The sequence below is a fragment of the Pseudomonas sp. W15Feb9B genome (assembly GCF_000828175.1).
Classification (GTDB): domain Bacteria; phylum Pseudomonadota; class Gammaproteobacteria; order Pseudomonadales; family Pseudomonadaceae; genus Aquipseudomonas; species Aquipseudomonas parakoreensis.
In genome coordinates, this window is the sequence record NZ_JTKF01000009.1 from 1 (window position 1) to 57,057 (window position 57,057).

The window sequence follows — 57,057 nt, forward strand, 5'->3', positions numbered from 1 at the left end:
GAAGTCAGTCCGATCCATCATCGGGGCGACGGAGAAGCGGCGGGAGAGTGGGGCGGGTGTGGCGGAGATAGGGGACATTGGCGGTTCTGGATTGGGTGGGGCTGGGAGGTGGGGGAGTTTATCAGGAATGGGGGAGGACGGGTTTGAAGGCTGGTAGAGGTCTATTTCCGAAAAGTCGACCCGGTGACGATGAATGCTTGGTATTAAAAGGTCGTCCCTCCATTGTTCCTGTGAGCGAGCAGATTGGTTTGCTCTTTCGCGATCTAGATTGGTCATACGTTAGCGTGAAGGTACTGTACTTCTAAAGCCTCGCCGCCGGTTACCAAGGGATGGACAGTCTCGCCCGAGCACTCAGCATCCCCGACTTTACTGGCACCAACTGGGCAACGGTTAGGTTTTCGCCGACAGTTGGGTCGACAGTTTTTATGGCGCACGGGCGCCACTACAGATCCCCACGGAGCTTTTCGACGGCTACCGGGGCAATCGGAGCGCGATGGTCCCGGTCGTTCCCGGGTTACGACTAGATGCAACGATCAACAACGGCGAGCGCGTCACCAGCGTGGCGCTCGCCAATGACCAGATGGCCATCCGATGAAAGACGCAATCCGGCGTGCTGTAGAGCGCCAATTTCCCGAACTCACTGGCGGTTACCACTTGCCGCGCTTCGCCCTGGTTACCGCCATGGCCGACGCGCCGGCGGATGCCGGAGTCTGCGACGACTTCCGCCCGCGTTACGCTGTGGACATTGTTGTACTAGTCGCTGATGACGAGCCAGATCCGGCCATACCGCCGCTCACTGGCGTTCCGCTGCCACTGCCCACCGGTGGCGAGGAAATGGGCATTTACGCCTTTCCAGAGGAAGGCACGCGGGTGGTGGTGTGCTTCGCCTAAGGCCTGCCGAACAAGCCCTACATTCAATCGATCCTGCCCCACGGCTTGATCATGCCGAAGGTGCCGAAAGGCGACCAGGTATGGCAGCACAGCGGCGCCGCTCAACAGCGTGTCGATGCCGACGGCAACTGGCTATGCAAGACCGATGGCAAGATCCGAAATCATGAGATCAAGCGCGAAATTGACGCCTTGGAAAACCGCGAACAGTTCCAGAGTCACACGCAGACGATTGATGCTCAATCGACCGAGTCCGTAGGTGGAGTGAAGAAGATCGAGGCGCTGGACGCGCTCAAGCTGATGTCGGGCGGATTCTGTAGCCTGGCGGCGGTGGATGATCTGCATCAGGCTACGGGCTGTGATCTAAACCTGATTGTGGCTCAGAAGTACAACGCTACGGTGGGAGGCGACATGCAGAACAGATTCTAGGGTTTAGAAATAGTGTGGCGGGAATCAGCCAGAACGCGCCAAAAACATGGATAGGCTCAAGTGATGTTAATGTGCTGCAAGTATTGTGATTTGCTGAATTTGGTGCAACAGATTAACGAATAGATCGTCAGTCATAAGCATGGAGTAACGCCACCACCTGATAATGCGGAAGTATTCAGTAATTATGATCGGGGGGGGCAAAGTAAGTGCAATGATTTACAAACTCCCCTTTTTATGTTTCGCTACCGATTAATCTCTGAATTGATCTGAAACGATACAGAAATTCTGGCATTGATATTCTTCCAGTTGACTTTGTGTGATTGCCCTTAGGGATTAAATGCAATCTAGAAAATTAGCGAATCCTCAAAGAATACATCACCATTATATTTGTAAACCTCTAAAAGTATTTTCTTGGCGCATTTTATACTGGTGTCATCATCGTTGAGCGCGGAAATGGTCTCAGTAGAGGTATCAATTTCAATGACTGCTTCACCTGTAACTTTACTCCATCCTACGTCGAAGTTTTCAGGTTTTAAGGTTTCTTTTGTTAGGGCGTAATAAGGTGACCATAAGTACTTTTTAATGGCCAGCCTGAACTCGGGAAGCAATAGTTTGGCTCTTTCTCTTGCCTGGAGAATGTCTTTATAGAATGAGGAGTTTAGTTCCTCAAAGAAAATCACATTTTCAGAGTGTAATGTTGAGTAAGGCTTGATCGATTCTTCGAAATTTTTTGCGGTTAAAAATTTTATTCGAGATATTGAATCTTTTTTGTTGAGTATATATTTAGATACATAGTCTTCCGAGTCAATGTTTGTTGCTGTTATTTTGTTCTCGTGAAAGTGTATGCGAATCAAGTTGCTGTCTATTAATGATATGAGATTGAATTGATGAACTACTGCGTGGTTCTTGCTTCGTGTTATTAGGCTGTTTAATTCGTAAGCCTGCGCTTTCATAAGGGAGGTTATCGAATTAAATATGTTTTTATCGTTTTGGCAGGTCGAGCTGCCCTTGCTCATTTCCTGGAATGCAAAAATATCAACCCCAGGTATGCTGAAAATACTGGGGCATTTTTGTATTAATCTCCGGTAATAGTGTTCTGCCCATTGAGGTTGGTCTAAGTAGTACTGAATAGATTTTACGCTGCTGAAGCCTTTGAAAGGCTGCCAGTCGGAGTTAGGGTCGTCTGTATCGATGTTTCTGGATAGTAGCGCCCAATCATTTGCTTCGCTTTTTTTGCAGCTTATAATTATTGCTGTGTATATGGAAAAGCTTGGGGTTATTTTGCATTTGTATGCAAGTATATCAATCTCTCGTACGGACTCTTCATGGTCGTCTAGATAGTATCTGTTGCTGATTAGTGTCCATCCTTCACGGCGCAATATGGTTGCAACTTCATGTTCAAGCTTAAAGCCAGACTTGCAAATATTTTGCTCGATTTTTTTTAGATCCACAGATGTCTCCTGAATCCTGTGATAAAAGACACGTTAAGCGCCATCGTCAGGCTGCCCTAGTGAGTGTAGTTCATCTATGCGCCACTAAGTGACTTCTAGAAGCGAGTCTCCGCTCCGATTAGGAAGGTGTCAAAACGTACTTCAGTAGAAAAAAACAACTGAAAATGTACTTATCCACCTCCCGCTGACGTGCCTTGCGTTCGTTTTTTTTGCAAAGGCGGGTGTAGGCGCAAACGAAGGTCGCGCCCAGGCCCGCTACGAGGCTGCGAGAGGATTGGTAATTTCACGAGGTGAAAGATTTTGAAAATAAATGCAGCGGTCTCGCGCGGCGTTAAAAGCACTCTAGGTGGGAGGCCGACCTTCAGACTCCCCGTTGCGTAAGTGGTGGCCGACTGAAAACTGTTATCTCATTGAGTTTCTTGATTTTTCAAAGGCTCACGCTAAGTCTGTGTTGAACGCTCTTTTTTAGGCAGATCGACCCGCCTGAGACAGGCGATTTGTATGGTTTACAGACCGATAGGAGCATTTCAAAAATCATCAGTAGCGAGCAGTAGAGCCCTTACTGGAATATGTTGTCAATATGCGCGTTTTTGTTCAGCTAGTGCCTCTTCTACGACTCTTTCGAGAGCTTCGGCGAAGGAGGAGAAAGGACAGGCCGCTAGAATTCGGCTACCGGAATACCAAGCACTCTGGATCCCGATGACATTGTACTTCCAAATGCTGTCAACCTGCCGCAGCGCTATTATTGGCCCACCGCTCATACCAGAGATGTTATTAACGACCTCTTCTGATCCGTCCATAAGTTTTGCATAGAATTGATTTTCAGCTCTGTATCCTACGTTCTGCGGAGGTTTCGCCGGTGAAAGTGGAATCATCACAACTTGGGCCGTGATCTTACTGGTATTCTCAGAAATTGACTCCGTTGGTACGCCAACGATGATCCAGTAGTCGTGATCAGCAATGTAGTCCCCCCATGCCTCCTTTGTGAAAGGGATGACCCCACCGACTTCCAGTTGTTGGCGGTAAAGCCCGCCCAGATGTACTGCCGCATAGTCAAGACCGACGGATGCATCTTCAAGGACGCACCAGTGTTCAAACTGGAAATCGAATGGTACGGCAACCTCCTCGAACTGTTTTCCTGCAGCTTGATCGTTCAGTCGCCACGTATCGAAGGTATAGCCATCATCAATCATGCTTCCTATTCCTTTCGGTACGTGGCCTGCCGTTACGTAGAACCATTCGCCTAACACATCCACGACAAAGCCAGAAAAGATCAAGACTTGTGCCTTGTCGGATGTAGAAGAGCGGTATAGACAAGACAACATCACAAAGTGACGCCCGATGCTTGTCGCAACTCTGTCGCTAAAATTGTTCATGTCTGCTCCGGTAAATACGACAGGGTTGCTAGATGACGATGAGGAAGGAATACCTAAGTCCCAGATTGGAAGCATAGCAAGAGAAAGAGAGAACCGATTTCAGGTCGAGGGACGGGGAAGGGGAATCTTGGTAAGCGTGGATGAGGAATGGCTTGAAACCCTTAGGTAGGGCTCTTTGCAATCGACAGTGCCCTTAATTGGAGCCTAAACAGTTGCTTAAAATTTGCTTCTCTACCGGATGAGAGAATTGCAATTTGTTCGTGGGTGGTATGAAAGTGGCACGAAGAAAATCAAAGCCTTTGTTTGTGGGCGGTCGCGGGACAGTTGTTCCAATCCATCACTGGAGCGACGTACAGCGCTTGAAAAAGGATCGTATTGCTCTCTGCGCTGTTGACCGCATCTCGAGCAATGAGCGTATTTTTGAAGCTTTTGCGAGAAAATAAGCGTCTGTTTAAATGAGGCCTATTGTTGCAGTCCCGCTCCTACACCACCTTGCGCCTCCCCCTACGCCTAAGACAGAATCCGCCGGCTTGTGCGTCTAGCTCGCGGGTTTTATCGTCCCTACGTCACTGAAAACCAGTGATCGGGTTTGGTAGCCCGCTTCCGTCAGAAGCACAAGACTACTGTCTTGCGAGGGCGTTTCTCGTCTTCGTTTTATGGTGGTCATGCGCGGGGCGTCTTCGGATGCGCCGGGGTTCCTGACGACCGGTCTACCAACCTGCGTATGGCCTCCACCCTTCGTTTGGTAGCGAGAGTGATGGCTCCTTTTCGTTTATCCGTCAGGAGTTACACCATGTTCAAACCAACACCGAACCCACCCGAAACCAACCCCGCATCCCCCTACGAATCCCTCGATTCCCGCAAACTCCACGAAGCCGCCGAGCGCGCTCTCGATCACTACCTCACCCCGGCCAGCCAGATCATGGCCAGCGGTGATCAATCCAAACCGATGTTCCTCGCCAACCCGGCTTACGACACTGAATCTCTGCTCGCCAACGCCAGTGAGTCCTTGGGTTCTGCAACCACCATGCTCAACGACTTCGCAGCGTTGCTGGATGTCTCGCACCGCAAGACGCTGCTGGGCATTGCGCAGGTGGTGATGTTGGGGGAGTTGGCGGTGAATCAGGCGTTGGATAACGTCGAGCTCAAAGCGTAGATCGCTGCCCTCCGTGGCGAGCGGCGGGGTCGCGGAGGGCGCTCAGTCGATGCGCAAAACAACCGCCGAAAATGGCGGGTTTCAGCCTGTTTCCACAGCAATAGCGATGTGCCACAAAAAATGATGGCAATGCGTCATCACTGGCTCAAAAAAGTTCAACGCTTATACAAAAATATAAAGTTGTACAACATTTCCCAAAGTTTATAGCATCCGTTCCCAACACCTTTGCTGAAACGATAAATCCAGCGCGAACCCTGGATTTGTCCGCTGGTGCGTGCGCCGTCGGTACGGTTTTTCGCGTCAGTCTGTTGCAGCCGGGACAGTTGGAGCTGTCCGCCATTTGCTCAGGATGATGCCCCCGAATATGAGCGGCAATTGCGGTTGCCTGAGATCAATTTTTTGTGCCTGACGTTGAATCGCGTCAGGGCGTTAGAGGCTGAACATGGCAGAAGCATCGAGTTTCCTGGGCAACATCAAGGTTTCCCGAAAGTTGGGGGCCGGGTTTGGCGTTCTGTTGCTGGCGGTGGGGGCGGTGGCTTTCATTGGCTATAGCAGCAGCAATGTGCTGGTGGATCGCCTGGACACCACGCGTCTGATCGGCACGCTCAACGATGCGTCGCAGGACATGCGGTTGTCGGAGAAGCAGTACGAGGCGGCGGCGGACGCGGCGTTTGCCGAGGCTTATCAGTCGCGGCTGACGGTGTTGCAAGGGCTGATCGCCAAGGCGTTGCAGACCCTGACGCGGGCGGAAAACCAGCAGGCCTTGAAGCGTTTGCAGGACACCACGCTGGCTTACGATCAACAGGTCAAGCGTCTGGTCGAGGCGGACAAGGCGACCAGCGATGCGCTGAAACCGTTAGGAGCGATGTCGGACAAGTACGCCGAGACCTTCAACAGGCTGTTCGAGAGCGCCACGGCCAGTGCGTTGGCGTCAGCCGACAGTGCGCGGGTGGCGGACTTGCGCACGGTGGCGGATCTGCGCAATGGCATGACGATGTTTCGTCTGATGCTGCGGCGTTATATCGCGGTGCCGAGCGAGGCCAACAAGAAGGTGCTGCTGGACACCACCGATACGTTTCTGACGGACATGAGCAAGGCGCGCAGCGGGTTGCCGGCGGCCCTGTCGAGTCAGCTTGAAGAGGCGCAGGCCGGGATCCGGCGTTATCGCGAGGTGCTGGTGGAGGTTGCCGCGCTGTTCGAGCAGAAGCAGAGCCTGCGCCAGCAGGTGGATCAACAGAGCCAGGCGATGGACAGCATCATGACCGGCCTGATGGACACCCAGCAGCGTCTGGCGCGGGACGATCAACATCGTGCGTTTATCCAGATTGCCGTGCTGACGGTGCTGGCGCTGGTGGTCGGTCTGTTGGCTGCGGTGCTGATTTCGCGGCAGATCACCGGGCCGCTGGCGCTGACGGTGGAGCTGGCGCGGCGGATTGCCAAGGGCGATCTGACGGTGCAAGCCAAATCCAGCCGCAAGGATGAGTTGGGCGATCTGCAAAACGCGATGCAGGACATGGCGCAAAGTCTGAACACGCTGGTGCAGGGGATCGGTAACGGCGTGACCCATATTTCGACGTCGGCCGAGAAGCTTTCGGCGATGAGCGAGCAGACCAGCGCCGGTGTGCGCCAACAGAAAGTCGAGGTCGATCAGGTCGCCACGGCGATGCACGAAATGGCCTCGACGGTGCAGGAGGTCGCGCGCAACACCACCGACGCATCCGCCGCCGCGACCCTGGCCGATCAGCAGGCACGTCACGGCAGTGCGGTGGTCAAGCAGGCGACTGTGCAGATCAGCGAGCTGTCGGTGGCGATCGAGGACTTGGGCGCGGCAATGAACGTGCTGTCCCAGGACAGTGAGCAGATCGGCAAGGTCATCGATGTGATCAAGGCTGTCGCCGAGCAGACCAACCTGTTGGCGCTGAACGCGGCGATTGAAGCGGCGCGGGCGGGGGAGCAGGGCCGTGGTTTCGCGGTGGTTGCCGATGAAGTGCGCTCGCTGGCGCAGCGCACCCAGGATTCGACCAAGGAAATCGAAGCGCTGATTGTCACCTTGCAGCAGGGCACGCAAGCGGCCTCTACACTGATGACATCCAGCCGCGAACGCACGCTGGACACCGTGGTGCTGGCGCAGAAGGCCGAGCAGGCGATCACCGAGATCAACCAGTCGATCGGTACGATCCAGCAAATGAGCCTGCAGATTTCCGCCGCCGCCGAGCAGCAAAGTGCGGTGGCCGATGAGATCAATCGCAGCATCGTCAGTGTGCGCGATGTGGCCGATCAGTCGGCCGTCGCCAGCGAAGAAAGTGCTGCTGCGACCCTTGAGCTGGCGTCGCTGGGGCAGGACCTGCAACGCATGACGGCGCATTTCCGCACCTGATGGCATTTCGCAATGAACTTGGCCGGAATTGACCGGTCAGCCTGTATAAGCGGGGGCCGCCAAGCGGCGCCACCCGGTCCGTGCAGTGATTTTTTTCTGGGCCATGGATGGTTGCAACCCGCTCTCAGGGGGCGTCATGACCAATACACCAATTTTCCCCCAGCCCAGCGGGGGGTGCCAAGGATGCCGGCAAAAAGGCGAGGCCGATATGGCGTTCTCCTTCGCGTTCCAGCCGATTGTCGATGTGCGTGATCAATCGACCTTCGCCCACGAGGCGTTGGTCCGTGGCGTGCAGGGCGAAGGGGCGCTGTCGGTGCTGCAGCAGGTCGATGACCAGAACCGCTATCGCTTCGATCAACTGTGCCGCGTGCGGGCAATCTCCACCGCCGCGCAGTTGGGCCTCACCGGTTTTCTCTCGATCAACTTCCTGCCCAACGCGGTTTATCGCCCGGACCTGTGCATTCGCAGCACGCTGGAGGCGGCGCGGGCGCATGCGTTTCCGCTCGAGCGGCTGATCTTCGAAGCGGTCGAGGGCGAGCACGTCGAAAGCAACAAGCACTTGATGAACATCTTGCGCGAATACCGCGAGTTTGGCTTCAAGACCGCCATCGATGACTTCGGTGCGGGGTATTCCGGGTTGAATCTGCTGGCGGACTTTCAACCGGATCTGATCAAACTGGACATGGCGCTGATACGCGGTATTCACCGCGACCGCGTACGTCAGGCAATTGTGCGGGGCGTGGTGGGCATGTGTACCGAACTGGGGATCGAGGTGATTGCCGAGGGCATCGAGCATCCGGAAGAGCGCGATTTTCTCGCTGATTGCGGGATTTATCTGATGCAGGGATTCTGGTTCGCCAAACCGGCTTTCGAGGCGATGGCGCAGATTCCTGCCGGGGCGTGGCGGACGGTTTGATGCGAAGCTGAACCCGTGCTGTCGATCAGCCAGGTTTCATCTTGCCGGGTGCCGCGAAGGCCTAGGATGCTTGCACAAGATCATCCCAAGGGGAGCCGTACCATGCGCGCCGATGTCGTCAAAGTGCTGTTGATCGCTGCAACTGTCTCGGTATTGAGTGCCTGTTCGGGCGCCGGTGGCTTGACCACCACCAGTTGTTTTTCTGCGGATTGTCAGTCGCCCGAAGGGCGCAGTCATGCCACGACCCTGAAGTTTGGCGGCAACAGCATTGGCAGCAGCTTGAATCAATACAGCTCCGGGATGTTGCATGATGACTGATGGATTTTGTGGCTGAGAATCAATGTGGCGAGGGAGCTTGCTCCCGCTGGGTCGCGAGGCGGCCCCTCAAAAGAAGGCCTGCTGCGCAGTCCACCGGGAGCAAGCTCCCTCGCCACAACTGTTTATGTCTGGTGGGTTACTGCGGCACCGCCAGCCACTCACCAATGACCTTCTGATAACTGCCAGTGACTTTGCTCAAATGCAGCCACTGATCGACGTACAGCTTCCAGCTGATGTCATCGCGCGGCAGCAGATACGCCTTCTCGCCATACTGCATGTACTGATGCGGATTCACCGCGCACAACCCCGGTTTGAGTTTCTGCTGATACAGCGCTTCCGAGGCGTCGGTGATCATCACGTCGGCCTTGTTGTCGAGCAGTTGCTGGAAGATCGTCACGTTGTCGTGCAGGGCCAGTTGGGCCTTGGGCAGGAAGGCGTGGACGAAGGCTTCGTTGGTACCACCGGCCGGTTCCACCAGGCGCACGTCTGGCTGGTTGATCTGCTCGATGGTCTGGTATTTGGCCTGCTCGGCGCAGCGCACCAGCGGGATCTTGCCGTCGCTGTCGAGGGTGTTGCTGAAGAAGGCTTTTTTCTGCCGTTCCAGCGTCACCGAAATCCCGCCCATGCCGATGTCGCACTTGCCGGCCTGCATGTCCGGCATCAGGGTTTTCCAGGTGGTCTGCACCCACTCGACCTTGACCCCTAGGCTGTCGGCCAGCGAGCGCGCCATGGCGATGTCGATGCCTTCAAATTCGCCGTCGGCGCGCTTGAAGGTGTAGGGCTTGTAGTCGCCGGTGGTGCAGACGCGCAGTTGGCCTTGTTGCTGAATGCTGTCGAGGTGCGAAGTGGCTTCTTGGGCCTGAACACCCGCGGCCAGGGCCAGCGTGCCGCAAAGGATCATCGTGCTTTTTAGAATAGTCATGAACATCGGGCTTCTGCAGAGGACGGTGAGCCAGTGTAGTGAAAGGCCTTCGCGGGTGTCATCCCGCGTCCGGACTCAACGTGCCGAGCCACGCCACCAGCGCCACGATCAGCAGGGCCATGCCCAGTTCCAGCAGCACACTGCGCCTCAGTGCGTTCGCCGCGATGACGTGCTGTCCATCGCGTAGTGATCGCGCCAGCGCCGGCCCAAGGTGGAAGCGGTTCAGCGCGGCCAATACCAGCATCCCGGCAAACAGCACAACCTTGATCGCCAGCAACACACCGTAAGTGCCGAGCAGCACGTCATCCAGCCTCGGGCCGACGATGAACAGGTAATTCACCACGCCGCTCACCGACAGCGTCAGCACAATCGTCGCGCCGACCCATTCGAAGCGTTTCACCGCCTCAGCCAGCAGGCGAATCCGCGCTTCATCCACACGACCCCGCGCCAGCAACACCAGCGCCAGCATCCCCCCCAACCAGGCACCCGCCGCCAGCAGATGCAGGATGTCGCTGAGGAAATGCCAGAACCGCAGCGAGCCCTCGTCCATGGCCCCGTGCCCACTCCACGCAAGGGAGCTGAGGACAACCGCGCCGGCCGTCGACGCGAGCCACATCCCCGGCTGAATCAGCACCACGATCAGCGCAATCATGCGCAGCGCCCACGCCAGCCCGACATCCGTTTCCAGCAGCATCATCTGCAGATGCGGCCAGAGTGCGGCGAGTTCGGTTTCGCCACTCATGGTGCTCGTCATCAGCACCAGTCCAGCCACTGACAGCAGTGCCCCGATCAATGCCAATCCACGCAGCATCGGGCCAGACCGCAGGTCGGCGTCAGCGCTGTACAGCGTAAACAACCCCACCCCGAACAACAGCAGCAAATCCACATACAACGCCAGGCGCAAAATGATGTTGATCAGTTCAGCCATCGCTCACTTCACTTTGAACGTGACGTTGCCGGTGATCGGGTGCGTGTCGGACGACACCGCGCGCCACTCGACCTGGTAGGTGCCGGCGGGCAACGGCGCGAGCGGGGTGACGAGCATGGATTTCGGGTCGCTGCCAGCGCTGACTCTGGCCTTCATCGGCATCGGCGAATGGGCCATGCCGGGCATCTCGGTCATCACCAGTTTGGCGCCGGAGAACTGAGTCAGCAGGCTCTCGGAAAAGTGCAGTTCGATCTTGTCGGGAGCCGCGCCGTCGGCACCTTCGGCCGGGGTTGATGACAGCAGTTTCGGGTGAGCCTGAGCGAGGCTGCTCAGGAGCAAACCGCTGGCGAGTACAAGGGTGATATTCAACGTGCGCATGCAAGACCTCTGGGGTGTTTTTCAGTGGGAATTCAGAACCACAGCCGCACACCGAGCACGAGCCGTGCTTCGCTGCGACTTTCGCCTTCTTCGCGGGCGTAATCGGCGGTGTTGCCGTAGGTGCGGTTCCACGTCACGCCGAGGTACGGCGCAAATTCGCGGCGGATTTCGTAGCGCAGGCGCAGGCCGGCTTCAGTGTTCGACAGGCCGGAACCAAGGCCCCGTTGCGGGTCGTTTTTGCCGTAGACGTTGAGTTCGGCGGTGGGCTGCAGGATCAGCCGGTTGGTCAGCAGAATGTCGTAGTCGCCTTCCAGCCGCAGCGCGCTTTGTCCGCCCTCACCGAGAAACGCCGTGGCCTCGGCTTCGAAGTTGTAAAGCGCCATGCCCTGCAGACCGAACGCGGCCCAGGTTTGTGCGGCGCCGGGTTTGAAGTCCTGACGCACGCCGCTGACCACGTCCCACCACGGCGAAATCGCATGGCCCCACAATGCCTGGAGTTCGGCGTCCTCGGTCTTGCCGTTGCTGCGTTCGCCTTCGGAGCGCAGCCACAGGCGATCGATGTCGCCGCCGATCCAGCCGGACAGATCCCAGGCCAAAGCGCTGCCGTCATCGGCGTTTTGCCATTCGAGTTTGTCGGCGAGGAAGTAACTGTTGATCGCGCTGTCATGCACCTGATGGCCGCCGGGGCTGGCGAACACGGCGGCGCGGTCGGCGTCGGTCAGCACCGGGATCGGCGTGCGGCTTTCAGTGGGTGCGGCAGGCTGCATCATGCCGTCGTCCATGCTTTGCATCGAGTGATCCATGCCGGGCATCTGGCTGTGATCCATGCCTTGCATGTCGTTGGCGGCCATGACGGAGGCGCTGATGAACAGCACGGAGAACGCTGCAAGTCGAGTCATGATCAGCCCCTTCATTCTTCCACCCGCACTTCGCGGAACATGCCGGTTTCCATGTGATAGAGCAGATGGCAGTGATAGGCCCAGCGGCCCAGTGCATCGGCCGTGACCCGGTAACTGCGACGGGTACCGGGGGGCATGTCGATGGTGTGTTTGCGCACCTGGAAATTGCCGTTTTCGTCTTCCAGATCGCTCCACATACCGTGCAGGTGGATGGGGTGGGTCATCATCGTGTCGTTGACCAGCACCAGACGGATGCGCTCGCCGTACTTGAGGCGCAGCGGCTCGGCGTCGGAGAACTTGATGCCGTTGAATGACCAGGCGAACTTCTCCATGTGCCCGGTCAGGTGCAGCTCGATCGTGCGCCCGGGATCGCGGCCGTCCGGGTCGTCGAAGGTGCTGCGCAGGTCGGCGTAAGTCAGCACGCGACGGCCGTTGTTGCGCAGCCCGAGGCCGGGGTCGTCGAGTTTCGGTGTGGGGGTCATGGCTTGCATGTCCACCAGCGGATTGTCTTTTTCGCTGGCGGGGTGCGATTGCATCGGGCCCATCGCCGAGTGGTCCATGCCCGCCATGTCGCTCATGTCCATCGAGCCGTGGTCCATGCCACCCATGCCCATGCCACCCATGCCCATGCCACCCATGCCCATGTCGTCCATGGTCACCAATGGGCGCGAATCCAGCGCTGGCACCGGGGCCGTCAGACCGGCGCGGGACGCGAGGGTGGCGCGGGCGTAACCGCTGCGGTCCATGGCCTGGGCGAACAGGGTATAAGCGTCGGCGGCGGGCTCGACGATCACGTCGTAGGTTTCCGCCACCGCGATGCGCAGTTCATCGACGCTGACCGGTTTGACGTGCAAACCGTCCGCCGCGACCACGGTCATTTTCAGCCCCGGAATGCGCACGTCGAAGTAAGTCATGGCCGAGCCGTTGATCAGGCGCAGGCGCAGTTTTTCGCCGGGGCGAAACAGTCCGGTCCAATTCGAGTCAGGAGCGTGGCCGTTGATCAGGAAGGTGTAGGTGGCGCCACTGACGTCGGCGATGTCGGTGGGGTTCATCTTCATTTGCGCCCACATCGTGCGGTCGGCGACGGTGGTGCTCCAGCCTTTGTCGCTGACGTCGTCGATGAAATCGCCAACCGTGCGCTTGTGGTAGTTGTAGTAATCGGACTGCTTTTTCAGGGTCTTCATCAGGCTGGCCGGGTCTTCGTCAGTCCAGTCGCTGAGCATCACCACGTAGTCGCGGTCGTAGTGGAACGGCTCCGGTTCTTTCGCATCGATCACCAACGGCCCGTAGACCCCGGCCTGTTCCTGCAAGCCGGAGTGGCTGTGATACCAGTAAGTGCCGTGCTGCCGCACCTTGAACTGGTAGACGTATACGCCGCCGGGTTCGATGCCGTGAAAACTCAGACCCGGCACGCCGTCCATGTTGGCCGGCAGCAGGATGCCGTGCCAGTGAATTGAAGTGCTGTCCTTGAGCCGATTACGCACCCGCAGCGTCACCGTGTCGCCTTCGCGCCAGCGCAGAAGCGGACCGGGCAGGCTGCCATTGATGGTCAGCGCAGTGCGCGGGCTGCCGGTGAAGTTGACCGGGGTTTCGCCGATGAACAGCTCGAATTCGCTGCCGCTCAGTTCGTTGATCTGCCCCGGTTCGTTCAGCGCCCAGACCGGAGCGCGCCACAGACCGAGGCCGCCGAGCAGGCCGCTGGCGGCCAGGCCTTTGACGAAGGTGCGTCTTGAGGTGTTGGAAGGCATGCGCTGGAAGTCCCCGTTCGATACATGACGGGGAGGCTACCCAGCGCTGGCTTTCAGTTGGCTGAGAGGGGGATTACAGTTTTGACAGTTTGCCCGTTCCTGTTACAGGCCCAGACCTTCCTGCACCACCTGCAACAGGTTGTTCTCGGTCAGCGCAATCGCATCCAGCTCCTGCCCGGTTTCCACTGTCTGCAACCACCAATGGCTTTCATGATGTTCATCGACGGTGCGCAGCAGGTAGGTGTTGCGATCCGGCAGGGTGATCTGCACGCGGCCGGCGCCGTCCTCGGTAAACCGGGCGATGGGATCAAAGGTCAGGGTTTGCTGGTTGGCTTCGATCACCAGTTGGTCGATCGCGTAATCGTGGCTTTCGCCATCGGGTGAGCTCTCGCAAACGTGGGTTGGGTTGCGGCGGATTTTCAGGCCGACTTCGGTGACGGGCTGCAGCCAGACCTCAATGCGGTGGTACAGATCGTAGACCTGCGCCGGCCAGCAATCGATCTCCAGCGCGGCATCCGCGTGGGTGTGCCGGGTTTGCTTGAGTTTGGCGGCGAGTTCGTCTGCTTTACTCATTTCGGATCCCTTGGTTTGATGTCTGCCTGTTAATCGTAGACCGTTCAACGGCGTACGGCCTTGCCTTGCGTCATGCGCTTGCAACACAAGCATGGCGAAATCAGCGCTGGCCAAGTCTGGTCAGCATCAAAAACCACGGACGCAGGCGTCCCAAGGAGCGGGTACATGAAAAAGCTGTTTACAATTCTGGCGCTGATCGCGCTGACGGCCGGTAGCATCGGCCTGAGTTCGGCGCGTCAGTCGAACGCCAGCAAGGTGCAAACGGAAGCGGTAGCGGGGCAGTTTGATTACTACCTGCTGACGCTGTCCTGGTCGCCAACGTTCTGCCTCACCCACAAAGATGACGTGCAATGCTCCGGCAAGGGCTACGGCTTCGTGCTGCACGGCTTGTGGCCGCAATACGCCAACGGCGGCTGGCCGGAATCCTGCCCACCGCTGACCACGCTGTCGGCGGCGGAAACCACCAAGGGCCTGACGCTGTTCCCGACGAAGAAACTGCTCGATCACGAATGGTCCAAGCACGGCACCTGCAGCGGTCTGGGCGCAATGGGTTATCTGGATGAAGCGGACAAAGCCGTAGGCGCGGTGAAAATTCCGCAGGAGCTGCAACCGTTCAGCTCCTCGTATTACTTCGAAGCCCAGGAAATCGCCGACCTGTTCCGCAAGGCCAACCCGGGGATCCCGGCCAATGGCATCGCGGTGATCTGCAGCGGCCCGGAACTCTCGGAAGTGCGGGTGTGCATGGGCAAGGATCTGCAGTTCGGCGCGTGTGGCAAGGGCGTGAAGACCCAGTGCCGGGCGGGGGATATTCGGGTGCCGCCGTCGCGTTGATGTGAGTGGTTGCACGAATGAAAAAGGCGCCTCGATCGGGCGCCTTTTTTTGCCTGGAGGTTTGAAGCAACCGGAAAACTCACGCATGCTTGCGCCCCCAAAAAGGATGACCCGCAACACTGCAAGGAGCTGTTCATGAGCGGAAAACCCGCCGCCCGCGTCACCGATCCAACCGCCTGCCCACTCCCGGGACATGGCACCAATCCGATTGCCAGTGGCTCGCCGAACGTGAATTTCGACGGATTGGCGGCTGCGCGAATGACTGATAAATCCGCGTGCGGCAGCCCGATTACTGGCGGCGTTTCCTCGACGGTGTTTATCAATGGCTTGAACGCCGCGACCCTGGACAGCACCGGGGGGCACGGCAATGTGGTCATTGGTGGGTCAGGCACGGTCATCATCGGTGACACAGTAACAGCGGCGCCTTTCAGTGGTCTGCTACCAATGCCGGTGCATTTCACGGACAAGTTGAAACTGGTCAATGACGTGACCGGTGAGCCCATGATCAATCATCCCTACGTGATTCAGCGCGCAGATGGGCGACTGGAACACGGGGTGTCTGACGCTAATGGGTTCACCCACGAAGTCAGCTCGCACCTGCCTGTCTTTTTATTGCGCCTGTAGCCGGGGGCAAGTCGGCAAGCGATTTATTGCTGGACTCAATAATGAAGGAGTTTTCGTGATGCACAGGTTACTCTTTTGCTGTTTCCTGGCTATTTGCTCCGGTTGCGCAAAAGACCATGTAAAGCCTCCAGCGAACTTGAGTTTTGTATCTGTTGAAAGGCAAAAATCACTTCTATACGACGTTCGTTATCAGTCGGACGTGGATGTTCTGAACCTGTTTGATAGAGGAGAAAGGGTTGGGATGGCTTCAGGCATGCTGAAATGTGCCTTGGAGGATGATCAGGATTTCTCGGTTGGCAAAGCCATCCGGTTTTCTGCAGTAGGTTTGGTGACGTCGGAAATAAGCGAGGATGGCAAGGCGGGATATTCCTATCTCACCAGTGCGTTCATGGTTGAAACTTCAAGCAACCGGAGTTCTGAAAGAAATCTGTCAGTAAAAGAACTGAATCAACTCCTCGCCAACAAACAACAAATCCCCTGCAAAGTCGTCGTCACCGCGTACGGCTATAAACCTTACTACTCAAACACCATGAACCTGCCGGTCGCGGATTTGCTGCGGGAAATCAACAAACCCCGATAGCTGCCACTGGTGCCCTGCGCGAATGCCCTGCGCAGATACGCGAGGGCGATCACCTGCAAAACGACCTCTGAAAATAAATCGCGGCGCAGCGTTCATCCAAATCCCTCGCGCGCCGATACAACGGGGCGGGCGTGTGTTGGCGCGGCGGGTTTGCCGTGCGCATCCCGGTGGGCTACGCTCACAAAAAGTAAGGGTTTCGGGCTGCGGCCCCTGTCGTACCTGCCCAGGACACGTTTTTGCCAATCCCCATTCACGAACCGCATCAAACTCCCGGCACGCTTAAACGCCTGCCGTTGCGCAAGGCGGCAGCGCTGTTCATCGTTGCGGTGTGCCTGTGCCTGTCCGGCTTGCTTTATTTGCAGCTGGAGCAGACGCGGCGTCAGGATCTGGCGAACGCGCAGATCGCCTCCACCAACTTGACCCGAGCCATGGCGCAGCAGGCCGAAGACACGTTTCTGGCTGCCGATCTGGTGCTCACCAGTCTCGCCGACTGGGTCGAGGACGACGGATATGGCGCCGCGCAACGACCACGCCTGCAGCAGACCTTCGCCCGTCGGGTGCAGCAACTGGAACAGCTGCACGGCATGTTCCTGTTCGACCGCGAGGGGCAGTGGGTGATCACCTCGTTCCCGGACTTGCCTCGTGGCAACGGGGTGGCCGACCGCGAGTACTTCAAGTTTCACCAACAGAATGTTTCTACCGTGGCGCACATCGGCCCGGCGATCCGCAGTCGGGAAAATGGAGAGTGGATCATTCCGATCTCGAAGCGCATCAATGATCGCGCCGGCAACTTTCAGGGCGTGCTGATGGCCGGGATCAAGATGGCGTACTTCGACCGCTTCTTCAAAAGCTTCAGCCTCGATGATAGCGGCATCATGTTTCTCGGCCTCAAGGACGGCACTTTGCTGGCGCGGCGGCCGTTCGACGAGAGCCTGATCGGCTCGTCGCTGGCGCGGGGCAAGATCTATCAGAAGCTGCTGCCTGAAGCGCCGGCCGGTACGGCGATGATCAGATCGGTGGTCGACGGCGTGGTGCGTTTATACGGCTACCGGCAGCTGACGGCTTACCCGCTGGTGGTCGCGTCCGCCTCTTCGCGCGACACGATTCTCAAGGGTTGGTCCGAGCGGGCCTTTCAGTCCAGCGTGATTGTGGCGCTGGTGATCCTCGGCGTCGGCCTGTTCGGCTGGGTGTTCATTCATCAGGTGCGTGACGGTGAGCGTATCGAGAAAAACTTGCGCAGGGCGCAGCGCGCACTGGAGCAGATTGCGACTCATGACAGCCTGACCGGGCTGGCGAACCGGCGGCTGTTCGAGCAATCGCTGGACATCGAATTCGCCCGCGGTGCACGGCAGTCGAGTCCGGTCGGCCTGATCATGCTCGATATCGATTTCTTCAAACGCTACAACGATGCCTACGGCCATGTGGCGGGGGATCATTGCCTGACCCAGGTGGCCCAAGTGCTGAAGAACAGTTGCCAGCGCAAGGCTGACCTGGCAGTACGTTACGGCGGCGAAGAGTTCGCGGTGCTGCTGCCGGACACTGACATCAACGGCACGCTGGCGATTGCCGGGCAGATCCGCCGCAGCGTGATGGACAAGCGCATCACCCATAGCGGTTCGCCGACCGGCTACCTGACGGTGAGCCTGGGTTGCTACGCGTTTGTGCCCAGTGGAAACGACAGCCTGGAAGAATTTATCCAGCGCGCCGACGCGGCGTTGTATCAGGCGAAAAATGCCGGGCGTAATCGCGCGGCGGTGTTGTCGCTGGAATCGGAGGTTGCCGAGTTGATGCGTTCGGATCGCTGAAGTTTCAGCGCTCCAGCAGAGGAGAGGGAGCAAACTCCCTCTCACAGGCCTCATCACTCACCGTAACGCCGGTTCGTTCAGCTGCCCGAGCCACCGCCCGCACCGCCGGTCCCGCCGCCCGCCGCACCGGTGCCGCCGCCAGCCCCCGAACCAGAACCCATGGCGCCGCCGTTGGTGCCGGTGCCATTGCCAGATCCGGGGCTACCCGCGCCGTTACTGCCGGCCGGTGCGCCTGGGGTGTTGTCCGGCGGTTTGGGCGTGCTTTTGTTGACTTCGGGGTTGGTGCTCGATGTACCGGAACTGTCGTTCGCCGCGAAGCTGGCAGCCGAAGTCGTAGCCAGCAGGCCGGCGAGCAACAAAGAAGTGAGTGTACGTGTAGTCATGGTACGTCTCCAGAAAGGGGCGGTTACCTGACGTTGGTCTGACACGTTTACCCGTTGGTGCCGATTGGCTGACGAGCGGTTATCGAGCTGCAGTATCGATCATCAGTCGCGGCCGGTTGATCCGATGCAACCACCGGCGCCGCCACAGGGTCACAATTTTCCCACCTTGTTCGCCGGAGCCTGGACGATGAAAAACCTGCGGATCGCCACCTTCAACGTCAACGGTTTGCGTGCGCGGTTACCGAACCTGCTGCAATGGCTCAAGCGCGAGCAGCCGGACATTGCCTGCCTGCAGGAGCTCAAGTCGGTGGACAGTGCATTTCCGGCTGCCGAACTCGAAGCGGCGGGTTACGGCGCGATCTGGCACGGTCAGGCGTCATGGAACGGCGTGGCGATCCTCGCTCGCGATGCGCAGCCGCTGGAAAGCCGTCGTGGTCTGCCGGGCGATCCCGACGACAAGCACAGTCGTTATCTGGAGGCGGCGGTGCACGGCGTGCTGGTTGGCTGCCTGTACCTGCCCAATGGCAATCCGCAGCCGGGGCCGAAGTTCGATTACAAACTGGCCTGGTTCGAACGCCTGATCCGCTACGCCAAGGATCTGCAAAGCAGCGATCATCCGGTAGTGCTGGCCGGCGATTACAACGTGGTGCCCACCGATATGGACATCTATAACACCCGTTCCTGGCTCAAGGATGCGCTGCTGCAGCCCGAAAGCCGCGAGTGTTATCAACGGCTGCTCGATCAGGGCTGGACGGATTCGCTGCGTCATCTGTATCCCGAGGATCGCCTCTACACGTTCTGGGATTACTTCCGCCAGCATTGGCAAACCAACTCCGGTCTGCGCATTGATCATCTGCTGCTCAACCCGGCACTCAGCCCTTACCTGCACGAGGCCGGGGTCGATGCCTGGGTGCGCAACGAACCGCACGCCAGCGACCATGCACCGACGTGGATTCGCATCGGTTCGCGCAAGCGGCGGTAGCGCTGATTGGCGAAATCAATTGTCGGAGTCGGGGCCCAATCCCGTATACCTGTCGGCCAGCGGCACAGTGAGCCGCGGCCACATGCAAAAGGACTGAGCAATGAGCGAGCCACGTCTGGCGAATCCGACGTTGTACCTGCAGCGCCTGGGGTTCGATGCCCCACCGGCACCGACCCTGGAAACCCTGCGGCAGCTGCAGTTACGCCATACCGGGATCTTCCCGTTCGAGAACCTGTCGACGATCACGGGCGCACCGGTGCTGATCGATCTGGCGTCGGTCGAACAGAAAGTTCTCCACGGAGGTCGGGGTGGTTACTGCTACGAATTGAACAATCTGTTTCTGGCGTTGCTGCAGGAATTGGGCTTCGAGGCCCGTGGTATCTCCGGGCGCGTGGTACTGGCGCAACCCGAGGGCACGTGGACGGCGCGCACCCATCGCTTGAGCCTGGTGATCATCGATGGCGAACGCTACATCACCGATGTCGGCTTTGGCGGCATGGTGCCGACTGCGCCGCTGTTGCTCGATACCGAGGCTGAACAGCCGACGCCGCACGAGTCCTATCGCATCGAGAAACAGGCCGATGGCTACATGCTGCGCGCCAATGTTGCAGGCGAGTGGCGTGCGATGTACCTGTTTGATCTGCAACGCCAGGAAGACATCGATTACACCCTCGGCAACTGGTACGTCTCGACCCATCCCGAGTCCCCATTCGCCAAACGGCTGATGGTTGCGCGCACTGGCGATGGCTGGCGGCGGACTCTGAACAACGGCAGCTTCGCGATTCATCACATGGGCGCCGACAGCGAGCGGCGCGAGGTGGCGGATGTCGATGAGTTGATCGAGGTGCTGGAGCAGGAGTTCGGCCTGCACCTGCCTGACCAGCCGCCTGTGCGCCAGTCGCTGGCGCGGATGCTCGTACCGGACTGATCTCAGGGCTTTGCCTCCGGTTCCAGTACCCGGCGGATTTCACCGACCGCCGCCGAGAGCTTTTTTTCCAGGCTCTTGAGGTCGGCGGCGGTGATGCCTTTCTTGAATTGCCCGGAGTGGGGCGGCTCGGCCTCCTGCGTTTTGCTGCCAGGCTCCAGCAGGGCATGGCGCAGGGTGTTGTTGATCACCGTCTGATAACCGAAACCTTCGTTTTCCGCCACGTTGCGGGCGGCTTCGATGACGGCGTCATCGAGCATGATGGTGATGCGGGTCTTGCCCTTGGCGGGCGCCAAGGCACCGCGTTTGCCCTGCGAGAAGTCGTATTCGTCTTTCATCGTTCAAGCCTCCAGAAAGTAAGCGCAACGCTCGCTCGGTGTGGCGACACGTGCAGAAATGATTCGTGCGACGTTGGCTTCGCGATAACTGTACGCAACCACCAGCAAACGCCCTTTGCCATCCAGGCCGAGGGTGATCCAGCGCTGTTCGTCATGGTCGTTGTCCTCGATCGTCAGCGCGCGTTCGTCGTGAAAGACCGGCTCGGTATCGGCAAGGCTGACACCCCTGTGCTTGAGTTTGTTGGCTGCGTTCTTGCTTTTGTCGTACTGAATTTCGAATGACTTCATTATGCATACTTTATATGTATAAAAAAGGGCGCCAATGCACCGCTGGTCGCCATGAACACTTCAGCCTAGTGCGATAAAAACCGGGGGCAGGAGGGGATGTGTTGCCGGATTTGTGGGAGCTAGAGGTGGCGGGATAGAAGCTTGGGTGGCTACCTATCCATTATGTGACCGATAAGTTGTATACAACTCTATGGACATTTGTCCCGAGTATTGAATACAGTGTGCGCATAACAAAAACCAGGGAACCCCCCACATGAAAACGCCCCATGTTTCACACCAACGGCCCGAGGACGAAAATCTCGGGGTCGGCGCGAATATGGCTTACGGCCTGCAACATGTTCTGACCATGTACGGCGGTATCGTTGCGGTGCCACTGATCATTGGCCAGGCGGCCGGGCTGTCGCCGGCGGACATTGGTTTGTTGATTGCTGCTTCATTGTTTGCGGGGGGGCTGGCGACACTGCTGCAAACCCTGGGTCTACCGTTTTTTGGCTGTCAGTTGCCGTTGGTGCAGGGCGTGTCGTTCTCCGGTGTGGCGACCATGGTCGCGATCGTCAGCAGTGGCGGGGAGGGCGGCTTCCAGTCGGTGCTGGGCGCGGTGATTGCCGCGTCGTTGATCGGCTTGCTGATCACCCCGGTGTTCTCGCGAATCACCAAGTTTTTCCCCCCGCTGGTCACCGGTATCGTGATCACTACCATTGGTCTGACGCTGATGCCGGTGGCGGCGCGCTGGGCCATGGGTGGCAACAGCCATGCGCCGGACTTCGGCAGCATGCAGAACATCGGGCTGGCGGCGGTCACGCTGGTGCTGGTGTTGTTGCTGAGCAAGGTCGGCAGTTCGACCATCTCGCGCCTGTCGATCCTGTTGGCCATGGTGATCGGCACGGTGCTGGCGGTGTTCCTCGGCATGGCGGATTTTTCCGGTGTCGCTCAAGGGCCGATGTTCGGCTTCCCGACACCGTTCCACTTCGGCATGCCGACTTTCCACTTCGCCGCGATCCTGTCGATGTGCATCGTGGTCATGGTGACCCTGGTGGAAACCTCGGCGGACATTCTGGCGGTCGGTGAGATCATCGGCACCAAGGTCGACTCCAAACGCCTGGGCAACGGTTTGCGCGCCGACATGCTGTCGAGCATGTTTGCGCCAATCTTCGGATCGTTCACCCAAAGCGCCTTCGCGCAGAACGTCGGGCTGGTGGCGGTGACCGGGATCAAGAGTCGTTATGTGGTGGCCACCGGCGGTATCTTCCTGGTGATCCTCGGCCTGCTGCCGTTCATGGGGCGGGTGATTGCCGCAGTGCCGACCTCAGTGCTGGGCGGTGCCGGTATCGTGCTGTTCGGTACGGTGGCGGCGAGCGGCATCCGTACGCTGTCGAAGGTCGATTACCGCAACAACGTCAACCTGATCATCGTCGCGACCTCGATCGGCTTCGGCATGATCCCGATTGCCGCGCCGAACTTCTACGATCATTTCCCGAGCTGGTTCGCGACCATTTTCCACTCGGGCATCAGTTCATCGGCGATCATGGCGATTGTGCTGAACCTGGCCTTCAACCACTTCACTGCCGGCAACTCGGATCAGCAGTCGGTGTTTGCGGCTGCGGAAGAGCGCACTCTGCGTTATCGCGACCTGGCGGCGTTGCGTGAGGGTGACTACTTCAGCGACGGCAAGCTGCACGATTGCGATGGCAAAGAAGTGCCGGTAGTCGAGCCTGATGACCACGATCATGGGCATGGGGCGCCGAAGACCCAGATGAAGAGCAGCGAACACGTTTGATCGCTGATTGAGTGAAAAAGGCCGAACTGTAGTTCGGCCTTTTCGTTTGAAGATCAAAAAATCGCAGCCTTCGGCAGCTCTTACAGGGGAACGCATTCCACATGTAGGAGCTGCCGAAGGCTGCGATCTTTTGACTTTTCGAGCGCCCACAAAAAAGCCCCTGAATCTTTCGATTCAGGGGCTTTGCTATTTGGCTCCACAACCTGGACTCGAACCAGGGACCCAATGATTAACAGTCATTTGCTCTACCAACTGAGCTATTGCGGAATTGGTGCGTATGTTACTGATTTAAAAAGACTAGTCAAGCTTTGCCGATTCTTTTTTTGCCGAACGGCTGTCAGCCGCCGAATGTAAGGGTGCCCATCAGCAGCTTTGCGTACAACGCCGTGGCCGCCAGTTGCACCAGCCACAGGGCCAGGCCGCCGAGGAAAACCCCGGCTGCCACTTGCAGCACCAGGCTTTTGTCGCGTTTGGCCGGGGCGCGGGGGATGAAGTCATCCAGGTCGTCTCGGTCAGCGCGCAGGTTGTCGTTTTTCATGTGGGTTATTCCTGGATATATACGAAACCTGTGGGAGCGAGCCTGCTCGCGAAAGCGTCGGATCAGTCGCCATGATCTTTGGCTGATACACCGATTTCGCGAGCAGGCTCGCTCCCACAGTTCAGATTTGTATGCAGTTTAGAGGGAATGTTGCATTCCTTCGGACAAATAAAAAACGGGAAGCCCCAAGGCTTCCCGTTTTTCATTGCCAGGCGAATCAGATGACCTGAACGATCGCATCCGTTACCGCTTTGATGTTGCTCTGGTTCAGTGCCGCGACGCAGATGCGGCCGGTGTCCAGGGCGTAGATGCCGAACTCGTTACGCAGGCGATGCACCTGTTCGGTGGTCAGGCCGGAGTAGGAGAACATGCCGCGCTGACGGCCGACGAAGCTGAAGTCACGCTGCGGGGCTTTCTCGGCCAGCAGGGCGACCATCTGCTCGCGCATGCCGCGAATGCGCAGGCGCATTTCTGCCAGTTCGGCTTCCCACTGGGCGCGCAGTTCCGGGCTGTTCAACACGGCGGCGACAACGCTGGCACCGTGAGTCGGCGGGTTGGAGTAGTTGGTGCGGATCACGCGCTTGACCTGCGACAGCACGCGCGCGCTTTCTTCTTTCGATTCGCTGACGATAGACAGGGCGCCAACGCGCTCGCCGTACAGCGAGAACGATTTGGAGAACGAGCTCGAAACGAAGAAAGTCAGGCCCGATTCAGCGAACAGACGCACGGCTGCGGCGTCTTCGTCGATGCCGTCGCCGAAACCCTGGTAAGCCATGTCGAGGAACGGCACGTGACCTTTGGCCTTGACCACGTCCAGCACATTCTTCCAGTCGGCCGGGGTCAGGTCGACGCCGGTCGGGTTGTGGCAGCAGGCGTGCAGCACAACGATCGAGCCGTTCGGCAGGGCATTGAGGTCGTCGAGCATGCCGGCACGGTTCACGTCGTGGGTGGCGGCGTCGTAGTAACGGTAGTTCTGCACCGGGAAGCCAGCGGTTTCGAACAGCGCACGGTGGTTTTCCCAGCTCGGGTCGCTGATCGCCACGACGGCGTTCGGCAGCAGTTGCTTGAGGAAGTCGGCACCGATTTTCAGCGCGCCGGTACCGCCGACAGCCTGAGTGGTGACGATGCGACCGGCAGCGATCAGCGGCGAGTCGTTACCGAACAGCAGCTTTTGCACGGCCTGGTCGTAGGCGGCGATGCCGTCGATCGGCAGGTAGCCACGGGAGGCGTGCTGAGCAGCGCGAATGGTTTCGGCTTCTATCACCGCGCGCAGCAGGGGAATTCGCCCCTCTTCGTTGCAGTAAACACCTACACCCAGGTTGACCTTGGTGGTCCGGGTATCGGCGTTGAATGCTTCGTTGAGGCCCAGGATTGGATCGCGTGGTGCCATTTCGACAGCGGAGAACAGGCTCATTATTACGGCGGCTCTGAATGGAGAGTGGAGGGACGTGTCGCGCTCCAGCCGAATGCACTAGAGCGGTGCACAAACGGGGAGCTAGTATAGAGGCCATTAATGAGCAATGGCGACAGGCGATTCAGCTTTTCCAGCAAGTTTTTCCGATTATTTCTTGACCGTTAGTCGATTGACTCTGTCAGAGACTTTGCCGGATGTAGGACGTTTGCCTTGAAAGGCGAGGCAATCGGCTCCACATTGAGCACAATCTTCGTTTTTCCTTGGGCGACAACGGTCGTTTGCGGTCATCCCCGCAGCTCGGCTGTTTTCTGCGCGAGCCGCGATCCCAGAGGTGTGTATGTCCGAATTCCAGCTAGTCACCCGCTTCGAGCCCGCCGGCGATCAGCCAGAAGCTATCCGCCAATTGGTCGAAGGCATCGAAGCCGGGCTGGCGCACCAGACGCTGCTCGGTGTGACCGGCTCGGGCAAGACCTTCAGCATCGCCAATGTCATCTCGCAGGTACAGCGCCCGACGCTGGTGCTGGCGCCGAACAAGACCCTCGCTGCGCAACTGTATGGCGAGTTCAAGGCGTTCTTCCCGAACAACGCCGTCGAATACTTCGTTTCCTACTACGACTACTACCAGCCCGAAGCCTATGTGCCGTCGTCCGACACCTTCATCGAGAAGGACGCGTCGATCAACGACCACATCGAGCAGATGCGTCTGTCCGCAACCAAGGCGTTGCTCGAGCGCAAGGACGCGATCATCGTCACCACGGTCTCGTGCATCTACGGTCTCGGTAGCCCGGAAACTTATTTGAAGATGGTGCTGCACGTCGATCGCGGCGACAAACTCGATCAGCGCGCTTTGCTGCGGCGTCTGGCCGACCTGCAATACACCCGCAACGACATGGATTTTGCCCGCGCGACGTTCCGTGTACGCGGCGACGTGATCGACATTTACCCGGCCGAATCCGATCTGGAAGCGATCCGCATCGAGCTGTTCGATGACGAGGTCGAGAGCATTTCCGCGTTCGACCCGCTGACCGGCGAAGTCATCCGCAAGATGCCGCGCTTCACCTTCTATCCGAAGAGTCACTACGTGACACCGCGCGAAACCCTGCTCGACGCCATCGAGGGAATCAAGGTCGAGCTGCAGGAACGTCTCGAATACCTGCGCAGCAGCAACAAACTGGTGGAAGCCCAGCGCCTGGAGCAGCGCACCCGATTCGACCTGGAAATGATCCTCGAACTGGGTTACTGCAACGGTATCGAAAACTACTCGCGCTACCTGTCCGGGCGTCCTGCCGGCGCCGCGCCGCCAACGCTCTATGACTACCTGCCGGCCGACGCCTTGCTGGTGATCGACGAATCCCACGTCAGCGTGCCGCAAGTCGGCGCGATGTATAAGGGCGACCGTTCGCGTAAAGAAACGCTGGTGGAATATGGCTTCCGCTTGCCGTCGGCACTGGACAACCGGCCGATGCGTTTTGACGAGTGGGAAGGGGTCAGCCCGCAGACGATTTTTGTCTCGGCGACGCCGGGCAACTACGAGGCCGAGCATGCCGGTCGCGTGGTCGAGCAAGTGGTGCGTCCAACCGGTCTGGTCGACCCGCAAGTCGAGGTGCGCCCGGCGCTGACCCAGGTTGACGACTTGCTCTCGGAAATCACCAAGCGTGTGGCGCTTGAAGAGCGAGTGCTGGTCACCACGCTGACCAAGCGCATGGCCGAAGACCTCACCGATTACCTCGCCGACCACGGCGTGCGCGTGCGCTATCTGCACTCGGACATCGACACCGTCGAGCGGGTCGAGATCATCCGCGATCTGCGCTTGGGCACCTTCGATGTGCTGGTGGGGATCAACCTGCTGCGTGAAGGTCTGGACATGCCGGAAGTGTCGCTGGTAGCGATTCTTGACGCCGACAAGGAAGGCTTCCTGCGTTCCGAGCGCTCACTGATTCAGACCATCGGCCGGGCCGCGCGCAACCTCAATGGCCGGGCGATTCTCTACGCCGACCGCATCACCGGTTCGATGGAGCGAGCGATTGGCGAGACCGAGCGTCGTCGCGACAAGCAGATTGCCTTCAACCTCGCCAACGGCATCACGCCCAAAGGGGTGTTCAAAGACGTCGCCGACATCATGGAAGGCGCCACCGTGCCCGGCTCGCGCAGCAAGAAGCGCAAGGGTATGGCCAAGGCTGCCGAAGAAAACGCCAAGTACGAAGCCGAACTGCGCTCGCCGAGCGAAATCACCAAACGCATTCGCGCGCTGGAAGAGAAGATGTACCAGTTGGCGCGGGATCTGGAATTTGAGGCAGCGGCGCAGATGCGCGATGAGATTGCCAAACTGCGTGAGCGGCTTTTGGCGGTTTGAACTTCATCGCCTGATCGGGCCTCTTCGCGAGCAAGCTCGCTCCCACATTGGAATTGTGTCGTTCACAAAACCCCTGTGGGAGCGAGCTTGCTCGCGAAAGGGCCGGTCCAGTCACCACAAAAATCAGTGAGCCTCCCCAGCCTTCAATCCCTGCGGCAATTTCCTGGTCAACAAAATCGCCAACATGCTGACCCCCAGCGCAATCCCGACAAAGTGAAACGCGTCGTTGTAGGCCATGATCAGCGCCTGCTGATGCACGATCTCGCTCAACTTGCCCAACGCCGCCGTGTCACTGCCAAAACGGTCGGTCATCGACGCCAGCCGCTCGGCCACTTGCGGATTGGTCGGCACCACCGCCTCACGCAAATAATCGAAGTAAGTCTTGGTGCGCGCATCCAGCAGCGTGGCGAGCAGGGCAATGCCGATTGCGCCGCCGAGGTTGCGCAGGATGTTGAACAGGCTCGACGCCGATCCCGCGTCCTGCGGCAGGATGTATGCGGTAGCGATCAGCGAAATGGTCACCATGATCAGCGGCTGGCCCAGCGCCCGGATGATCTGGATCTGATTGAACTGCGGCCCGGCGAAATCCGGGTTGAGCACCCCCGAAGAAAAACTCGCCAGCCCGAACAGCCCGAAGCCCAGGGTGCACAGCCACTTCGGTGAAACGAACTTCATCAGCTTCGGCACCAGCGGAATCAGGAACAGCTGTGGCACGCCCATCCACATGATCACTTCGCCGATTTGCAGGGCGTTGTAGTTCTGGATCTGCGCCAGGTACAGCGGCAGCAGATAAATCGAGCCATACAAGCCGACACCCATGCCCAGGCTGGAAATGCTCGACAGGCCGAAGTTGCGATTGCGCAGGATGCCAAGGTTGATCAGCGGGTTGGGTTTGGAGATCTGCACGATGACGAAGGTGATCAGGCTGAGGAGGGCGATGCTGCCGAGGGTCACGATCAGGTTCGATTCGAGCCAGTCCTTGCGGTGGCCTTCTTCGAGAAAGACTTGCAGGCAGCCGAGGCCGACACCCAGCGTGAGAATCCCGATGTAGTCGGTGCTTTTCAGCAGCTCCCAGTGCGCTTCTTTCTTCTCCAGTCCGTACATCAGCCCGGCGATCATGATCAGCCCCGGCGGGATGTTGATGTAGAAGATGTATTCCCAGCCCCAGTTTTCCGTGAGCCAGCCGCCGAGGGTCGGTCCGATGGATGGGGCGAAGGTCGCGGTCATGGCGAACATCGCCATGCCTTTGGCGCGATGGTGTTCGGGGAGTTTGATCAGGGTCAGGGTGAATGCCAGCGGGATCAGTGCACCGCCGGTGAAGCCCTGCATGGCGCGAAAGACGATCATGCTTTCGAGGCTCCAGGCCATCGAGCACAGCAACGATGACACCAGAAACCCCAGCGACACCCACACTGCCAGCCGTCGTGCCGAGAGCAACTGCACCAGCCACGCGGTCAGCGGAATCATGATGATTTCCGCCACCAGATAGGAGGTGGAAATCCACGAGCCTTCTTCCAGTGTCGCTGACAGCGCGCCCTGAATGTCCTTGAGCGAAGAGTTGGTGATCTGAATGTCGAGCACTGCCATGAAGGCGCCAAGCATCACGCTCATCACCGCGATCCAGTCCCGCCGGGTCGGTTCGCCGACCGGGCGGATCAGTTGATCACCGGCCATTGTCTGGGGCGTCTTTGATGTTCACGGTGGCGGTGACCGACATGCCCGGACGGATCTTGCCATGCAACGGATTGTCAGCCTTGAACGTCAATTTCACCGGAATCCGCTGCACGACTTTGGTGAAGTTGCCGGTGGCGTTATCCGGCGGCAACAGGCTGAACTGCGCACCCGAGGCGGCGAACAGACTGTCGACACGCGCCTCGATCGGCGTGTCGCTGTAGGCGTCGAAAGTCAGTTCGGCTTTTTGGCCGGGGACCATGTGGCCGATCTGGGTTTCCTTGAAGTTGGCCTGCACCCAGATGTCTTCGTCCGGGACTATCGACAGCAGGTACGCGCCGGCCTGCACCACTTGGCCGTTGCGCGCGGCACGCTGGCCGACCATGCCGCTGATCGGCGCGTGAATGTCGCTGCGAGTCAGGTTGAGTTCGGCTTGCGCCAGATCGGCGCGGGCGTTGGCGATCTGCGCGTCGAGGCGTTTGATCTCGGCGGTCAGTGCGTTGACCTGCTGGCGCTGGCTCTGCGCATCGGCTTGAGCCTTGGCCACTTGCGAGCGGGCGATATGGTTGTCGGCGGAGAGGGTGGTGACCCGTTCCTCGGACACAAAACCAGGCTTGCGCAGGGCTTCAGCGCGAGACAGATCTATCTGCGAGCGACCCAGCGATGCCTGGGAGGCGGCCACTTGCGCGTCGCTGGCGGCGATCAGGCTCGATTGCTGAGTCAGTTTGCTCTGCGCCTGCAAACGCTCGGCTTCGCGGGTGGCGAGGGCGGCATTGGCGCGATCGACCGCCAGGCGGAAATCATTGGGTTCGAGGCGCACCAGCAACTGGCCTTTTTCCACGTGCTGGTTGTCCTGCACCAGCACTTCGTCGATGCGCGCGCTCAACTGGCTGGAGACGCGGGTGATCTCGCCCTGGACATAGGCATTGTCGGTGCTTTCATAAAAGCGTCCCTTGAAAAACCAATGGGCGAAGAAGCCCCCGGCAATCAACAGAACCAGCAGCAGGAAAACGAACAGGCGACGCTTGAGTTGGGCAGGCATGGGCAAACTGTAGTCGAGGAATTGTAAGGAAAGTTATCAGGGGACGAATCTGGCACGAAGCCGATACACGGTAAATGCCGTCGACCGATATTCGGCCATTCGCCACGCTCTATGGGTGTTCCAGCCGCAAACTTGGCTTAAATGCCCTGCCCGCTGGAGCGGGGCGGGTGTCGCCTGTTACCATTCGCCGCTTGATTGTTTTGCTTTTCATTCTTTTCGAGACATGCCATGACCACCGTCCGCACTCGCATCGCGCCATCGCCTACCGGGGACCCCCACGTAGGTACCGCTTACATCGCATTGTTCAACTACTGCTTTGCCAAGCAGCATGGCGGTGAGTTCATCCTGCGCATCGAAGACACCGACCAGTTGCGTTCGACCCGCGAGTCCGAGCAGCAGATCTTCGACGCCCTGCGCTGGCTGGGCATCGACTGGAGCGAAGGCCCGGACGTCGGCGGCCCGCACGGTCCTTATCGGCAGAGCGAGCGTGGCGATATCTATCAGAAGTATTGCCAGCAACTGGTGGACATGGGCCACGCGTTCCCATGCTTCTGCACCGCTGAAGAACTGGACCAGATGCGCGCCGAGCAAATGGCGCGCGGCGAAACCCCGCGCTACGACGGCCGCGCGCTGCTGCTGTCCAAGGAAGAAGTCGCGGCGCGTCTGGCCGCTGGCGAGCCGCACGTTATCCGCATGAAAGTGCCGACCGAAGGCGTTTGCGTAGTGCCGGACATGCTGCGTGGCGATGTCGAGATCCCGTGGGATCGCATGGACATGCAAGTGCTGATGAAGACCGACGGCCTGCCGACGTACTTTCTCGCCAACGTGGTCGACGACCACCTGATGGGCATCACTCATGTGCTGCGCGGCGAAGAATGGCTGCCATCGGCACCGAAACTGATTCTGCTGTACGAATACTTCGGCTGGGAGCAACCAGAGCTGTGCTACATGCCGCTGCTGCGTAACCCGGACAAGAGCAAGCTGTCCAAGCGCAAGAACCCGACCTCGGTGACGTTCTACGAGCGCATGGGCTTCATGCCCGAAGCGATGCTCAACTACCTCGGTCGCATGGGCTGGTCGATGCCGGACGAGCGCGAGAAGTTCTCGCTGCAGGAAATGGTCGACAACTTCGACCTCAAGCGTGTGTCCCTCGGCGGGCCGATCTTCGACATCGAGAAGCTGTCGTGGCTCAACGGCCAGTGGCTGCGTGACCTGCCGGTGGAGGAATTCGCCGCGCGCGTGCAGAAGTGGGCGTTCAACTCCGAATACATGATGAAGATCGCGCCGCACGTCCAGGGCCGCGTGGAAACCTTCAGCCAGGTTGCACCGTTGGCCGGGTTCTTCTTTGCCGGTGGTGTCAATCCGGATGCCAAGCTGTTCGAGTCGAAGAAGCTTTCGGGCGATCAGGTGCGTCAGTTGATGCAATTGATCCTGTGGAAGCTGGAAAGCCTGCGTCAGTGGGAGAAGGACAGCATCACCGCAACGATTCAGGCGGTGGTCGAATTCCTTGAGCTGAAGCTGCGTGACGCGATGCCGCTGATGTTTGCCGCGATTACCGGGCAGGCGAGTTCGGTATCGGTGCTCGATGCGATGGAAATCCTCGGCCCGGACCTGACCCGTTTCCGTCTGCGCCAGGCGATTGACCTGCTGGGTGGCGTGTCGAAGAAAGAAAACAAAGAGTGGGAAAAGCTGCTGGGCGCTATCGCCTAAGCGCTTGCGGCTTGTGTAGGAGCTGCCGAAGGCTGCGATCTTTTGCTCTTGCTTCTAAAGACCAACGGCAAAAGACCGCAGTCTGCGCCAGCTCCTAAAGGTCGGCGGTGTGCGTAAACCTCCCGGATTTTCGGGGGGAGGGCGGTAAGTGATTGTTATGCCGACAAAAAACTTTGAAATTTTTCAAAAATAAGTTTGACAGGCTTTCGATACGCCCTTAAGATTCGCCCCGTCCTCAGCGATGACATCAACGATGAGGGGCTATAGCTCAGCTGGGAGAGCGCTTGCATGGCATGCAAGAGGTCGACGGTTCGATCCCGTCTAGCTCCACCAATTTACACTTCGAAGCTTGGCCACACCGGCTTCGAAGCGATCAACACTCAGCGTTGATCAGTTGTATGGAAGGGTTTGCGTCCCCTTCGTCTAGTGGCCTAGGACACCGCCCTTTCACGGCGGTAACAGGGGTTCGAGTCCCCTAGGGGACGCCAGTTTTACAGAAGTGATGTTGCAAGATGTCGCTCCGCCGCGAGGCGAAAAATCCGGGGCTATAGCTCAGCTGGGAGAGCGCCTGCATGGCATGCAGGAGGTCAGCGGTTCGATCCCGCTTAGCTCCACCAATTTTACAGTTCAAGGTCTGGCCACACCGGCCTTGAATCAGATCAGATCTCAGCACTGATCAGCTGTATAGAAGGGTTTGTGTCCCCTTCGTCTAGTGGCCTAGGACACCGCCCTTTCACGGCGGTAACAGGGGTTCGAGTCCCCTAGGGGACGCCACGATTACCCGCTCTGCGGGATTTATAAGGGTCATTCAATTATTGAATGGCCCTTTTGTTTGTCTGGCGTTTGGCCAATTCTCCATTTTCCTTACACTGTGCTTCAGACCAGCGGTCATATCCTCGACTTGCAGAATATTATTATGCGAATAATATTCTAGTCGTAATATTCGGAGGCAACGATGAACGATAAAAAAGCTCAAACCCGCGAACGCATCCTCAAGGCTGCCAGCGCTGCGCTGATGCAACGGGGTCCGGCGGATCCCAGCGTAGGCGAAGTGATGGGCGCCGCCGGCCTGACTGTTGGTGGTTTCTACGCGCACTTCGAAAGCAAGGACGCGATGATGCTCGAAGCGTTCAAGCAACTGCTCAGCCGTCGACGCGACCTGATTGCCGACATGGACGCCGAGCTGACCGGCGAAGAGCGTCGCGCCCTGGTTGCTGCGTTCTATCTGTCGCGCAAGCATCGGGATTCCAGCGACGCTGCGTGCCCGATACCGGCTTCGATTGGTGAACTGGGGCGTCTGCCGGAATCCTTCCGCATCGCACTGAACGAACACCTGGAACTGATGATTGCGCAGTTGGCGTCCAGCCCCGAGGACACCGACAAGGCATTGGCCGATGTGGCCTTGATGGTGGGTGGTCTGGCGCTGGCGCGAGCGTTGGGCCCGGGCGATTTATCCGATCGATTGCTGCGCGCTGCCAAGTCGGCGGTGCGTTGACCTGAAGGCAATACGCCTGAGGAGAGAGCGATGAACACGTTGAAGTGGGTTCGTGGCGTTAATGGCACCTTGGGCTGGATTGCACCAAAGCAGGTAGCGAAGAAAATGCGCGCCGCGTTCATGACGCCGCGCACGTTGCCGCTGCGCGATTGGGAGCTGCCGCTGCTGGCGAGTGCCGAACGCATCACGCTGCGCTTCGGCCTGTCGGCGCTGCGTTGGGGGCAGGGACCTGCGGTGCTGCTCATGCACGGCTGGGAAGGGCGGCCCACCCAGTTTGCGGCATTGATCACGGCGCTGGTCGAGGCCGGTTACACGGTCGTTGCCCTCGATGGCCCGGCCCATGGTCGTTCGCCGGGGCGTGAAGCCAACGTTGTACTGTTCGCCCGCGCCATGCTCGAAGCGGCCGCCGAATTGCCTCCTCTTCAAGCCGTCATCGGCCACTCCATGGGCGGCGCCAGTGCCATGCTCGCGGTGCAACTGGGCCTGCGCACCGAAACCCTTGTGAGCATCGCAGCCCCCGCACGGATCCTCGGCGTACTGCGCGGTTTTGCCCGCTATGTCGGCATGCCACCGCGGGCCCGATCGGCGTTCATCCGCCAGGTCGAGCAGGACGTCGGCATGCGCGCCGCCACCCTTGATGTCGCGCACTATCAACTGGATATGCCGGGCCTGATCGTGCATGCCGAGGACGACAATTTCGTCTCGGTCAAAGAATCGCAATTGATCCACGAGTCCTGGTTCGACAGTCGCCTGCTGCGCCTGGAAAGCGGCGGTCACCAGCGCGTGCTGGCCGACCCCCGGGTGGTTGATGGCGTGTTATCACTGTTGGCGGGGCGCAGCCTTCAGGCGCGGCAATCGGCCTGACATCCGTTACACTGCCCCGGTTGAATCATCTGACCGGGAGTGGGGCATGGGCTGGGATCGGGCAACGCCGTTCACCATTGATCTTCAAGTAGGCGCCGAGGACATCGACGGGTTGGGCCACGCCAACAACGCAGTGTACGTGACCTGGCTCGAACGCTGCGCCTGGCGCCACTCGCAGCGTCTGGGGCTGGATCTGGTCGAGTACCGGCGCCTGGATCGGGCGATGGCCGTGGTGCGGCACGAAATCGATTACCTGGCGGCGGCCTACGAAGGCGACGAACTGCAACTGGCCACCTGGATCGTCGATTGGGATCAGCGTCTGAAAATGACCCGGCACTTCCAGCTGATCCGCCCCAGCGACAACGCCACCCTGTTGCGCGCCCAGACCACCTTCGTCTGCATTGAACTGTCCAGCGGCAAACCCAAGCGCATGCCGGCGGAGTTCATCGAGGGTTACGGCCCGGCGATCCAGTCCCCAGCCTGACCCAATCCCTGTAGGAGTTGCCGCAGGCTGCGATCTTTTGATTGTGATCCTTAAAAATCAAAGTCAAAAGATCGCAGCCTGCGGCAGCTCCTACAGGTGGTCGTGGGTTTAACTGGCTTAATCCAGTAAACTGCCGCACGTTTTTTCTTCCTGAGTAGTGTTTTTCCCATGCAAATTGCCTTGGCGCCCATGGAGGGGTTGGTCGACGACATCCTGCGCGACGTGCTGACCCGCGTTGGCGGCATCGACTGGTGCGTGACCGAATTCATTCGGGTCAACGATCAGCTGCTCACCCCGGCTTATTTCCACAAGTTCGGCCCGGAGCTGCTCAACGGCGCCCGCACCCGTTCCGGCGTGCCGCTGCGCGTGCAATTGTTGGGTTCCGATCCGGTGTGCCTGGCGGAAAACGCGGCGCTGGCCTGCGAACTCGGCTCGCAAGTGATCGACCTGAACTTCGGCTGCCCGGCCAAGACCGTCAACAAATCCCGGGGCGGGGCGGTGCTGCTCAAGGAGCCGGAGCTGCTGAACAGCATCGTCGAGCACGTGCGTCGTGCCGTGCCGGCGCACATCCCGGTCACCGCGAAGATGCGCCTCGGTTTCGACAGCCCTGACGGCTCGCTGGTCTGCGCGACAGCGCTGGCCGAGGGCGGCGCCGAACACATCGTGGTTCACGCCCGCACCAAGGTCGATGGCTACAAGCCGCCGGCGCATTGGGAGTGGATTCCGCGGGTGCAGGACGTGGTCAAGGTGCCGGTGTTCGCCAACGGTGATATCTGGAGCGTCGAGGACTGGCGCCGCTGCCGCGAGATCAGCGGCGTCGAAGACATCATGCTCGGACGTGGTCTGGTATCGCGCCCGGATCTTGCCAGGCAGATCGCCGCTGCGCGCGCTGGTGAAGACGTGGTCGAGATGAGCTGGGCCGAGCTGCTGCCGCTGATTCAGGACTTTTGGCTGCAAGCCAAAGCGCAGATGACCGCACGCCAATCGCCGGGTCGCTTGAAGCAGTGGCTGGCGATGCTGACGCGCAATTATCCCGAGGCGACCGAGCTGTTTACCGTGCTGCGTCGCGAGACAGAACCGGACCAGGTCTCGCGTTTGCTGGGTTTGCCGGTCGCCGCCGCAGCCTGAAAAAAATCTGCAAATACTCTCTTGAAATCATTTTGGCGGTCCCTATCTAAGGGTTACGCGATGCCGAATTCGGGTCGCGGAGTCAAAAAACCTTGCTGATTGTTTTCAGGAGATTTGAACCATGAGTACTGCATTTTCCCTGGCACCACTGTTCCGTTCCTCGGTGGGTTTCGACCGTTTCAACGACCTGTTCGAAACCGCGCTGCGCAACGAGCCAGGCAGCACCTACCCACCCTACAACGTGGAAAAACACGGTGACGATCAATACCGCATCGTCGTAGCGGCAGCCGGTTTCCAGGAAGAAGACCTGGAGCTGCAAGTCGAGAAGGGTGTGCTGACCATCAGTGGCGGCAAGCGTGATGCCAACGAAGGCGTGACCTTCCTGCATCAAGGCATTGCCCAGCGGGCTTTCAAGCTGTCCTTCCGCCTGGCCGATCACATCGAGATCAAGGCCGCCGATCTGAGCAACGGTCTGCTGAGCATCGACTTGTTGCGGGTGATCCCGGAAGAAGCGAAAGCCAAGCGCATCCCGATCAACGGAGCGCAGAAGCCGGTTCTGCAATAAGGCCGAGCAAAAAAGAAGGGCGCCACTGGCGCCCTTTTTTGTGCTCGTCATTCGAGCATCTTTTTCAACGCCTCCAACGCCACCGGCCGACTGTGCAGATAGCCCTGATACAAATGGCAGCCCAGCCCTTGCAGGAACGCCAGTTGTTCCGGCGTCTCCACGCCTTCGGCAATCACCTCCAGTTCCAGGCTGCGGGCCATGGCGACGATAGCGCGGATGATCTCGGCGTCGTTGGGGTCGGTGGTTGCGTCGCGGATGAACGACTGGTCGATTTTCAGAGTATCGACCGGCAGGCGCTTGAGGTAAGTCAGCGATGAATAGCCGGTGCCGAAATCGTCCATGGCGAAGCTCACGCCGAGTTTTTTCAGGCGACGCATTTTGCTGATGGTGTCTTCCAGGTTCTGGATGACGATGCCTTCGGTGATCTCCAGTTTCAGCAGCGAGCAGGGCAGGCCGTGGCTGCTCATGCTGTGTTCGATGCGTTCGACGAAGTCGTTCTGGCGGAATTGTCGTGGGCTGATGTTCACGCACAGGCTGAAGTTGAGCGGGTCGACCAGTTTCAGCGCGATCAATTGTTTGAACGCCTCGCAGGCCTCGTCGAGGATCCAGGTGCCGACTTCCAGAATCAGGCCGCTGTCTTCCAGCACCTTGATGAATTCGGTGGGCGATTGCGCGCCCAGTTCCGGATGGTTCCAGCGCACCAGCGCTTCGGCGCCAATGATGCGGTTGTCCTGTGCGTCGACCTGCGGTTGGTAGTGCACGTTGAATTCGCCACGGGACAGCGCCAGACGCAAGTCAGTCTCCATGCGCAGCCGTTCGCTGGCCGCTTTCTGCATGGTGTTGTGGTACATCTGCGTGGTGTTGCGCCCGGAGTCCTTGGCCCGGTACAGCGCAATGTCGGCGCGCTTGAGCAGGTCGGTCGGGGTCGAGCCGTGGTCGGGAATCAGCGCCACGCCGATACTCGGTGTCACTTGCAGGCGCTGGCCGTCGAGGAACATCGGCTCCGACAGCAGCTCGCGAATGGTGTCGGCCAGTTCTCGCACTTGCGCGCTGACCTCGTTGCGCGTGCCTTCGAGGCCGCTGAGCAGTACCACGAATTCATCGCCGCCGAGACGCGCCACCGTGTCCTCCATGCGCACGCTGGCTTCAAGCCGCGCGGTGATGATTTTCAGCACCGTATCGCCGACCGGATGACCCAGCGAGTCGTTGATGTGCTTGAAGTGATCGAGGTCGAGGAACAGCAGTGCACCGCGCAGGTTGTGGCGCTTGAGCAGGGCAATCTGCTGGCTCAGGCGATCCATCAGCAAGGCGCGGTTGGGCAGATTGGTGAGCGGGTCGTGATAGGCCAGGTGGCGGATCTGCGCCTCGGCATTTTTCAGCAGGCTGACGTCGCGCGCGGTCAGCAGCAGGCACGCGGTTTCGTTGAGGGTGATCGGTTCGATCGACACCTCCACCGTCAGCAACTCGCCGCGCTTGTTGCGTCCGAGCATTTCCTGATGATGCACGCGACCCTTGATCTGCAGTTCGGCGAGCAGCGCCGAGCGTTGTTTCTCTTCGGCCCAGATGCCGATCTGATACACGGTCTTGCCCACCACCTCGTCGGCGCGATAGCCGGTCAGGCGGCAAAAACCGTCGTTGACCTCCAGATAGCGCCCGGTGTCGCGCTCGGTGATGGTGATCGCGTCGGGGCTGGAGTGGAACGCCTTGGCGAATTTCTCTTCGCTGGCCTTGAGTGCGGCCTCGGAGCGTTGCTGTTGAGTGATGTCGCGCAGGGTGGTGACGATGCACGGCTGATTGCCGACGCTGATCTGCCGACTGGAAATCACACACGTCAGCGACTGGCCGTCCTTGTGCTGGACGATGATCGCGACATTGCTCAGGCCCTGTTCGCGGATGACGCGTTCGATGCGTTGCAGGCTCTTTGCCGAGGCGTCCCACAGGCCGATGTCCTCGGCGGTGCGCCCGATCACGTCGGCGGCGCTCCAGCCGAAGGTCTGGGTGAAGCTGTTGTTGATTTCGATGAACTCGCCGCTGTCCTGACGGGTGACGCAAATCGGGTCCGGACTGACCTGAAACAGCGTGGCGAATTTCTCTTCCGAGGCCACCAGGCGTTGCTCGCGCTCGACCTGATCGGTGATGTCCAGCAAGGTCCCGGCCATGCGCAGCGGCGCGCCGTTCTCGTCGCGGTAGAGGCGGGCGCGGCTTTCCAGATAACGTGAGCTGCCGTCGGGCAGTTGCACGCGATAAGTCAGCTGATAGTTGCCGGCCGGGCCCTCGCGCAGGCTGCGGTAGGCGTCGCGCATGCTGTCGCGCTCCTCACCGGGCACGCCTTCGAAAAACTCTTCGAATGACTCGTGAAACGGGATCGGTTCCAGCCCATGCAACTGCGCGGCCCGCGCCGAGCCGTAGAGCATGCCGCTGGGAATGTGCCAGTCCCAGGTGCCGAGCTGCGCCGAATCCAGCGCCAGATCAAGGCGTTCCTGACTGTCTTTCAAGGCGTGTTCGGCGGCTTTGCGCTCGGTGGTGTCGAGGAACGTGCTGAGCAGATACGGCTGGCCTTCGAGCTCGACCTTCTGCGCGCTGAGAATGCCGTCATGAATCTGTCCGTTGCTGGCGCGAAACTGCACTTCCATGCTGACCAGTTCGCCTTTGGCCTTGGTCTTTTTCACCAGTTCGGCACGTTGTTCGGGGTGTACCCACAGGCCCAGCTCCAGAGTGGTGCGGCCAATGGCGCTCTGCACCGGCCAACCGAACAAGCTTTCGAAATACTGGTTGGCCTCGCTGATCAGGCCGTCTTCCTGGCGCGTCAGCAGCACCATGTTCGGGCAAAGATGAAAGAGTGTGGCGAAACGTTTCTCCGAGCTGCTCAGGGCCTGCTCGCGTTGACGCTGGTGGGTGATTTCGCGAATCACCCCGATCATTCGGGGACGGCCGTTTTTGTCCGGCAGCAGGCTGCCGCTGATTTCCAGCCAGTGCAGGCTGCCGTCGGGCCAGCGGATACGGTGGTGCATCGCCTGTTCCAGCGGCGCGCCGGCAATCACCGCGTGGAAGGCGCGCACGGTTTTCGCCCGGTCTTCGGGCGGCAGCAGGTCGAGATATTCCAGATCCTGGGGCAACGGTTGACGTGGATCGAAGCCGAACAGCGCCTGAGTGCCCCGTGACCAGCTGATCTGACCACGCTCGATGTCCCAATACCAGGCGCCGAGCCGGGCGCCGTTGAGTGCGGCGAGCAGTTGCGGCGCACTCTCCCAGCTCTGCTCGGAACGTCGCGGATCAATGGCCTGAATACGCGGCATCGGCGGAATTCGGTCAACAGATTTCGGCATTGTTAACAGGCCTTGAGCTGATGGTGGCGTTAGGCACAGGGACAGCGGCTCTATAGGAGTAGCACAAGTTAGCCGGGAGTCCCTGGCAGATCGATTTGCGCATCCAGCAAGGCCATGAAAGCCCTTGCCGCATTCGACAGCGTCCGTTCGGTGTGCACGATATAGCCTAGCTGGCGACTGAGCTGTATGCCCGGCAAAGGTATGCGCGCCACCTGTTCGTCAAGCATGGTACGGGGCAGAACACTCCAGGCCAGTCCAATGGACACCATCATCTTGATGGTTTCCAGGTAGTTGGTGCTCATGGCGATGTTCGGCGTCAGCCCTTGGGCTTCGAACAAGCGTTGGACAATGTGATGAGTAAAGGTGTTGCCGCCGGGAAAAACTGCCGGATGACCGGCAACGTCCGCCAGGCTCACGGCGCCATTGCTGATCAGCGAATGCTCCGGCGCTACCACGAAATCCAGCGGGTCGTCCCACACCGGCGTGGCTTTGACCAGCGTGTGCGGCTCCGGGGCCAGAGTGATTACCGCCAGCTCGGCGCGGCCGTGGAGAATTTCCTCGTAGGCCACTTCCGAATCGAGGAACTGAATATCCAGCGCCACTTGTGGGTAGCGGCGGGTGAATTCCCTCAAGAGTGGCGGCAAACGGTGCAAACCGATGTGGTGACTGGTGGCCAGGGTCAGGCGGCCGCTGACTTCGCCGGTCAGGTTGGTCAGGGCGCGGCGGGTATCATCCAGCACGTTGAGAATCTGGTAAGCCCGGGGCAACAGGGCGCGGCCGGCTTCGGTGAGGCCGACTTCACGACCCAGGCGGTCGAACAGTCGCACGTTCAATTGTTGTTCCAGCCCGGCGATGCGTTTGCTGATCGCCGGTTGGGTCAGATGCAGGCGTTCCCCGGCGCCGGAGAAGCTGCCGGTCTCGGCAATGGCGATAAACGCATTGAGGTTGGCCAGATCCATGGTTCGTATTCCAGTTGGTTATCCAAAGCATAAAAAATATGAATTTGAGTTATTTAATGTAACCCCATAGGATCGGCCTCACAAGCCAAAGGGTTATTGATAAGCCCAGGGCATAGAAACAAGCTGATGAGGAACCGTCTGATGGCCGGCAAAACGCTCTACGACAAGCTCTGGGATTCGCATTTGGTCAAGCAGCGCGACGATGGCTCGGCGCTGATCTACATCGACCGTCACATCATCCACGAAGTGACCTCGCCGCAAGCCTTCGAAGGCCTGCGTCTGGCCGGGCGCAAGCCGTGGCGCATCGATGCCAACATCGCGACCCCGGACCACAACGTACCGACCACACCGGAGCGCAAGGGCGGCATCGCCGCGATTGCCGACCAGGTCTCGCGTTTGCAGGTTCAGACCCTCGATGACAACTGTGATGAGTACGGCATCGTCGAGTTCAAGATGAACGACATCCGTCAGGGCATCGTCCACGTGATCAGCCCGGAGCAGGGCGCAACCTTGCCGGGCATGACCGTGGTCTGCGGCGACTCGCACACCTCGACCCACGGTGCCTTTGGTGCCTTGGCGCACGGGATCGGCACTTCCGAGGTCGAGCACGTGCTCGCCACCCAGTGCCTGGTCGCCAAGAAGATGAAAAACATGCTGGTACGCGTCGAAGGCCAGTTGCCGTTCGGCGTGACGGCCAAGGACATCGTCCTCGCGGTGATCGGCAAGATCGGCACCGCCGGCGGTAACGGCCATGCCATCGAATTCGCCGGCAGCGCGATTCGTGATCTGTCCGTCGAAGGCCGCATGACCATCTGCAACATGTCCATCGAAGCCGGCGCCCGCGTGGGTCTGGTGGCAGCGGATGAAAAGACCGTCGAGTACGTCAAGGGCCGTCCGTTCGCGCCGAAAGGTGCGCAGTGGGATCAGGCGGTTGAAGCCTGGAAAGACCTGGTCTCCGACGCTGATGCCAAGTTCGACACCGTAGTTGAACTCGACGCTGCGCAGATCAAGCCGCAAGTCAGCTGGGGCACTTCGCCTGAAATGGTGCTGGCCGTTGATCAGAACGTGCCGGATCCGGCCAAAGAGATGGATCTGGTCAAGCGCGATTCGATCGTCCGCGCCTTGAAATACATGGGTTTGAGCGCCAATCAGGCGATCACCGACATTCAGCTGGATCGCGTGTTCATCGGCTCCTGCACCAACTCGCGCATCGAAGACTTGCGCGCTGCGGCCGTGATCGCCAAGGGTCGCAAAGTCGCTTCGACGATCAAGCAGGCAATCGTCGTACCGGGCTCGGGTCTGGTGAAGGCGCAGGCGGAAGCCGAAGGTCTCGACAAGATCTTCCTCGAAGCCGGTTTTGAGTGGCGTGAGCCGGGTTGCTCGATGTGCCTGGCGATGAACCCGGACCGTTTGGAGTCCGGCGAGCATTGCGCCTCGACCTCCAACCGTAACTTCGAAGGCCGTCAGGGCGCCGGTGGTCGTACCCACCTCGTGAGCCCGGCCATGGCCGCTGCGGCGGCGGTGAACGGTCGTTTCATCGACGTTCGTGAATTGATCTGAAGGAGAGCGCAGCATGAAAGCTTTTACCCAGCACACTGGTCTTGTCGCGCCTCTGGATCGTGCCAACGTCGACACCGACCAGATCATTCCCAAGCAGTTTTTGAAGTCGATCAAGCGCACCGGTTTCGGCCCGAACCTGTTCGACGAGTGGCGTTACCTGGATGTCGGCCAGCCGTACCAGGACAACTCCAAGCGCCCGTTGAACAAGGATTTCGTGCTCAATGCCGAGCGCTATCAAGGCGCCAGCGTGTTGCTGGCCCGTGAGAACTTCGGTTGCGGCTCCAGCCGTGAACACGCCCCGTGGGCGCTGGAAGAATACGGTTTCCGCAGCATCATCGCGCCGAGCTACGCCGACATCTTCTTTAACAACAGCTTCAAGAACGGCTTGCTGCCGATCATTCTGAGCGACGCTGAAGTTGATGAACTGTTCAAGCAGGTCGAGGCCGAGCCGGGCTATCAGTTGCAGATCGATCTGCACGAGCAGACCGTGACCAGCCCGAACGGCAAGGTGTACCACTTCGAGATCGACGCGTTCCGCAAGCATTGCCTGCTCAATGGTCTGGATGATATCGGCCTGACCTTGCAGGACGGCGATGCGATTGCCGCGTTCGAGGCCAAGCATCGTGTGAGCCAGCCTTGGTTGTTCCGCGACGCATAAGATTGATGTAGTCAGGGCTGGCCCCTTCGCGAGCAAGCTCGCTCCCACATTTGAAATGCATTCCCCTGTGGGAGCGGGCTTGCTCGCGAAGAGGCCGGCCCAAACAACACAAATGCCAGGAAGTGACTATGACCAGCACCGCCCAGCACAGTCAGGTTGTACAAAAGCAATTCGGTGAACAGGCCGCCGCCTACCTGAGCAGCGCTGTTCACGCTCAAGGCACCGAGTTCGCGCTGCTACAGGCTGAACTGGCCGGGCAGGGCGAAGCCCGGCTGCTGGACCTGGGTTGCGGCGCCGGTCATGTGAGTTTTCATGTGGCGCCGCTGGTCAAGGAAGTGGTGGCCTACGACTTGTCGCAGCAAATGCTCGATGTGGTCGCCGCCGCAGCGGTTGATCGCGGTTTTGCCAACATCTCCACGGTCAACGGCGCCGCCGAGCGCCTGCCGTTTGCCGATGGCGAATTCGATTTCGTGTTCAGCCGTTATTCGGCGCACCATTGGAGCGACCTCGGCGTGGCCCTGCGTGAAGTGCGTCGGGTGCTGAAACCGGGTGGTGTGGCGGCGTTCGTTGACGTGTTGTCACCGGGCAGCCCGTTGTTCGACACCTATCTGCAGAGCGTTGAAGTGCTGCGCGACACCAGCCATGTGCGCGATTATTCTGCCGGCGAGTGGCTGCGTCAGGTCAGCGAGGCCGGGCTGCATACCCGCAGCACCACGCGTCAGCGTCTGCGTCTGGAGTACAGCAGCTGGGTCGAGCGCATGCGCACGCCCGAGGTGATGCGCGGGGCGATCCGCCAGTTGCAGCAGTCGATGGGCAACGAAGTGCGCGAATATTTTGAGATTGATGCCGACGGCTCGTTCAGTACAGATGTAATCGTATTGATGGCTGAGCGATAAGAATTTTTCCGGGCGCGCCCTGAGTGGCGCACCGACTGATGACATGAGGAAAGCATGAGCAAGCAGATTCTGATTCTCCCAGGTGACGGTATTGGTCCGGAAATCATGGCCGAAGCGGTCAAGGTGCTGGAGCTGGCCAACGACAAGTACAGCCTGGGCTTCGAGCTGAGTCATGATGTGATCGGTGGTGCCGCCATCGACAAGCACGGCGTGCCACTGGCCGACGAAACCCTCGACCGCGCCCGTGCTGCCGACGCCGTCCTGCTGGGCGCCGTGGGCGGTCCGAAATGGGACGCCATCGAGCGCGACATCCGCCCTGAGCGCGGCCTGCTGAAGATTCGTGCGCAACTGGGCCTGTTCGGCAACCTGCGTCCGGCGATCCTCTACCCGCAACTGGCCGACGCTTCGAGCCTGAAGCCGGAAATCGTGGCCGGTCTGGACATCCTGATCGTCCGTGAGCTGACCGGCGGCATCTACTTCGGCGCGCCACGCGGCACCCGCACCCTGGAAAACGGCGAGCGTCAGTCCTACGACACCCTGCCGTACAGCGAGAGCGAGATCCGCCGTATCGCCCGCGTCGGTTTCGACATGGCCATGGTTCGCGGCAAGAAGCTGTGCTCGGTGGACAAGGCCAACGTGCTGGCGTCCAGCCAACTGTGGCGTGAAGTGGTCGAGCAGGTCGCCAAGGATTACCCTGAAGTCGAACTGAGCCACATGTACGTCGACAACGCCGCCATGCAACTGGTGCGCGCACCGAAGCAGTTCGACGTGATCGTCACCGACAACATGTTCGGCGACATTCTCTCCGACGAAGCCTCGATGCTTACCGGATCGATCGGCATGCTGCCGTCGGCTTCGCTGGATTCGAACAACAAGGGCATGTACGAGCCTTGCCACGGTTCGGCGCCGGACATCGCCGGCAAAGGCATTGCCAACCCGTTGGCGACCATTCTGTCGGTGTCGATGATGCTGCGTTACAGCTTCAATCTGCACGACGCGGCCGATGCCATCGAGAAAGCCGTCAGCGTGGTGCTGGATCAAGGCTTGCGTACCGGTGACATCTATTCGGCCGGTTGTACCAAAGTCGGAACGCAGGAAATGGGTGACGCAGTAGTCGCCGCGCTGCGGAATCTGTAATCTCTCGGGCCCGCTGCGAAATTCAATACAAAGCAGCGGCCCACTTTTCAAGAAGGTGTAGTTGCGATGAAACGTGTAGGTCTGATCGGTTGGCGCGGCATGGTCGGTTCCGTGCTCATGCAGCGGATGCTGGAAGAGCAGGATTTCGATCTTATCGAGCCGGTGTTTTTCACCACTTCCAATGTCGGTGGCCAAGGCCCGTCCGTGGGCAAGGACATTGCTCCGCTCAAGGACGCTTACAGCATTGAAGAGCTGAAAACCCTCGACGTGATCCTGACCTGCCAGGGCGGCGACTACACCAGCGAAGTGTTCCCGAAGCTGCGCGAAGCCGGCTGGCAGGGTTACTGGATCGACGCGGCGTCCAGCCTGCGCATGAACGATGACGCCGTGATCATTCTCGACCCGGTCAATCGCAAGGTCATCGACCAGCAGCTGGATGCGGGCACCAAGAACTACATCGGCGGCAACTGCACCGTCAGCCTGATGCTGATGGGCCTGGGCGGTCTGTTCGAGGCCGGTCTGGTCGAGTGGATGAGCGCCATGACGTATCAGGCGGCCTCCGGTGCCGGCGCGCAGAACATGCGTGAACTGATCAAGCAGATGGGCGCGACCCACGCCGCTGTCGCCGATCAACTGGCCGACCCGGCCAGCGCGATCCTCGACATCGACCGTCGTGTGGCCGAAGCCATGCGCAGCGACGCGTACCCGACCGAGAACTTCGGCGTACCGCTGGCCGGCAGCCTGATCCCGTGGATCGACAAGGAACTGCCGAACGGCCAGAGCCGTGAAGAGTGGAAGGCCCAGGCCGAGACCAACAAGATCCTTGGCCGCTTCAAGAGCCCGATCCCGGTCGACGGTATCTGCGTGCGCATCGGCGCCATGCGTTGCCACAGCCAGGCGCTGACCATCAAGCTGAACAAAGACGTGCCGATCGCCGACATCGAAGGGCTGATCAGCCAGCACAACCCTTGGGTCAAACTGGTACCGAACAACCGCGACATCAGCATGCAGGAGCTGAGTCCGACCAAGGTCACCGGCACCCTGAACGTCCCGGTGGGTCGTCTGCGCAAGCTGAACATGGGCTCGCAATTCGTCGGTGCCTTCACCGTCGGCGACCAACTGCTGTGGGGCGCGGCCGAACCGCTGCGTCGCATGCTGCGGATCCTGCTTGAGCGTTGATCGCTTGATGTAATGAAAGAACCCGTGCCTTGTGAGAGGTGCGGGTTTTTTTATGGCATTTTAAAAGATCGCAGCCTTCGGCAGCTCCTACAGAATCGGGTTCACACGCAACTCCTGTAGGAGCTGCCGAAGGCTGCGATCTTTTGCTCTAAATTGCCGAACCGCCAGTCACCCGGTAAAGTGCCGCTCCCCCCGTTTCGCCAGAGGTAGAGCCATGACCCAGACCCTTGATATTGCCGTCGTCGGCGCCACCGGTACTGTCGGCGAAACCCTCGTACAGATTCTCGAAGAGCGCGACTTTCCGGTCGGTAACCTGCACCTGCTGGCCAGCAGCGAATCCGCTGGCAGCTCGGTGCTGTTTCGCAACAAGAACGTGCGCGTGCGGGAAGTCGACGAGTTCGATTTCAGCAAGGTCAAACTGGTGTTCTTCGCCGCTGGCGCTGCCGTTTCCCTGAGCTACGCGGCGCGTGCCCACGCGGCCGGTTGCTCGCTGATCGACCTGTCCGGCGCATTGCCGGCCGAGCAGGCGCCGCAAGTGGTGCCGGAAGCCAACGCCGAGGTCATCGCCGGTCTGAGCGCGCCGTTCCAGATCAGCAGCCCAAGCCCGTCGGCGACGACGCTTGCCGTGGTGCTGGCGCCGCTGCTCGATTTGCTCGACCTGCAATACGTCAACGTCACCGCCAATCTGGCCGTATCCGCCCAAGGTCGCGAAGCTGTGACCGAGCTGGCGCGGCAGACCGCCGAGTTGCTGAACATGCGTCCGCTGGAGCCGACCTTCTTCGATCGGCAGATGGCCTTCAACCTGCTGGCCCAGGTCGGTACGCCGGACGCTCAAGGCCACACGCTGCTGGAAAAGCGCCTGGTGCGCGAGCTGCGTCAGGTGTTGGCGCAGCCTTTATTAAAGATTTCCGCTACTTGCGTTCAAGCCCCGGTGTTTTTTGGCGATAGCTATAGCGTGACCTTGCAGTCAGCGAGCGCGGTCGACCTGGAAAAGGTCAACGCCGCACTGGAAGACGCACCCGGCATCGAGCTGGTTGAAGCCGGCGATTACCCGACAGCGGTGGGTGACGCGGTGGGGCAGGACGTTGTCTATGTTGGCCGTGTGCGCGCCGGTGTCGACGACCCGGCGGAACTTAATCTGTGGCTGACGTCAGATAACGTACGCAAAGGTGCGGCCCTCAACGCTGTGCAGGTTGCTGAATTGTTGATAAAAGACCTGCTGTAAAAGATACTTGGCAACAATTTGTCGACTGATTCTAGGTGAGCGCTATGCTTGCCCGGAGCACTTGATAACGTGTCACCCTCCGGGACTTTCCGGGGCATCAAAGAAATGATCGCGCGCGGCTTGTGTCGTCGTCGCGCGCAATGCCTTACGGCAGCGGCAATCAACATCTTCTCGCTGGCCGAGGAACGTTCAAACAAAGGATGAGGCTATGGTTCAAGTTCGCAAACTGGTGTTAGCAATAGCGGCCGCCTCGGCGCTGTCCTCCGGTATGGCGCATGCCCTCGGGCTCGGGGAGCTGACCCTGAAGTCGACCCTGAACCAGCCGCTGGTGGCCGAGATCGAGTTGCTCGACGTCAAGGATCTCACCGCTGCCGAAGTGGTGCCGAGCCTGGCTTCACCCGAAGATTTCGCCAAGGCCGGTGTTGATCGCCAGGCCTTCCTCAACGACCTGACGTTCACCCCGGTGCTCAACGCCAGCGGCAAAAGCGTGCTGCGCGTGACTTCGAGCAAGCCGCTGTCGGAACCGATGGTGAAATTCCTCGTGCAGGTGATGTGGCCCAACGGCCGTCTGCTGCGCGATTACAGCGTGCTGCTGGATCCGTCGAAATTCTCGCCACAGACCGCTGATGCCGCCGCGCAACCGGCACCGTCGCAGACCATCACCGCACCGACCACCGGCGCCACGCACCCGTCGCAATACACCACCACGCCGCGCGACACTCTGTGGGAAATTGCCGCGAAGGCGCGCACCGGCGGTTCGGTGCAGCAGACCATGCTGGCGATTCAGGCGCTCAACCCGGATGCGTTCATCGACGGCAACATCAACCGGCTGAAAACCGGTCAGGTGCTGCGCCTGCCGGACTCGGTGGAAAGCACCGCGCTGCCGCAATCGAAAGCGATTGCCGAAGTCGCCGCGCAGAACGAAGCCTGGCGTCAGGGTCGTCGCTATGTGGCCAAGCCGGGTACCGGCCAGCAGCAGCTCGATGCCACCAAGCGTGGTCGCAGCAATGTCGGCACCGGCCAGAATTCCAAAGACAACTTGAGCCTGGTCTCCGCCGAAAGTGCCAAGGCGCGGGGCAAAGGCCCGGCCGGCGATGCCAAGGCCTTGAGCAACAAACTGGCGGTGACTCAGGAAAGCCTCGACACGACCCGTCGTGACAACGAAGAACTGAAAAGCCGCATGGCTGATCTGCAAAGTCAGCTGGACAAGCTGCAGCGCCTGATCGAGCTGAAAAACAATCAACTGGCGAAGATGCAGGCCGAGGGTCCGGGCACTGCGCCAGCCGCCACCGCTGCCGTACCGGCGATCACCGCCGAACTGGCCGCAACGCCGCCAGCGACGCCGGCGGAGGCCGCACCTACCCCGGAATCGGCGATTGCGCCACCGGTCGACACGCCTGCCGAGACGCCAGTGGTTGCGCCAAAACCGGTAGTCGATGAAGACAAAACCTTCAATGAACTGCTGACCAATCCGATCCTGCTGGGGCTGATCGGCGGCGGTGCGGTGGTGCTGCTGCTTCTGCTGTTGCTGCTGGCCCGTCGCCGCAAAGCCCAGCAGGAAGCCGAGAAACACCTGCGCATGGCCCGCGCGTTGGCTGAAGAGCAGGAGTTCTCTGCCGAGCAGGATCTGCCGGAAAGCAGCTTCGAAGGTCTGGAAACACCTGCCGCCAGCGTCAAGCTCAACACCCCGGCATCTGCGCCAGCGCCTGCTGCGGTAGTGGCTCCGGTGGTGATGGCCGAGCCGATTGCCGCGCCATTGGTCGCGCCGGCCGCCGAGCGTTCCGATGACGTGCTGGACAAGGCTCAGTCGCATATCAATGCCGGTCGCTTGAATCAGGCTGCCGCGCTGCTGGAAGAGGGCGTCAGTCTTGAACCGCAACGCAGTGATCTGCGGCTGAAACTGATGGAAGTTTATGGTCAACAGGGTGACCGCGATGCGTTCGTCGGTCAGGAGCGCCAGCTGGTGGCCAATGGCGACAACTTCGCCAAGGTCGAAGAGCTGAAAAAACGCTTCCCGGCCATGGCTGTAGTCGCGGTTGCGGGGCTGGCTGCAGCGGCGGCCGCTGCCGAACTCGATGCGCAATACGTCAAGGAGCTGCTGCTTGACGAGCCAGAGGCGCCTGCACCTGAGCCTGCGGCAGATGATCTGGACAGCGCGTTCGATCTGAGTCTGGACGACCTCGACAACATCTCCCCGGTTGAGCCTGCGCCTGTCGTCGCACCTGAAGCTCCGGTGGAGCTGGACGAATTCCCGGCTGACGACGATCTGAGCTTTGAGTCGGTGCTGCAACAGCAGACCGAAATCAAAGAGAATCTCGACGACTTGTCGGATTTCGACCTCGATCTGGACCTCGGTGCCGAGCCTGCGCCAGCCCCGATGGCTGACCTGGCGGACGATGACTTCCTGCTGGATCTGGACGAAGGCGTGAAAGACCTGTCGCCGGCCGAGCCTGTGGTCGCCAGCGAAATGCCACAGGACGATCTGGAGCTGCCCGCCGATTTCGATCTGTCGCTGGCCGACGAAATGGACACCAACCCGGCCGAACCGGATGCCTTCGCGGCAGAGCTGGATGACGTCAACGCCGAGCTGGATCGTCTGTCGCAGAGCATCGCCGAGCCGACCTTCACCGAAGCCGACGCGGCCATGGGCGATGAACTGGGCGAAGACGACTTCGACTTCCTCGCCGGCACCGACGAAGCCGCCACCAAACTCGATCTGGCCCAGGCCTACATCGACATGGGCGACAATGACGGCGCGCGCGACATCCTCAACGAGGTGTTGACCGAAGGTGACGAGAAGCAGCGGGGCGAGGCCAAGGAAATGCTTTCGCACCTGGCTTGAGTCAGCGGTAAATCAAAAACGGCAGCCCGATCAAGGCTGCCGTTTTTGTTTGCTTTTTAATATCAAAAGATCGCAGCCTTCGGCAGCTCCTACAGAGGAACGTAATCTCATGTAGGAGCTGCCGAAGGCTGCGATCTTTTGATCTTGAAACTGGCATCCCCGACCCACAGCCTTATAATGCCCGCCTTTGTACATCAGCAGGCTGTCCCACCTTGGCAAACATAGATAATCCGGCCGCCGAAATGGCACCCGAAGGCTTTTACCGCGTGGCACTGGGCGTCGAGTACAAAGGCTCGCGCTACAGCGGCTGGCAGCGTCAGTTGACCGGCGTGGCCACGGTGCAGGAAGAGCTTGAAAAAGCCTTGTCGAAAGTCGCCAATTCGCCGATTTCGCTGCAGTGCGCCGGTCGCACCGATGCCGGGGTGCATGCGTGCGGGCAGGTGGTGCACTTCGACACGCCGGTCGATCGTTCGCTGAAAGCCTGGGTGATGGGCGCCAATATCAATCTGCCCCACGACATCAGTGTCAGTTGGGCGCGGGTGATGCCGGCGCATTTTCATGCGCGGTTCAAAGCCATCGCCCGACGTTACCGCTATGTGATCTACAACGATCAGATTCGTCCGGCGCATCTCAATGAGGAGATCACCTGGAACCACCGCCCGCTCGACGTCGAGCGTATGGCGCAAGCTGCGCAATATCTGATTGGCACCCACGATTTCAGTGCGTTCCGTGCCGGCCAGTGCCAGGCCAAGTCGCCGATCAAGAAGATGCATCACCTGCGCGTGACCCGGCACGGCAAGATGATCGTGCTCGATATCCGTGCCAATGCGTTCCTGCACCACATGGTGCGCAACATCGCCGGTGTGCTGATGACCATCGGTGCCGGCGAGCGCCCGGTGGAGTGGATGAAGGAAGTGCTGGAGAGCCGGGAGCGGCGCTCCGGTGGCGTGACAGCGCATCCGTATGGATTGTATCTGGTACAGGTCGAGTATCACGACGAGTTCCCGCTGCCCGAGCGTTTCATCGGGCCACATTTCCTTACGGGTTTCTCGGACCTTGACGGCTGACGCCTCCCGACGCTTTTGTTACCATCCGGGACTTTCCCGGTTTTTACCTTGAGGTTTTTATCGACATGTCAGCCGTTCGCAGCAAGATTTGCGGGATTACCCGCATAGAGGATGCGTTGGCAGCGGTCGAGGCCGGGGCGGATGCGATCGGTTTCGTGTTTTATGCAAAGAGTCCGCGCGCAGTGAGCGTGCAGCAGGCAAGGGCGATCATTCAGGCTTTGCCGCCCTTCGTGACGACGGTGGGCTTGTTCGTCAACGCCAGTCGCTGTGAATTGGGGGAAATCCTCGATGCCGTGCCGCTGGATCTGTTGCAGTTCCATGGCGACGAGACCGCTGAAGAGTGCGAAGGCTGGCATCGTCCGTACATCAAGGCATTGCGGGTCAAGGCCGGCGACGACATCGCGGCTGCCGTCGATGTTTATCCGAGTGCCAGCGGTGTGCTGCTCGACACCTACGTCGAAGGTGTGCCCGGCGGAACCGGTGAGGCGTTCGACTGGTCATTGATTCCGCAGCAATTGAGCAAGCCGCTGATCCTGGCGGGTGGCCTGACCCCGGAAAACGTCGCCGACGCTGTGGCCCGGGTCAAACCGTACGCCGTCGATGTCAGCGGCGGGGTAGAGGCGAGCAAGGGCATCAAGGATCCTGCGAAGATCCGCGCGTTCATCAATGCCGTACGCAGCAGCTCGCAGGGAGCGTCTACTTCGATGTGACGGCTGGCAGTCTGCCGCCGTCCATCAATGCACTTGCACAAAGCAGGCGAGGCTGAGGGTTTCTGGAGTTGCACGCAGGTCATGTTTCGCGCTGACCGCGGCGTTCCACCAACCATCGCCACACACATGAATTTAGCTGAAGGGCATACGCGGGGCTGCGAACCAGAGCGTTCGGGCCGCCGGTACTGGAGAAAGAAAGCATGAGCAACTGGTTGGTAGACAAACTGATCCCTTCGATCATGCGGTCGGAGGTCAAGAAGAGCTCGGTGCCTGAAGGTCTGTGGCACAAATGCCCGTCCTGCGAGGCTGTGCTGTATCGCCCTGAGCTGGAAAAGACCCTGGATGTTTGCCCCAAGTGCAACCACCACATGCGCATCGGCGCACGGGCGCGTATCGACATCTTCCTGGATGCCGAAGGCCGCAACGAGCTGGGCGCAGACCTGGAGCCGGTTGACCGTCTGAAATTCCGCGACGGCAAGAAGTACAAGGACCGTCTGGTCGCTGCACAGAAGCAGACCGGCGAAAAGGACGCGCTGATCTCCGTCAGCGGCACCTTGCTGGGCATGCCGGTGGTGGTCTCGGCGTTCGAATTCAACTTCATGGGCGGTTCCATGGGTGCCATCGTCGGTGAGCGCTTCGTGCGCGCCGCCAACTACGCCCTGGAAAACCGTTGCCCGATGATCTGCTTCGCCGCCTCCGGTGGTGCGCGCATGCAGGAAGCGCTGATCTCGCTGATGCAGATGGCCAAGACGTCGGCCGTACTGGCGCGTCTGCGTGAAGAAGGCATTCCGTTCATCTCTGTGCTGACCGATCCGGTCTACGGCGGTGTTTCTGCCAGTCTGGCGATGCTCGGCGACGTGATCGTCGGTGAGCCAAAAGCCCTGATCGGCTTCGCCGGTCCGCGCGTGATCGAGCAGACCGTGCGGGAAAAACTGCCGGAAGGCTTCCAGCGCAGCGAGTTCCTGCTGGAGCATGGCGCAATCGACCTGATCATCGATCGTCGTGAACTGCGTCCACGCCTGGGTAATCTGCTGGCGCAGCTGACCGGCCAGCCGACACCGACCTATGTCGCCGCTCCTGTCGAGCCAATCGTCGTTCCACCGGTGCCTGCCAACGTATGACCGAACGTACCCTTGGCGAATGGCTCGCCTACCTTGAACAGTTGCATCCATCGGCCATCGACATGGGGCTGGAGCGTTCGCAACAGGTAGCGTCCCGCATGGGACTGGGCCAGCCGGCGCCTCGGGTGATCACGGTCACCGGCACCAACGGCAAGGGTTCGACCTGCGCTTTCGTGGCTTCATTGCTACGGGCGCAGGGCCTGAGCGTGGGTGTCTACAATTCTCCGCACCTGCTGCGTTACAACGAGCGGGTGCAGCTCAATGGCGTCGAAGCCACTGACGCACAGCTGTGCGAGGCCTTCGCTGCAGTCGAGGCCGGGCGAGGCGACACTTCCCTGACTTACTTCGAAATGGGCACCCTGGCGGCGTTCTGGCTGTTTCAACAGGCAAAACTTGACGCTGTGGTGCTGGAAGTCGGTCTGGGCGGGCGTCTGGATACGGTCAATGTGGTAGATGCCGATGTCGCGCTGGTCACCAGCATTGGCGTTGATCATGCCGAATACCTGGGTAACACCCGTGAATCCGTGGCTTTCGAGAAGGCCGGGATTTTCCGTCAGGGCAAACCTGCCTTGTGTGGTGACCTGAATCCTCCGCAACCGTTGCTCGACAAGGCGCGCGAATTGGCGTGTCCGTTTTTCCTGCGTGGGCGTGATTTCGACCTGGGTGTCACTGACCAGCATTGGCAATGGCGCGGTACCGATGCGCAAGGCCTGCAGGTCGAACTGCATGATTTGCCGTTGCTCGATCTGCCGATGGAAAACGCTGCGCTGGCCTTGCAGGCGTATCTGTTGCTCGGTCTGCCTTGGGATGCGTCGCAGATCGTTGCAGCCTTGCAGGCGACTCGCGTGGTCGGGCGTCTGGATCGTCGCTCCTTTGACTTCAATAGCAAGCGCCTGAACCTGCTGCTGGATGTGGGACACAACCCGCACGCGGCGGAGTATCTGGCGCGGCGTCTGGCCAGTCGGCCTCTGGCGGGCAAACGTCTGGCGGTGTTCGGCTTGCTGGCCGACAAGGATCTGGATGGTGTTGTCGGCGAATTGAATGCTAGTGTCCAGCATTGGGCGGTCGCGCCGCTGGATTCGCCGCGTTCGCGCCCGGTCAGCGAATTGCACGCCGGGTTGCAGAACCTTGGCGCATCCGTCACGTCCTATGACAGTGTCGCGGCGGCGCTGGAAGGGCAGTGCGCAGCGGCCACCAGTGACGACGAGATTCTGTTGTTCGGATCATTTTATTGTGTCGCCGAGGCCCTTGAATGGCTGGCCCGGCGCTCCACGGAGGAAGCGGCAAATGGCTTTGCTGGATAAAGCGTACAAGCAGCGCATGGTTGGCGCCCTGGTGCTGGTGGCACTGGCGGTGATTTTCCTGCCGATGCTGTTTTCCCGCCAGGACGAGCAACGTCAAGTGACAGTCGAGGCGCCATCTGCACCGCAAGCGCCGGCTGTGCCGCAAGTGCAGCTCGAGCCGGTGGCCGTGCCTGAGCCGCAAGCGCTGCCGCAGGAGCCGGTACCGAGCGATGACGAAGTGGCCGAGCAATCGGCGCCGTCGATGCCGATTGCCGCAGCACCTGCACCGGCACCCGCGCCGACCCCGGCTCCGGCAGCCAAACCGGTTGCGCCTGCGCCCGTTGCCAAACCTGCTCCGGCACCGGCTCAGCCGATTGCTGCGGCTGCGACCAAACCTGACACCGCGCAAAGCCGGGTCGATGCGAACGGTCTGTCGGTCAGCTGGTCGGTGCAACTGGCCAGCCTGTCGAGCCGAGAGGGCGCGGAATCGCTGCAGAAAACCCTGCGCAGCCAAGGCTACAACGCTTACATCCGTTCCGCCGATGGCAAGAATCGGGTGTTCGTCGGGCCGCTGATCGAACGTGCCGAGGCTGATCGCCTGCGGGATGTGTTGAGCCGTCAGCAGAACCTCAAGGGTTTTGTCGTGCGCTTTCAGCCCGAGCGCGGCTAGGATCTATCGATTCGATTGAAATGCACTGAAAATCGCAGCTTACCGACAGCGGTGCGCTCTGCTAAAATGCGCCGCCTTATCCGTCTGTAGGCTGCACTGTGCCATTTACCCTGGTTGACTGGGCGATCGTTGCAATCATCGCCATCTCCGCTTTGATCAGTTTGAGCCGCGGCTTCGTCAAGGAAGCATTATCGCTGGTGACCTGGATCATCGCAGGAGCGGTTGCCTGGATGTTCGGTGGCTCACTGTCCGAGTACCTCGCCGGATACATCGAAACCCCATCGGCTCGCGTGATCGCGGGCTGTGCCATCATGTTTGTCGCCACACTGATCGTGGGCGCAATGATCAATTATCTTATCGGCGAGTTGGTGCGCGTGACCGGGTTGTCTGGCACCGACCGATTCCTGGGCATGGCCTTCGGCGCGGCGCGTGGCGTGTTGCTGGTGGTCGTGGCAGTCGGGCTGTTGAGCCTGGGGCCGGTACAGCAGGACGGGTGGTGGAAAGAATCACAGCTCGTGCCAAAGTTTCTATTGGTCGCCGACTGGTCCAAAAACCTGATTCTCGGGTGGAGCAGTCAGTGGCTTGCCAGCGGAATCAGCGTACCCGCTGATATTCCGTTCAAGGAGCAACTCTTGCCTTCGGCCAAAACGCCTCAGTGAGTGTTGTTCAGTTCAGATCCATTAAGTAGGGGTTGCGTCGCATGTGTGGCATCGTCGGTATCGTCGGTAAGTCGAACGTCAATCAGGCGCTGTATGACGCGCTAACCGTGCTCCAGCACCGCGGCCAGGACGCTGCCGGTATCGTGACCAGCCATGATGGCCGGTTGTTCTTGCGCAAGGACAATGGTCTGGTGCGTGACGTGTTTCAGCAGCGTCACATGCAGCGCCTGGTCGGCCACATGGGTATCGGCCACGTGCGTTACCCGACCGCCGGCAGCTCGACCTCGGCCGAAGCGCAGCCGTTTTACGTCAACTCGCCTTACGGCATCACCCTGGCGCACAACGGCAACCTGACCAACGTTGAACAGTTGGCCAAGGAAATCTACGAATCCGACCTGCGTCACGTCAACACCAGTTCCGACTCGGAAGTGCTGCTTAACGTGTTCGCCCATGAGCTGGCCCAGCGCGGCAAGCTGCAGCCGACCGAAGAAGACGTGTTTGCCGCCGTGACCGACGTGCACAACCGTTGCGTCGGCGGTTACGCGGTGGTGGCGATGATCACCGGTTACGGCATCGTCGGTTTCCGTGACCCGCACGGCATCCGTCCGATCGTGTTTGGCCAGCGTCACACCGACGAAGGCGTCGAGTACATGATCGCTTCCGAAAGCGTGTCGCTGGACGTGCTCGGTTTCACCCTGATCCGCGATCTGGCCCCGGGCGAAGCGGTCTACATCACTGAAGACGGCAAGCTGCACACCCGTCAGTGCGCGACCAACCCGTCCCTGACCCCGTGCATCTTCGAACACGTTTACCTGGCGCGTCCGGATTCGATTATCGACGGCGTGTCGGTTTACAAGGCGCGTCTGCGCATGGGCGAGAAACTCGCCGAGAAGATCCTGCGCGAGCGTCCGGAGCACGACATCGACGTGGTCATCCCGATTCCGGACACCAGCCGCACCGCCGCGCTGGAGCTGGCGAACCATCTGGGCGTGAAATTCCGCGAAGGTTTCGTCAAGAACCGTTATATCGGCCGGACCTTCATCATGCCGGGCCAGGCGGCGCGCAAGAAGTCGGTTCGCCAGAAGCTCAACGCCATCGAGCTGGAATTCCGCGGCAAGAACGTGATGCTGGTCGACGACTCGATCGTGCGCGGTACCACCTGCAAGCAGATCATCCAGATGGCCCGTGAAGCCGGCGCGAAAAACGTCTACTTCTGCTCGGCGGCCCCGGCCGTACGCTTCCCGAACGTTTACGGCATCGACATGCCGAGCGCTCACGAACTGATCGCACACAACCGTTCGACTCAGGACGTGGCGGATCTGATCGGCGCAGACTGGCTGATCTATCAGGACTTGCCTGACTTGATCGAAGCGGTCGGTGGCGGCAAGATCAAGATCGAAAACTTCGATTGCGCGGTGTTCGACGGCAAGTACGTCACCGGCGACGTCGACGAGGCTTACCTGGACAAGATCGAGCAGGCACGCAACGATGCTTCCAAGGTCAAGACCCAGGCGGTCAGTGCGATCATCGATCTGTACAACAACTGAGTTTCTACCGGCCCTGAGGGGCCGGTTTTGTATCTGACTTTTAATTTTCAAGAACAGGGCAA

At 59.8% G+C, this 57,057-nt stretch carries 49 protein-coding genes, 5 tRNA genes and 2 pseudogenes; 38 read left to right on the plus strand and 18 right to left on the minus strand.

The window, feature by feature from the left end:
• Positions 1–591 precede the first annotated feature (591 nt).
• A pseudogene (locus OC71_RS06425) lies at positions 592–1,437 on the plus strand (hypothetical protein); the annotation flags it as partial.
• 224 nt (positions 1,438–1,661) lie between these two features.
• Here OC71_RS06425 and OC71_RS06430 read toward each other — a convergent pair.
• Together OC71_RS06430 and OC71_RS06435 are read right to left on the minus strand one after the other, a co-directional pair.
• Entirely contained in the window at positions 1,662–2,768 is a 1,107-nt protein-coding gene (locus OC71_RS06430; protein WP_041065937.1) for a hypothetical protein, read from the minus strand.
• Positions 2,769–3,343: 575 nt separating this feature from the next.
• Complete coding sequence (locus OC71_RS06435) at positions 3,344–4,144, minus strand: hypothetical protein (RefSeq protein ID WP_152620434.1); 801 nt, start codon at positions 4,142–4,144, stop codon at positions 3,344–3,346.
• Positions 4,145–4,937: 793 nt separating this feature from the next.
• On the opposite strand from OC71_RS06435, the gene OC71_RS06440 reads away from it, so the two are divergent.
• The 5 genes and pseudogenes from OC71_RS06440 (at position 4,938) to OC71_RS06455 (ending at position 8,911) form a co-directional block, all read left to right on the plus strand.
• Positions 4,938–5,300, plus strand: coding sequence for a DUF6124 family protein (locus OC71_RS06440; protein ID WP_041065943.1), 363 nt, complete (start codon positions 4,938–4,940; stop codon positions 5,298–5,300).
• A 442-nt stretch (positions 5,301–5,742) separates the two neighbouring features.
• Positions 5,743–6,819 (plus strand): annotated as a pseudogene (locus tag OC71_RS28655) (methyl-accepting chemotaxis protein); the annotation flags it as partial.
• Positions 6,820–6,897: 78 nt separating this feature from the next.
• The gene (locus OC71_RS28660; protein WP_371260353.1) at positions 6,898–7,677 is read left to right on the plus strand and encodes a methyl-accepting chemotaxis protein; all 780 of its coding nucleotides are present in this window, start codon (positions 6,898–6,900) and stop codon (positions 7,675–7,677) included.
• A gap of 136 nt (positions 7,678–7,813) precedes the next feature.
• Positions 7,814–8,593: an EAL domain-containing protein gene (locus OC71_RS06450; protein WP_041065948.1), complete on the plus strand. Its 780-nt coding sequence runs from the start codon at positions 7,814–7,816 to the stop codon at positions 8,591–8,593.
• A gap of 102 nt (positions 8,594–8,695) precedes the next feature.
• The gene (locus tag OC71_RS06455) at positions 8,696–8,911 is read left to right on the plus strand and encodes a hypothetical protein (RefSeq protein WP_041065950.1); all 216 of its coding nucleotides are present in this window, start codon (positions 8,696–8,698) and stop codon (positions 8,909–8,911) included.
• A 136-nt stretch (positions 8,912–9,047) separates the two neighbouring features.
• On the opposite strand, the gene OC71_RS06460 is transcribed toward OC71_RS06455, so the two are convergent.
• The 6 genes from OC71_RS06460 to OC71_RS06485 all read right to left on the minus strand — a co-directional run bounded on the left by OC71_RS06460 (position 9,048) and on the right by OC71_RS06485 (position 14,359).
• The gene (locus OC71_RS06460) at positions 9,048–9,833 is read right to left on the minus strand and encodes a transporter substrate-binding domain-containing protein (protein ID WP_041066325.1); all 786 of its coding nucleotides are present in this window, start codon (positions 9,831–9,833) and stop codon (positions 9,048–9,050) included.
• A 58-nt stretch (positions 9,834–9,891) separates the two neighbouring features.
• Positions 9,892–10,761: a copper homeostasis membrane protein CopD gene (gene copD / locus OC71_RS06465; RefSeq protein ID WP_041065953.1), complete on the minus strand. Its 870-nt coding sequence runs from the start codon at positions 10,759–10,761 to the stop codon at positions 9,892–9,894.
• A 3-nt stretch (positions 10,762–10,764) separates the two neighbouring features.
• Positions 10,765–11,139, minus strand: coding sequence for a copper homeostasis periplasmic binding protein CopC (copC, locus tag OC71_RS06470; RefSeq protein WP_041065956.1), 375 nt, complete (start codon positions 11,137–11,139; stop codon positions 10,765–10,767).
• Positions 11,140–11,171: 32 nt separating this feature from the next.
• Positions 11,172–12,038, minus strand: coding sequence for a copper resistance protein B (locus OC71_RS06475; protein WP_041066328.1), 867 nt, complete (start codon positions 12,036–12,038; stop codon positions 11,172–11,174).
• 11 nt (positions 12,039–12,049) lie between these two features.
• The gene (locus OC71_RS06480) at positions 12,050–13,786 is read right to left on the minus strand and encodes a copper resistance system multicopper oxidase (RefSeq protein ID WP_041065959.1); all 1,737 of its coding nucleotides are present in this window, start codon (positions 13,784–13,786) and stop codon (positions 12,050–12,052) included.
• A 102-nt stretch (positions 13,787–13,888) separates the two neighbouring features.
• A complete protein-coding gene (locus tag OC71_RS06485; RefSeq protein ID WP_041065962.1) occupies positions 13,889–14,359 on the minus strand; it encodes a hypothetical protein in 471 nt (156 codons plus the stop codon).
• 165 nt (positions 14,360–14,524) lie between these two features.
• Between OC71_RS06485 and OC71_RS06490 the strand changes: the two genes are divergently transcribed.
• The 4 genes from OC71_RS06490 to OC71_RS06505 all read left to right on the plus strand — a co-directional run bounded on the left by OC71_RS06490 (position 14,525) and on the right by OC71_RS06505 (position 18,199).
• Positions 14,525–15,190, plus strand: a complete 666-nt coding sequence (locus OC71_RS06490; RefSeq protein ID WP_027611510.1) for a ribonuclease T2 — start codon at positions 14,525–14,527, stop codon at positions 15,188–15,190.
• Positions 15,191–15,325: 135 nt separating this feature from the next.
• Complete coding sequence (locus OC71_RS06495) at positions 15,326–15,814, plus strand: PAAR domain-containing protein (RefSeq protein WP_041065966.1); 489 nt, start codon at positions 15,326–15,328, stop codon at positions 15,812–15,814.
• A gap of 58 nt (positions 15,815–15,872) precedes the next feature.
• On the plus strand, positions 15,873–16,394 hold the full coding sequence (locus tag OC71_RS06500; protein ID WP_041065969.1) for a hypothetical protein: 522 nt from the start codon (positions 15,873–15,875) through the stop codon (positions 16,392–16,394).
• Between the two features lie 236 nt (positions 16,395–16,630).
• Positions 16,631–18,199, plus strand: coding sequence for a sensor domain-containing diguanylate cyclase (locus OC71_RS06505; protein WP_041065973.1), 1,569 nt, complete (start codon positions 16,631–16,633; stop codon positions 18,197–18,199).
• A 77-nt stretch (positions 18,200–18,276) separates the two neighbouring features.
• On the opposite strand, the gene OC71_RS06510 is transcribed toward OC71_RS06505, so the two are convergent.
• The gene (locus OC71_RS06510; RefSeq protein WP_041065976.1) at positions 18,277–18,582 is read right to left on the minus strand and encodes a hypothetical protein; all 306 of its coding nucleotides are present in this window, start codon (positions 18,580–18,582) and stop codon (positions 18,277–18,279) included.
• Positions 18,583–18,769: 187 nt separating this feature from the next.
• Here OC71_RS06510 and OC71_RS06515 point away from each other — a divergent pair, with 187 nt between their 5' ends.
• The gene (locus OC71_RS06515; protein WP_041065979.1) at positions 18,770–19,564 is read left to right on the plus strand and encodes an exodeoxyribonuclease III; all 795 of its coding nucleotides are present in this window, start codon (positions 18,770–18,772) and stop codon (positions 19,562–19,564) included.
• A 100-nt stretch (positions 19,565–19,664) separates the two neighbouring features.
• Positions 19,665–20,492 (plus strand): arylamine N-acetyltransferase, encoded by an 828-nt coding sequence (locus OC71_RS06520; protein WP_041065982.1) that lies wholly within the window; start codon positions 19,665–19,667, stop codon positions 20,490–20,492.
• A 2-nt stretch (positions 20,493–20,494) separates the two neighbouring features.
• On the opposite strand, the gene OC71_RS06525 is transcribed toward OC71_RS06520, so the two are convergent.
• Positions 20,495–20,827 (minus strand): BrnA antitoxin family protein, encoded by a 333-nt coding sequence (locus tag OC71_RS06525; protein WP_041065984.1) that lies wholly within the window; start codon positions 20,825–20,827, stop codon positions 20,495–20,497.
• Between the two features lie 3 nt (positions 20,828–20,830).
• Positions 20,831–21,115, minus strand: coding sequence for a BrnT family toxin (locus OC71_RS06530; RefSeq protein ID WP_041065987.1), 285 nt, complete (start codon positions 21,113–21,115; stop codon positions 20,831–20,833).
• Positions 21,116–21,368: 253 nt separating this feature from the next.
• Between OC71_RS06530 and OC71_RS06535 the strand changes: the two genes are divergently transcribed.
• The gene (locus OC71_RS06535; RefSeq protein WP_041065990.1) at positions 21,369–22,892 is read left to right on the plus strand and encodes a nucleobase:cation symporter-2 family protein; all 1,524 of its coding nucleotides are present in this window, start codon (positions 21,369–21,371) and stop codon (positions 22,890–22,892) included.
• Between the two features lie 191 nt (positions 22,893–23,083).
• On the opposite strand, the gene OC71_RS06540 is transcribed toward OC71_RS06535, so the two are convergent.
• The 3 genes from OC71_RS06540 to OC71_RS06550 form a co-directional block, all read right to left on the minus strand.
• Positions 23,084–23,159 (minus strand) — tRNA-Asn (locus OC71_RS06540).
• Between the two features lie 70 nt (positions 23,160–23,229).
• Positions 23,230–23,430: a hypothetical protein gene (locus OC71_RS06545; protein WP_041065993.1), complete on the minus strand. Its 201-nt coding sequence runs from the start codon at positions 23,428–23,430 to the stop codon at positions 23,230–23,232.
• A 217-nt stretch (positions 23,431–23,647) separates the two neighbouring features.
• Positions 23,648–24,844, minus strand: coding sequence for an amino acid aminotransferase (locus tag OC71_RS06550; RefSeq protein ID WP_025111170.1), 1,197 nt, complete (start codon positions 24,842–24,844; stop codon positions 23,648–23,650).
• A 337-nt stretch (positions 24,845–25,181) separates the two neighbouring features.
• Here OC71_RS06550 and uvrB point away from each other — a divergent pair, with 337 nt between their 5' ends.
• Entirely contained in the window at positions 25,182–27,197 is a 2,016-nt protein-coding gene (gene uvrB, locus OC71_RS06555) for an excinuclease ABC subunit UvrB (RefSeq protein ID WP_041066000.1), read from the plus strand.
• A gap of 123 nt (positions 27,198–27,320) precedes the next feature.
• Here uvrB and OC71_RS06560 read toward each other — a convergent pair whose 3' ends face one another.
• Positions 27,321–28,811 (minus strand): MDR family MFS transporter, encoded by a 1,491-nt coding sequence (locus OC71_RS06560; protein ID WP_174376744.1) that lies wholly within the window; start codon positions 28,809–28,811, stop codon positions 27,321–27,323.
• A gap of 49 nt (positions 28,812–28,860) precedes the next feature.
• Positions 28,861–29,910, minus strand: coding sequence for an HlyD family secretion protein (locus OC71_RS06565; RefSeq protein WP_041066008.1), 1,050 nt, complete (start codon positions 29,908–29,910; stop codon positions 28,861–28,863).
• 228 nt (positions 29,911–30,138) lie between these two features.
• Between OC71_RS06565 and gltX the strand changes: the two genes are divergently transcribed.
• The 10 genes from gltX (at position 30,139) to OC71_RS06615 (ending at position 36,156) form a co-directional block, all read left to right on the plus strand.
• Complete coding sequence (gene gltX, locus OC71_RS06570) at positions 30,139–31,620, plus strand: glutamate--tRNA ligase (protein ID WP_041066012.1); 1,482 nt, start codon at positions 30,139–30,141, stop codon at positions 31,618–31,620.
• A 257-nt stretch (positions 31,621–31,877) separates the two neighbouring features.
• Positions 31,878–31,953 (plus strand) — tRNA-Ala (locus OC71_RS06575).
• 79 nt (positions 31,954–32,032) lie between these two features.
• Positions 32,033–32,108, plus strand: a tRNA-Glu gene (locus OC71_RS06580).
• A 53-nt stretch (positions 32,109–32,161) separates the two neighbouring features.
• A tRNA-Ala gene (locus tag OC71_RS06585) sits at positions 32,162–32,237 on the plus strand.
• 81 nt (positions 32,238–32,318) lie between these two features.
• Positions 32,319–32,394, plus strand: a tRNA-Glu gene (locus OC71_RS06590).
• A 181-nt stretch (positions 32,395–32,575) separates the two neighbouring features.
• The gene (locus OC71_RS06595; protein ID WP_041066015.1) at positions 32,576–33,115 is read left to right on the plus strand and encodes a TetR/AcrR family transcriptional regulator; all 540 of its coding nucleotides are present in this window, start codon (positions 32,576–32,578) and stop codon (positions 33,113–33,115) included.
• 30 nt (positions 33,116–33,145) lie between these two features.
• On the plus strand, positions 33,146–33,979 hold the full coding sequence (locus tag OC71_RS06600; RefSeq protein ID WP_041066018.1) for an alpha/beta fold hydrolase: 834 nt from the start codon (positions 33,146–33,148) through the stop codon (positions 33,977–33,979).
• A gap of 46 nt (positions 33,980–34,025) precedes the next feature.
• A complete protein-coding gene (locus OC71_RS06605) occupies positions 34,026–34,463 on the plus strand; it encodes a thioesterase family protein (RefSeq protein ID WP_041066021.1) in 438 nt (145 codons plus the stop codon).
• Between the two features lie 168 nt (positions 34,464–34,631).
• Positions 34,632–35,591 (plus strand): tRNA-dihydrouridine synthase, encoded by a 960-nt coding sequence (locus OC71_RS06610; RefSeq protein ID WP_041066025.1) that lies wholly within the window; start codon positions 34,632–34,634, stop codon positions 35,589–35,591.
• 121 nt (positions 35,592–35,712) lie between these two features.
• On the plus strand, positions 35,713–36,156 hold the full coding sequence (locus OC71_RS06615; protein ID WP_007969230.1) for an Hsp20 family protein: 444 nt from the start codon (positions 35,713–35,715) through the stop codon (positions 36,154–36,156).
• 47 nt (positions 36,157–36,203) lie between these two features.
• Here OC71_RS06615 and OC71_RS06620 read toward each other — a convergent pair whose 3' ends face one another.
• Both OC71_RS06620 and OC71_RS06625 read right to left on the minus strand, forming a co-directional pair.
• On the minus strand, positions 36,204–39,482 hold the full coding sequence (locus OC71_RS06620) for a PAS domain S-box protein (protein WP_041066032.1): 3,279 nt from the start codon (positions 39,480–39,482) through the stop codon (positions 36,204–36,206).
• 68 nt (positions 39,483–39,550) lie between these two features.
• Positions 39,551–40,441, minus strand: coding sequence for a LysR family transcriptional regulator (locus OC71_RS06625; protein WP_041066034.1), 891 nt, complete (start codon positions 40,439–40,441; stop codon positions 39,551–39,553).
• Between the two features lie 141 nt (positions 40,442–40,582).
• Between OC71_RS06625 and leuC the strand changes: the two genes are divergently transcribed.
• From leuC to purF, 14 genes are all read left to right on the plus strand, one after another.
• Entirely contained in the window at positions 40,583–42,001 is a 1,419-nt protein-coding gene (gene leuC, locus OC71_RS06630; RefSeq protein ID WP_041066037.1) for a 3-isopropylmalate dehydratase large subunit, read from the plus strand.
• Positions 42,002–42,014: 13 nt separating this feature from the next.
• Positions 42,015–42,659, plus strand: a complete 645-nt coding sequence (gene leuD / locus OC71_RS06635) for a 3-isopropylmalate dehydratase small subunit (protein WP_041066040.1) — start codon at positions 42,015–42,017, stop codon at positions 42,657–42,659.
• Positions 42,660–42,787: 128 nt separating this feature from the next.
• Entirely contained in the window at positions 42,788–43,555 is a 768-nt protein-coding gene (locus tag OC71_RS06640; RefSeq protein WP_041066042.1) for a class I SAM-dependent methyltransferase, read from the plus strand.
• Positions 43,556–43,609: 54 nt separating this feature from the next.
• On the plus strand, positions 43,610–44,692 hold the full coding sequence (gene leuB / locus OC71_RS06645) for a 3-isopropylmalate dehydrogenase (protein WP_041066045.1): 1,083 nt from the start codon (positions 43,610–43,612) through the stop codon (positions 44,690–44,692).
• A gap of 66 nt (positions 44,693–44,758) precedes the next feature.
• Complete coding sequence (gene asd / locus OC71_RS06650; RefSeq protein WP_003226428.1) at positions 44,759–45,871, plus strand: aspartate-semialdehyde dehydrogenase; 1,113 nt, start codon at positions 44,759–44,761, stop codon at positions 45,869–45,871.
• A 214-nt stretch (positions 45,872–46,085) separates the two neighbouring features.
• Positions 46,086–47,096, plus strand: coding sequence for an aspartate-semialdehyde dehydrogenase (locus OC71_RS06655; RefSeq protein WP_041066047.1), 1,011 nt, complete (start codon positions 46,086–46,088; stop codon positions 47,094–47,096).
• Between the two features lie 208 nt (positions 47,097–47,304).
• Positions 47,305–49,938 (plus strand): FimV/HubP family polar landmark protein, encoded by a 2,634-nt coding sequence (locus tag OC71_RS06660; protein WP_041066050.1) that lies wholly within the window; start codon positions 47,305–47,307, stop codon positions 49,936–49,938.
• Between the two features lie 242 nt (positions 49,939–50,180).
• Complete coding sequence (gene truA / locus OC71_RS06665) at positions 50,181–51,005, plus strand: tRNA pseudouridine(38-40) synthase TruA (protein WP_041066053.1); 825 nt, start codon at positions 50,181–50,183, stop codon at positions 51,003–51,005.
• A gap of 65 nt (positions 51,006–51,070) precedes the next feature.
• Positions 51,071–51,715, plus strand: a complete 645-nt coding sequence (locus OC71_RS06670; protein WP_041066055.1) for a phosphoribosylanthranilate isomerase — start codon at positions 51,071–51,073, stop codon at positions 51,713–51,715.
• Between the two features lie 200 nt (positions 51,716–51,915).
• A complete protein-coding gene (gene accD / locus OC71_RS06675; protein ID WP_041066058.1) occupies positions 51,916–52,836 on the plus strand; it encodes an acetyl-CoA carboxylase, carboxyltransferase subunit beta in 921 nt (306 codons plus the stop codon).
• A complete protein-coding gene (gene folC / locus OC71_RS06680; RefSeq protein ID WP_041066062.1) occupies positions 52,833–54,140 on the plus strand; it encodes a bifunctional tetrahydrofolate synthase/dihydrofolate synthase in 1,308 nt (435 codons plus the stop codon). Before accD ends, folC begins: the two co-directional genes overlap by 4 nt.
• Positions 54,124–54,789 (plus strand): SPOR domain-containing protein, encoded by a 666-nt coding sequence (locus OC71_RS06685; protein WP_041066065.1) that lies wholly within the window; start codon positions 54,124–54,126, stop codon positions 54,787–54,789. The genes folC and OC71_RS06685 overlap by 17 nt, the downstream gene beginning before the upstream one ends.
• 98 nt (positions 54,790–54,887) lie before the next feature.
• Entirely contained in the window at positions 54,888–55,448 is a 561-nt protein-coding gene (locus OC71_RS06690) for a CvpA family protein (protein ID WP_007961197.1), read from the plus strand.
• Between the two features lie 41 nt (positions 55,449–55,489).
• Complete coding sequence (gene purF, locus OC71_RS06695) at positions 55,490–56,995, plus strand: amidophosphoribosyltransferase (RefSeq protein ID WP_003226416.1); 1,506 nt, start codon at positions 55,490–55,492, stop codon at positions 56,993–56,995.
• Positions 56,996–57,057 lie beyond the last annotated feature (62 nt).

Bases quoted from the DNA above. Each gene is read 5' to 3' on its own strand.
- OC71_RS06640 (WP_041066042.1), top strand. From the start codon at position 42,788: ATGACCAGCACCGCCCAGCACAGTCAGGTTGTACAAAAGCAATTCGGT.
- uvrB (WP_041066000.1), top strand. From the start codon at position 25,182: ATGTCCGAATTCCAGCTAGTCACCCGCTTCGAGCCCGCCGGCGATCAG.
- leuD (WP_041066040.1), top strand. From the start codon at position 42,015: ATGAAAGCTTTTACCCAGCACACTGGTCTTGTCGCGCCTCTGGATCGT.
- OC71_RS06565 (WP_041066008.1), bottom strand. From the start codon at position 29,910: ATGCCTGCCCAACTCAAGCGTCGCCTGTTCGTTTTCCTGCTGCTGGTT.
- OC71_RS06520 (WP_041065982.1), top strand. From the start codon at position 19,665: ATGAGCGAGCCACGTCTGGCGAATCCGACGTTGTACCTGCAGCGCCTG.
- OC71_RS06475 (WP_041066328.1), bottom strand. From the start codon at position 12,038: ATGACTCGACTTGCAGCGTTCTCCGTGCTGTTCATCAGCGCCTCCGTC.
- OC71_RS06525 (WP_041065984.1), bottom strand. From the start codon at position 20,827: ATGAAAGACGAATACGACTTCTCGCAGGGCAAACGCGGTGCCTTGGCG.
- OC71_RS06685 (WP_041066065.1), top strand. From the start codon at position 54,124: ATGGCTTTGCTGGATAAAGCGTACAAGCAGCGCATGGTTGGCGCCCTG.
- leuC (WP_041066037.1), top strand. From the start codon at position 40,583: ATGGCCGGCAAAACGCTCTACGACAAGCTCTGGGATTCGCATTTGGTC.
- OC71_RS06535 (WP_041065990.1), top strand. From the start codon at position 21,369: ATGAAAACGCCCCATGTTTCACACCAACGGCCCGAGGACGAAAATCTC.
- folC (WP_041066062.1), top strand. From the start codon at position 52,833: ATGACCGAACGTACCCTTGGCGAATGGCTCGCCTACCTTGAACAGTTG.
- OC71_RS06605 (WP_041066021.1), top strand. From the start codon at position 34,026: ATGGGCTGGGATCGGGCAACGCCGTTCACCATTGATCTTCAAGTAGGC.
- OC71_RS06435 (WP_152620434.1), bottom strand. From the start codon at position 4,144: ATGAACAATTTTAGCGACAGAGTTGCGACAAGCATCGGGCGTCACTTT.
- OC71_RS06615 (WP_007969230.1), top strand. From the start codon at position 35,713: ATGAGTACTGCATTTTCCCTGGCACCACTGTTCCGTTCCTCGGTGGGT.
- OC71_RS06455 (WP_041065950.1), top strand. From the start codon at position 8,696: ATGCGCGCCGATGTCGTCAAAGTGCTGTTGATCGCTGCAACTGTCTCG.
- OC71_RS06655 (WP_041066047.1), top strand. From the start codon at position 46,086: ATGACCCAGACCCTTGATATTGCCGTCGTCGGCGCCACCGGTACTGTC.
- gltX (WP_041066012.1), top strand. From the start codon at position 30,139: ATGACCACCGTCCGCACTCGCATCGCGCCATCGCCTACCGGGGACCCC.
- OC71_RS06610 (WP_041066025.1), top strand. From the start codon at position 34,632: ATGCAAATTGCCTTGGCGCCCATGGAGGGGTTGGTCGACGACATCCTG.
- OC71_RS06495 (WP_041065966.1), top strand. From the start codon at position 15,326: ATGAGCGGAAAACCCGCCGCCCGCGTCACCGATCCAACCGCCTGCCCA.
- OC71_RS06620 (WP_041066032.1), bottom strand. From the start codon at position 39,482: ATGCCGAAATCTGTTGACCGAATTCCGCCGATGCCGCGTATTCAGGCC.
- OC71_RS06460 (WP_041066325.1), bottom strand. From the start codon at position 9,833: ATGACTATTCTAAAAAGCACGATGATCCTTTGCGGCACGCTGGCCCTG.
- OC71_RS06530 (WP_041065987.1), bottom strand. From the start codon at position 21,115: ATGAAGTCATTCGAAATTCAGTACGACAAAAGCAAGAACGCAGCCAAC.
- OC71_RS06625 (WP_041066034.1), bottom strand. From the start codon at position 40,441: ATGGATCTGGCCAACCTCAATGCGTTTATCGCCATTGCCGAGACCGGC.
- copC (WP_041065956.1), bottom strand. From the start codon at position 11,139: ATGCGCACGTTGAATATCACCCTTGTACTCGCCAGCGGTTTGCTCCTG.
- leuB (WP_041066045.1), top strand. From the start codon at position 43,610: ATGAGCAAGCAGATTCTGATTCTCCCAGGTGACGGTATTGGTCCGGAA.
- OC71_RS06510 (WP_041065976.1), bottom strand. From the start codon at position 18,582: ATGACTACACGTACACTCACTTCTTTGTTGCTCGCCGGCCTGCTGGCT.
- OC71_RS06485 (WP_041065962.1), bottom strand. From the start codon at position 14,359: ATGAGTAAAGCAGACGAACTCGCCGCCAAACTCAAGCAAACCCGGCAC.
- asd (WP_003226428.1), top strand. From the start codon at position 44,759: ATGAAACGTGTAGGTCTGATCGGTTGGCGCGGCATGGTCGGTTCCGTG.
- purF (WP_003226416.1), top strand. From the start codon at position 55,490: ATGTGTGGCATCGTCGGTATCGTCGGTAAGTCGAACGTCAATCAGGCG.
- OC71_RS06440 (WP_041065943.1), top strand. From the start codon at position 4,938: ATGTTCAAACCAACACCGAACCCACCCGAAACCAACCCCGCATCCCCC.
- OC71_RS06595 (WP_041066015.1), top strand. From the start codon at position 32,576: ATGAACGATAAAAAAGCTCAAACCCGCGAACGCATCCTCAAGGCTGCC.
- OC71_RS06500 (WP_041065969.1), top strand. From the start codon at position 15,873: ATGCACAGGTTACTCTTTTGCTGTTTCCTGGCTATTTGCTCCGGTTGC.
- OC71_RS06670 (WP_041066055.1), top strand. From the start codon at position 51,071: ATGTCAGCCGTTCGCAGCAAGATTTGCGGGATTACCCGCATAGAGGAT.
- OC71_RS06480 (WP_041065959.1), bottom strand. From the start codon at position 13,786: ATGCCTTCCAACACCTCAAGACGCACCTTCGTCAAAGGCCTGGCCGCC.
- truA (WP_041066053.1), top strand. From the start codon at position 50,181: ATGGCACCCGAAGGCTTTTACCGCGTGGCACTGGGCGTCGAGTACAAA.
- OC71_RS06550 (WP_025111170.1), bottom strand. From the start codon at position 24,844: ATGAGCCTGTTCTCCGCTGTCGAAATGGCACCACGCGATCCAATCCTG.
- OC71_RS06660 (WP_041066050.1), top strand. From the start codon at position 47,305: ATGGTTCAAGTTCGCAAACTGGTGTTAGCAATAGCGGCCGCCTCGGCG.
- OC71_RS28660 (WP_371260353.1), top strand. From the start codon at position 6,898: ATGAGCGAGCAGACCAGCGCCGGTGTGCGCCAACAGAAAGTCGAGGTC.
- OC71_RS06515 (WP_041065979.1), top strand. From the start codon at position 18,770: ATGAAAAACCTGCGGATCGCCACCTTCAACGTCAACGGTTTGCGTGCG.
- OC71_RS06600 (WP_041066018.1), top strand. From the start codon at position 33,146: ATGAACACGTTGAAGTGGGTTCGTGGCGTTAATGGCACCTTGGGCTGG.
- accD (WP_041066058.1), top strand. From the start codon at position 51,916: ATGAGCAACTGGTTGGTAGACAAACTGATCCCTTCGATCATGCGGTCG.
- OC71_RS06490 (WP_027611510.1), top strand. From the start codon at position 14,525: ATGAAAAAGCTGTTTACAATTCTGGCGCTGATCGCGCTGACGGCCGGT.
- OC71_RS06545 (WP_041065993.1), bottom strand. From the start codon at position 23,430: ATGAAAAACGACAACCTGCGCGCTGACCGAGACGACCTGGATGACTTC.
- copD (WP_041065953.1), bottom strand. From the start codon at position 10,761: ATGGCTGAACTGATCAACATCATTTTGCGCCTGGCGTTGTATGTGGAT.
- OC71_RS06450 (WP_041065948.1), top strand. From the start codon at position 7,814: ATGACCAATACACCAATTTTCCCCCAGCCCAGCGGGGGGTGCCAAGGA.